This is a genomic window from Paenibacillus caseinilyticus, assembly GCF_027533645.1.
Classification (GTDB): domain Bacteria; phylum Bacillota; class Bacilli; order Paenibacillales; family NBRC-103111; genus Paenibacillus_G; species Paenibacillus_G caseinilyticus.
The window spans coordinates 57,672-110,594 of record NZ_JAQAGY010000024.1 but is presented as its reverse complement, the minus strand read 5'-3'; the positions used below and the strand labels follow the sequence as shown (position 1 = coordinate 110,594).

At 51.7% G+C, this 52,923-nt stretch carries 52 protein-coding genes and 2 pseudogenes (1 of these 54 cut by a window edge); 42 read left to right on the top strand and 12 right to left on the bottom strand.

The window, feature by feature from the left end; all coding sequences use genetic code 11:
- The first annotated feature begins 160 nt into the window (after window positions 1-160).
- The 4 genes and pseudogenes from O9H32_RS26745 to O9H32_RS26730 all read left to right on the top strand — a co-directional run bounded on the left by O9H32_RS26745 (window position 161) and on the right by O9H32_RS26730 (window position 3,652).
- Window positions 161-610, top strand: a complete 450-nt coding sequence (locus O9H32_RS26745; RefSeq protein ID WP_269869182.1) for a hypothetical protein — start codon at window positions 161-163, stop codon at window positions 608-610.
- Between the two features lie 315 nt (window positions 611-925).
- A pseudogene (locus tag O9H32_RS26740) lies at window positions 926-1,935 on the top strand (IS3 family transposase); the annotation flags it as partial.
- An 806-nt stretch (window positions 1,936-2,741) separates the two neighbouring features.
- On the top strand, window positions 2,742-3,152 hold the full coding sequence (locus O9H32_RS26735; RefSeq protein ID WP_406627388.1) for a DUF6973 domain-containing protein: 411 nt from the start codon (window positions 2,742-2,744) through the stop codon (window positions 3,150-3,152).
- Between the two features lie 77 nt (window positions 3,153-3,229).
- Window positions 3,230-3,652, top strand: a complete 423-nt coding sequence (locus tag O9H32_RS26730) for a hypothetical protein (protein WP_269869180.1) — start codon at window positions 3,230-3,232, stop codon at window positions 3,650-3,652.
- 629 nt (window positions 3,653-4,281) lie between these two features.
- Here the strand turns inward: O9H32_RS26730 and O9H32_RS26725 are convergent.
- On the bottom strand, window positions 4,282-4,989 hold the full coding sequence (locus O9H32_RS26725) for a hypothetical protein (protein WP_269869179.1): 708 nt from the start codon (window positions 4,987-4,989) through the stop codon (window positions 4,282-4,284).
- A 1,037-nt stretch (window positions 4,990-6,026) separates the two neighbouring features.
- Between O9H32_RS26725 and O9H32_RS26720 the strand changes: the two genes are divergently transcribed.
- Entirely contained in the window at window positions 6,027-6,242 is a 216-nt protein-coding gene (locus O9H32_RS26720; protein WP_269869178.1) for a hypothetical protein, read from the top strand.
- A gap of 100 nt (window positions 6,243-6,342) precedes the next feature.
- Here O9H32_RS26720 and O9H32_RS26715 read toward each other — a convergent pair whose 3' ends face one another.
- On the bottom strand, window positions 6,343-7,104 hold the full coding sequence (locus O9H32_RS26715; RefSeq protein WP_269869177.1) for an IS5 family transposase: 762 nt from the start codon (window positions 7,102-7,104) through the stop codon (window positions 6,343-6,345).
- Window positions 7,105-7,254: 150 nt separating this feature from the next.
- Here O9H32_RS26715 and O9H32_RS26710 point away from each other — a divergent pair.
- Window positions 7,255-8,392, top strand: a protein-coding gene (locus O9H32_RS26710) for an IS630 family transposase (protein ID WP_269869176.1) whose coding sequence is annotated in 2 segments (ribosomal slippage) — window positions 7,255-7,691 and window positions 7,690-8,392 — 1,140 coding nt in all. Because the reading frame shifts where the segments join, the coding sequence is not laid out codon by codon here.
- A gap of 101 nt (window positions 8,393-8,493) precedes the next feature.
- Here O9H32_RS26710 and O9H32_RS26705 read toward each other — a convergent pair.
- Window positions 8,494-9,015 carry a DoxX family protein gene (locus O9H32_RS26705; protein WP_406627387.1) on the bottom strand — a complete coding sequence of 174 codons (522 nt, stop codon included), beginning with the start codon at window positions 9,013-9,015 and terminating at the stop codon, window positions 8,494-8,496.
- A gap of 151 nt (window positions 9,016-9,166) precedes the next feature.
- On the opposite strand from O9H32_RS26705, the gene O9H32_RS26700 reads away from it, so the two are divergent.
- Window positions 9,167-9,634, top strand: coding sequence for a phage tail protein (locus O9H32_RS26700; protein WP_269869175.1), 468 nt, complete (start codon window positions 9,167-9,169; stop codon window positions 9,632-9,634).
- 48 nt (window positions 9,635-9,682) lie between these two features.
- On the opposite strand, the gene O9H32_RS26695 is transcribed toward O9H32_RS26700, so the two are convergent.
- Together O9H32_RS26695 and O9H32_RS26690 are read right to left on the bottom strand one after the other, a co-directional pair.
- The gene (locus tag O9H32_RS26695) at window positions 9,683-10,468 is read right to left on the bottom strand and encodes an SDR family NAD(P)-dependent oxidoreductase (protein ID WP_269869174.1); all 786 of its coding nucleotides are present in this window, start codon (window positions 10,466-10,468) and stop codon (window positions 9,683-9,685) included.
- Between the two features lie 109 nt (window positions 10,469-10,577).
- Window positions 10,578-11,216: a TetR/AcrR family transcriptional regulator gene (locus O9H32_RS26690; protein ID WP_269869173.1), complete on the bottom strand. Its 639-nt coding sequence runs from the start codon at window positions 11,214-11,216 to the stop codon at window positions 10,578-10,580.
- Between the two features lie 351 nt (window positions 11,217-11,567).
- Between O9H32_RS26690 and O9H32_RS26685 the strand changes: the two genes are divergently transcribed.
- Complete coding sequence (locus O9H32_RS26685) at window positions 11,568-11,744, top strand: hypothetical protein (RefSeq protein ID WP_269869172.1); 177 nt, start codon at window positions 11,568-11,570, stop codon at window positions 11,742-11,744.
- Window positions 11,745-11,876: 132 nt separating this feature from the next.
- Here O9H32_RS26685 and O9H32_RS26680 read toward each other — a convergent pair whose 3' ends face one another.
- Complete coding sequence (locus tag O9H32_RS26680) at window positions 11,877-12,437, bottom strand: TetR/AcrR family transcriptional regulator C-terminal domain-containing protein (RefSeq protein WP_269869171.1); 561 nt, start codon at window positions 12,435-12,437, stop codon at window positions 11,877-11,879.
- Between the two features lie 135 nt (window positions 12,438-12,572).
- Here O9H32_RS26680 and O9H32_RS26675 point away from each other — a divergent pair, with 135 nt between their 5' ends.
- From O9H32_RS26675 to O9H32_RS26620, 12 genes are all read left to right on the top strand, one after another.
- Window positions 12,573-13,853, top strand: coding sequence for an acyl-CoA dehydrogenase family protein (locus O9H32_RS26675; RefSeq protein WP_269869170.1), 1,281 nt, complete (start codon window positions 12,573-12,575; stop codon window positions 13,851-13,853).
- Window positions 13,828-14,439 carry a hypothetical protein gene (locus tag O9H32_RS26670; RefSeq protein ID WP_269869169.1) on the top strand — a complete coding sequence of 204 codons (612 nt, stop codon included), beginning with the start codon at window positions 13,828-13,830 and terminating at the stop codon, window positions 14,437-14,439. The genes O9H32_RS26675 and O9H32_RS26670 overlap by 26 nt, the downstream gene beginning before the upstream one ends.
- A 30-nt stretch (window positions 14,440-14,469) precedes the next feature.
- A complete protein-coding gene (locus O9H32_RS26665) occupies window positions 14,470-14,637 on the top strand; it encodes a hypothetical protein (RefSeq protein ID WP_269869168.1) in 168 nt (55 codons plus the stop codon).
- A gap of 161 nt (window positions 14,638-14,798) precedes the next feature.
- On the top strand, window positions 14,799-15,185 hold the full coding sequence (locus O9H32_RS26660) for a hypothetical protein (RefSeq protein WP_269869167.1): 387 nt from the start codon (window positions 14,799-14,801) through the stop codon (window positions 15,183-15,185).
- A gap of 47 nt (window positions 15,186-15,232) precedes the next feature.
- Window positions 15,233-16,543 carry a right-handed parallel beta-helix repeat-containing protein gene (locus O9H32_RS26655; RefSeq protein WP_269869166.1) on the top strand — a complete coding sequence of 437 codons (1,311 nt, stop codon included), beginning with the start codon at window positions 15,233-15,235 and terminating at the stop codon, window positions 16,541-16,543.
- On the top strand, window positions 16,540-17,100 hold the full coding sequence (locus O9H32_RS26650) for a nitrous oxide reductase accessory protein NosL (protein WP_269869165.1): 561 nt from the start codon (window positions 16,540-16,542) through the stop codon (window positions 17,098-17,100). Before O9H32_RS26655 ends, O9H32_RS26650 begins: the two co-directional genes overlap by 4 nt.
- A complete protein-coding gene (locus O9H32_RS26645; RefSeq protein WP_269869164.1) occupies window positions 17,097-17,915 on the top strand; it encodes an ABC transporter permease in 819 nt (272 codons plus the stop codon). The genes O9H32_RS26650 and O9H32_RS26645 overlap by 4 nt, the downstream gene beginning before the upstream one ends.
- A complete protein-coding gene (locus O9H32_RS26640) occupies window positions 17,908-18,633 on the top strand; it encodes an ABC transporter ATP-binding protein (protein WP_269869163.1) in 726 nt (241 codons plus the stop codon). The genes O9H32_RS26645 and O9H32_RS26640 overlap by 8 nt, the downstream gene beginning before the upstream one ends.
- Window positions 18,634-18,670: 37 nt before the next feature.
- Entirely contained in the window at window positions 18,671-19,189 is a 519-nt protein-coding gene (locus O9H32_RS26635) for a redoxin domain-containing protein (protein ID WP_269869162.1), read from the top strand.
- Window positions 19,190-19,333: 144 nt separating this feature from the next.
- The gene (locus O9H32_RS26630; RefSeq protein ID WP_269869161.1) at window positions 19,334-20,206 is read left to right on the top strand and encodes a sensor histidine kinase; all 873 of its coding nucleotides are present in this window, start codon (window positions 19,334-19,336) and stop codon (window positions 20,204-20,206) included.
- Complete coding sequence (locus O9H32_RS26625; RefSeq protein WP_269869160.1) at window positions 20,203-20,853, top strand: response regulator; 651 nt, start codon at window positions 20,203-20,205, stop codon at window positions 20,851-20,853. The genes O9H32_RS26630 and O9H32_RS26625 overlap by 4 nt, the downstream gene beginning before the upstream one ends.
- Window positions 20,854-20,930: 77 nt before the next feature.
- Window positions 20,931-22,400: a hypothetical protein gene (locus O9H32_RS26620; protein WP_269869159.1), complete on the top strand. Its 1,470-nt coding sequence runs from the start codon at window positions 20,931-20,933 to the stop codon at window positions 22,398-22,400.
- Between the two features lie 104 nt (window positions 22,401-22,504).
- Here the strand turns inward: O9H32_RS26620 and O9H32_RS26615 are convergent, their stop codons facing one another.
- The 3 genes from O9H32_RS26615 to O9H32_RS26605 all read right to left on the bottom strand — a co-directional run bounded on the left by O9H32_RS26615 (window position 22,505) and on the right by O9H32_RS26605 (window position 25,194).
- The gene (locus tag O9H32_RS26615; RefSeq protein ID WP_269869158.1) at window positions 22,505-23,119 is read right to left on the bottom strand and encodes an SCO family protein; all 615 of its coding nucleotides are present in this window, start codon (window positions 23,117-23,119) and stop codon (window positions 22,505-22,507) included.
- 87 nt (window positions 23,120-23,206) lie between these two features.
- Window positions 23,207-23,596, bottom strand: coding sequence for a c-type cytochrome (locus tag O9H32_RS26610; protein ID WP_269869157.1), 390 nt, complete (start codon window positions 23,594-23,596; stop codon window positions 23,207-23,209).
- Between the two features lie 641 nt (window positions 23,597-24,237).
- Entirely contained in the window at window positions 24,238-25,194 is a 957-nt protein-coding gene (locus tag O9H32_RS26605) for an endo-1,4-beta-xylanase (protein WP_269869156.1), read from the bottom strand.
- Window positions 25,195-25,454: 260 nt separating this feature from the next.
- Here O9H32_RS26605 and O9H32_RS26600 point away from each other — a divergent pair, with 260 nt between their 5' ends.
- From O9H32_RS26600 to O9H32_RS26520, 17 genes are all read left to right on the top strand, one after another.
- Entirely contained in the window at window positions 25,455-27,230 is a 1,776-nt protein-coding gene (locus O9H32_RS26600) for a sensor histidine kinase (RefSeq protein WP_269869155.1), read from the top strand.
- Complete coding sequence (locus tag O9H32_RS26595; protein ID WP_269869154.1) at window positions 27,227-28,006, top strand: response regulator transcription factor; 780 nt, start codon at window positions 27,227-27,229, stop codon at window positions 28,004-28,006. Before O9H32_RS26600 ends, O9H32_RS26595 begins: the two co-directional genes overlap by 4 nt.
- 124 nt (window positions 28,007-28,130) lie before the next feature.
- On the top strand, window positions 28,131-29,459 hold the full coding sequence (locus tag O9H32_RS26590; protein WP_269869153.1) for an extracellular solute-binding protein: 1,329 nt from the start codon (window positions 28,131-28,133) through the stop codon (window positions 29,457-29,459).
- A gap of 107 nt (window positions 29,460-29,566) precedes the next feature.
- Window positions 29,567-30,448 (top strand): carbohydrate ABC transporter permease, encoded by an 882-nt coding sequence (locus O9H32_RS26585; protein WP_269869152.1) that lies wholly within the window; start codon window positions 29,567-29,569, stop codon window positions 30,446-30,448.
- Window positions 30,449-30,497: 49 nt separating this feature from the next.
- A complete protein-coding gene (locus tag O9H32_RS26580) occupies window positions 30,498-31,364 on the top strand; it encodes a carbohydrate ABC transporter permease (RefSeq protein ID WP_269869188.1) in 867 nt (288 codons plus the stop codon).
- Window positions 31,365-31,448: 84 nt separating this feature from the next.
- A complete protein-coding gene (locus O9H32_RS26575) occupies window positions 31,449-32,075 on the top strand; it encodes a polysaccharide deacetylase family protein (protein WP_269869151.1) in 627 nt (208 codons plus the stop codon).
- Window positions 32,076-32,245: 170 nt separating this feature from the next.
- Window positions 32,246-33,445, top strand: coding sequence for a serine hydrolase domain-containing protein (locus O9H32_RS26570; protein ID WP_269869187.1), 1,200 nt, complete (start codon window positions 32,246-32,248; stop codon window positions 33,443-33,445).
- Window positions 33,446-33,829: 384 nt separating this feature from the next.
- The gene (locus O9H32_RS26565) at window positions 33,830-35,020 is read left to right on the top strand and encodes a winged helix-turn-helix domain-containing protein (RefSeq protein ID WP_269869150.1); all 1,191 of its coding nucleotides are present in this window, start codon (window positions 33,830-33,832) and stop codon (window positions 35,018-35,020) included.
- Window positions 35,021-35,135: 115 nt separating this feature from the next.
- Window positions 35,136-37,175: a YfaP family protein gene (locus O9H32_RS26560; RefSeq protein WP_269869149.1), complete on the top strand. Its 2,040-nt coding sequence runs from the start codon at window positions 35,136-35,138 to the stop codon at window positions 37,173-37,175.
- 130 nt (window positions 37,176-37,305) lie between these two features.
- Entirely contained in the window at window positions 37,306-37,761 is a 456-nt protein-coding gene (locus tag O9H32_RS26555) for a VOC family protein (RefSeq protein ID WP_269869148.1), read from the top strand.
- Between the two features lie 889 nt (window positions 37,762-38,650).
- On the top strand, window positions 38,651-39,028 hold the full coding sequence (locus tag O9H32_RS26550) for a heterocycloanthracin/sonorensin family bacteriocin (protein WP_269869147.1): 378 nt from the start codon (window positions 38,651-38,653) through the stop codon (window positions 39,026-39,028).
- A 177-nt stretch (window positions 39,029-39,205) separates the two neighbouring features.
- The gene (locus O9H32_RS26545) at window positions 39,206-41,134 is read left to right on the top strand and encodes a putative thiazole-containing bacteriocin maturation protein (RefSeq protein WP_269869146.1); all 1,929 of its coding nucleotides are present in this window, start codon (window positions 39,206-39,208) and stop codon (window positions 41,132-41,134) included.
- A complete protein-coding gene (locus tag O9H32_RS26540) occupies window positions 41,131-43,074 on the top strand; it encodes a TOMM precursor leader peptide-binding protein (protein ID WP_269869145.1) in 1,944 nt (647 codons plus the stop codon). The genes O9H32_RS26545 and O9H32_RS26540 overlap by 4 nt, the downstream gene beginning before the upstream one ends.
- A 67-nt stretch (window positions 43,075-43,141) precedes the next feature.
- Window positions 43,142-44,695 (top strand): SagB family peptide dehydrogenase, encoded by a 1,554-nt coding sequence (locus O9H32_RS26535; RefSeq protein WP_269869144.1) that lies wholly within the window; start codon window positions 43,142-43,144, stop codon window positions 44,693-44,695.
- A 1-nt stretch (window position 44,696) separates the two neighbouring features.
- Window positions 44,697-44,975: a hypothetical protein gene (locus O9H32_RS26530; protein ID WP_269869143.1), complete on the top strand. Its 279-nt coding sequence runs from the start codon at window positions 44,697-44,699 to the stop codon at window positions 44,973-44,975.
- 162 nt (window positions 44,976-45,137) lie between these two features.
- The gene (locus tag O9H32_RS26525) at window positions 45,138-45,947 is read left to right on the top strand and encodes a hypothetical protein (RefSeq protein WP_269869142.1); all 810 of its coding nucleotides are present in this window, start codon (window positions 45,138-45,140) and stop codon (window positions 45,945-45,947) included.
- Between the two features lie 143 nt (window positions 45,948-46,090).
- Entirely contained in the window at window positions 46,091-46,924 is an 834-nt protein-coding gene (locus tag O9H32_RS26520; RefSeq protein WP_269869141.1) for a GNAT family N-acetyltransferase, read from the top strand.
- 216 nt (window positions 46,925-47,140) lie between these two features.
- Here the strand turns inward: O9H32_RS26520 and O9H32_RS26515 are convergent, their stop codons facing one another.
- Window positions 47,141-48,001, bottom strand: coding sequence for an SDR family NAD(P)-dependent oxidoreductase (locus tag O9H32_RS26515; protein WP_269869140.1), 861 nt, complete (start codon window positions 47,999-48,001; stop codon window positions 47,141-47,143).
- Between the two features lie 173 nt (window positions 48,002-48,174).
- Between O9H32_RS26515 and O9H32_RS26510 the strand changes: the two genes are divergently transcribed.
- From O9H32_RS26510 to O9H32_RS26490, 5 genes are all read left to right on the top strand, one after another.
- Window positions 48,175-48,681: a MerR family transcriptional regulator gene (locus tag O9H32_RS26510; protein WP_269869186.1), complete on the top strand. Its 507-nt coding sequence runs from the start codon at window positions 48,175-48,177 to the stop codon at window positions 48,679-48,681.
- A 246-nt stretch (window positions 48,682-48,927) separates the two neighbouring features.
- Window positions 48,928-49,344: a VOC family protein gene (locus O9H32_RS26505; RefSeq protein WP_269869139.1), complete on the top strand. Its 417-nt coding sequence runs from the start codon at window positions 48,928-48,930 to the stop codon at window positions 49,342-49,344.
- A gap of 3 nt (window positions 49,345-49,347) precedes the next feature.
- Complete coding sequence (locus O9H32_RS26500; protein ID WP_269869138.1) at window positions 49,348-50,427, top strand: sigma-70 family RNA polymerase sigma factor; 1,080 nt, start codon at window positions 49,348-49,350, stop codon at window positions 50,425-50,427.
- A 61-nt stretch (window positions 50,428-50,488) separates the two neighbouring features.
- Entirely contained in the window at window positions 50,489-50,914 is a 426-nt protein-coding gene (locus tag O9H32_RS26495; protein WP_269869137.1) for an SRPBCC family protein, read from the top strand.
- Between the two features lie 16 nt (window positions 50,915-50,930).
- Entirely contained in the window at window positions 50,931-51,359 is a 429-nt protein-coding gene (locus O9H32_RS26490) for a DoxX family protein (RefSeq protein ID WP_269869136.1), read from the top strand.
- A gap of 304 nt (window positions 51,360-51,663) precedes the next feature.
- On the opposite strand, the pseudogene O9H32_RS26485 reads toward O9H32_RS26490, so the two are convergent.
- Both O9H32_RS26485 and O9H32_RS26480 read right to left on the bottom strand, forming a co-directional pair.
- Window positions 51,664-52,545, bottom strand: a pseudogene (locus O9H32_RS26485) (carbohydrate ABC transporter permease).
- Window positions 52,546-52,559: 14 nt separating this feature from the next.
- Window positions 52,560-52,923, bottom strand: partial view of an ABC transporter permease gene (locus tag O9H32_RS26480; protein WP_406627385.1) — the end only. The gene runs 599 nt beyond the window's last position; only the last 364 of its 963 coding nucleotides appear in the window; its start codon lies off the right edge, out of view; it ends in the stop codon at window positions 52,560-52,562.

The following is a 52,923-nucleotide window of genomic DNA, read 5'->3' as shown; positions in this document are numbered from 1 at the left end:
TCAGAGGCCTCTTAACGCTTTTACATAAATCCAAAGAAGCACAGTTTTTAAAAAACATAAAAGCTGGGCTTAGTTTCGTGCTGCCATTTTCGGGTCTGTGCTAAGAGTAATTTTCGGGGTAGTGGAAACCAAGTATCATACCTATGCCAAATCCGCTAACTTGGACGATATCAAAGCATCCCGAGCCCATCGGGCATTTGGCGGGTTCTCCATGGGGTCCGTTACGACTTGGTACACTTTTGTCCATTGCTTAGATTATATGAAGTATTATCTGCCGCTAAGCGGTGACAGCTGGGTATTAGGTCAAGGAGCAGGCGGCAGCAAACCAAAGGAAACAGCTGAATACCTTGCAAAGGCTGCTAGAGAATCCGGTTATACGCCACAGGATTACTACATTTTCAGTGCTACAGGTAACCACGACATCGCGTATCCGAACTTGAAGCCTCAGATCGATGCGATGAAACAAGTAAAGGATACCTTCCTTTATTCTTCCGATAGGAATAAAGGAAATTTCTACTTCATCGTAGCCGATGGCGGTACACATGCCTGGAATTGGGTGAACCAGTATATTTACGATATCCTGCCGGATTTATTTATAAACGAAGAGTAACGGGACCGCATTTGTTGACTCGCCTGCAGAGTGTCCCTCTCATGGTTCGTCTAGCAGATTGCGGGTAGTATACATCCAGCAGTTCCCGAACCTCCTCCGCCCCATCCATTCGTGTTCGCTGCTCACGTACGGCCACATGCCGCCATCCTGCCAAGGGTTCAACAAAGATGAATATGCTTTAGGTCCCCTTTCGTACATATTCCCTGTCAACACGTAAGGGCTTGGCGGCTTTTGGTATTATCCCCTTACGGTAGACAGTGAAAAAGGGGTTGATGTTATTATGAACTCAACACTGTTGACCGGAGGGGATTTTTCATGGCGAAAAAAGGGCAAATATTCACTCGTTATGATGAAGCTACAAAGAAAGAGACGGTAAGACTTCGTTTGGAAGAGCAATGGAGCTATCCTATGATCATGAAGAGGTTTGGTATTAAAAGTGACACTCAAATCATGAATTGGGTTCGTAAATTCCAAAATGGCCAAACACTCGAGGACTACCGTGGCAAATGGACAAAGAAGCACTTTAGCTCCGTTGAGGAAGAGAATGCCTACTTGAAAGCGCAGGTAGAATACTTAAAAAAGCTCAATCCAAATCTACACGGGGAGGGAAGTTGGATAAGCAAACCCGGTTCGAGTCCATTCGAGAAATGACAGCTGGTTTTCCTACAACCCTGCTATGCAAGATCGCAGAGGTTTCACGAGCAGGTTACTATAAGTGGCTTGCCACGTATGAATCGCGTAAAGCACGATTGGAAGAAGATAGTGTGCTTAAAGAGCATATCCTTGCTATTCACCGTACACGGCCTCATTACGGCTATTTCCGTATGCGTACGGCTTTGCGTAAAGAAGGCTTTATCGTAAACCACAAAAAGGTACGCCGGCTCATGCGAGACCTGGGGATCCAGTCGGTGATCCGGAAGAAACGGCCCTTTGCCGGCCGTAAGCCTTCTGTGCTGTTTCCTAATGTGTTGAACCGGGAGTTCTTGGCAAAGGCAGCCAAACTCAAATTAGTGACTGACATAACCTATGTCCGTGTAGGGCATGGATTTCTTTATCTTTCTGTGATTTTAGACCTGTACAACAACGAAATTATGGTTTGGAAACTGGGAGAGCGAAATGATCTGGAGTTCGTATTGGAGACGGTAAAGCAGGTGAATGCCCCTGAGGCTCTGTTGCACTCTGACCAAGGCTTTCAATACACTACCAAGACTTACGCGAAGCTACTCACAGACCAAAAGCTGAAGGGCAGCCATTCTAGACGAGGAAATTGTTTCGACAATGCTTGCATTGAGTCGTTTTTCTCACATCTTAAGACCGAAAAGCTTCCAGGGACCGTCAGAGCATTTTCTGGAATCATGGGTATAATGCAGCTGCGCGTAGGTATGCAGGAAAGTCGGAAGATGAAACTCATCGCTGGGCATGGGGCGTTCCTCGATGTGGGCAATGTTTTTATAGCCCATAATTATGTTCCGCTGGACGAATAAGCTGCTAATGTTTACCGTTACGGCCCATTGTATTTTATCCTTCTGCGTGGTAAGCGGAAAAATGTTGCCGGTGATCTTAACAAGGTTACAAAAACGTTCTAGCAAGCTCTTGTCTCGATGCCGCAGCAGGAGGGATATGTGATTCAACGATCCGAATCCCCAAACAATTCCCAATGCTTCCGCAAATTCCTTCGATTCAAAAAAGCGTCCATTAAAATAGTCGTTTTCTTCCATATATTGATGTACCTCCATATAAAAAAGTGGCCTCTGTATAAGAAACCAAAAGAGGATTTTTGAGGGCATGGAATTTCCCTATTATTATACCAATTTGGTATATGAAAACAAAATCACAATTGAATGGAACTTAGTATGAAGGGGGCGGTCGTATATAGAAGGGTAAGTAACAAGGGCAAGTAAGTACAAAGACAAGTACAAGGTCCAAAGACCAAACCCAAAAAACTTCCAGCCTATCATAAATACAAAATATATATTGAAAAATTATCCAGTAGATAGTAATAAACCCAAGCCTCGCCACTGAACAAGTTATTCAGCATTTTAATGGGGCTGATTCCCAAAAATCAATTTCTCCATCTTCTCTTTACACGGAATTTGAAAAGCTTACTGCCGCAGAGAAATACTGGGTTGTAATGGACCCACCAAGGGCATTACTTACTCGAAGCATGAAGGAAAGAGCATTTGAATTTACAGCAGCCAACTATGGAAGATATGATTCACTTGGCGATGAAGCAGATGCATTTCGGCATGCCATCTGGAATGCTTTGATGTGTAAATACATCTCTAAGGGATGGGCCGAACTATATGCGACGGCTCATGAGGATCACGACGAGGCATTCCTCTCAGAAATCAACAGAGATGGTTACTCGAATTATGAACACAAACGGATGGATCTCCATAATAATCAGAAGGGAAGAGATTGTTGGTTATGGTCGGATTCAGCATTCACCATTTCTGATTCGGTTCTGCAGAATAGAGTGATTGCAAAAATTCGTGACGGCCAAATGGTAATACTGCACACTTGGGCGGGGTTGCAAAAATAAGTATGGTTATGTGACAATGAAGTAGAAGGTATTTCCAAACCTTCAATTATGTTTAAAGAAGGGAGGATTACCATCCTGTGAGAAGGATATCTTTAATACTTCTTATCGTTACTTCGACGATTCTTATTAGCTGTGGGAAACCTAAGCCTATCCCTAAAGTGAACGCGACAACAGCCAATAAATTTGTGTTAACTCCACACCTGCTTGGTTCTCATTGGAACTCAGAGACGGTCTATGGCAATAATACGCTTCTTCAAGATAAGGAGCCTGATATCGTGCCGGCCAATTCCAAAATAACAATTACTTTCGATACCCCTCCAAAGGAAAACACCTTAGCTGTTATTTACTGGCCATCGTATACTGGAAAAGAATTTGAACGACTAAAGTTAGAAGATAACAGCTTCACCGCCCCCACGGAAAAAGGGACTTATATTTATTCTACGAGTGGGAGATGGGCAGAAGGCAACGTAGAATACGGCTTAAAAATACAAGTGGAATAAAGATGTAAACCGACCGCCAGGTGACCACAACCTTTGCGGTATTTTTATCTCCTATTGCAGGTCTATAACAGAAGACGGCACAGAAGGGAGCGTTGCGATTCCAAGGTCTTCACACGTTCCATGGCCTTCGCCCAAAAACACGGGGCTCGGCTCCTTCTTGTCCTTAGTAGGTGCTTTTTGACGATACCGCAGGATTCACTTCATGTTACGGCCTGTCAGTTTGCTCGCTCCCTTTGCAGGGTTACTTTGTCACAGGGCTTCAGCCTTAGGATCTCTTCACCAGCTGCCTGTCAGCTACGAGGCGACTTGGCTCTTACCTCGACCGGACTTGCACCGGCTCGCTGTGTCTAGCTTGGCTAGGCGCGCTATGTAAAAAAAAAGCCCAAAGGATGTCCTCCCTTGGACTTTTAAATGATTAATTTTTGACACCATAATGACTTTAGGTTAAAGCTTCCTTTTATTCCGGTTGAATAAATAGTTGATTAGGAACATTCCACCAAAACCTAAAGGGACAACTGTAACAAGATAATAACCGTTTTTTGGAACACCCAACATGTTGCTAAAATATGAAAGTACGAATAACCAAATAGCTATAGTTAAGATGTTTAGAAAGGTTCGCATTAAAATATTTATCCTATCCATCCATTATTGGGATAAGTGTCTACAGAATCAAGGTACTCAGCAATTTTTTCGCCAATGTCCATATATTCCATAGCAAAATTGACTGCGGTACCAACAAAGATTGCTAACTTAGGCAAGCCCCATCCCATTAATTTACTTGTTACTGTTTGGGTGAAAATTCTCGCTGCTTCATGCTTTCCTTTTTTCATTATATACGCTGATATAGCACCAGCACCACCGCCTGCAATAAAACCTAATGCAACATTAATAGCCGAACCTGCAAAGTTTACACCTATAGCAATTCCTAGTAGTCTTTCCTCACCTTCCCCAAGCTTTGGTTTTTCGGATGAACTAAAAAAATTAATCAATTGTTCTCTATACAATTCTGGATTATCTCCACCGTGTTTCTTTACTTCTTTTTCGACTAGACTATAAAACAACTTTTTTTGTTCTTTGCTCATCTTATCTACAGATGGTATCAGATCAGAAACTTTGCTTGCAGTATTTTCTGAAGAAGCGAAAACTGAAGATCCTAAAGCGCCCTCTGGATTCACAACGCCATTTGGTGTTACCGGAACAGGTGTTACATATGGTGGAACATTAATTATCGGTGAAACTGGTTGATTTGGCGCAGCCATAGCAGACATTGGAGCAAATACAGACGCTAGAACAGATAGAGACAGGATAGAGGAGAGAAGTGCTTTTTTCATTTCCAAAAATATCAACTCCCAATAAATTATTTTGGATTTGGTTATCCCGTAATAAAAATAGCATTATATGGAATTTAAAGCGAGATACTATATTACTATTTTTAACATTTTTGTAGGTATTTACAACTATACTAATAATTACCTGTTTCTACATTTTCGGGCAGTGTTTAGATAATCGCGTTTTCTTAGCGGTACCCCGATGACGGGACATTCGAGAACTTATCTTATACATGCTATTGCTTACTGCTTTAAGCTGCTACTTGAATTGCATCAATGAATAAATTTGTAACACACAATTTCCCGTGCTGCGAGCAACGTTTCGCTGCGTAAACAATAAAGCTCAATATAATATTTGGCGGAAAGCAGTGAATGTATCCTAAATTTGAAGACGTCGAAAAAGCAGCGTTTATTTCTGGGCCGCGGACGTCAGAGTTCAGAAAGCAGAACCCGGCCAGATCTTACTCTGGGGGGAAAGCGGTAGTTAAACGCGGTAGTAAGTGATATTGAAAAATTCAGCGAGATGATCGACTCCATCGAAGCAGAGGCTGAGATTGTATCTTCATGTCGTAAGAAACAGAAGCGTCTAAAGCTCCACAAGGATGTTTTTATCCATACCCTTGAGTTCAAAACCTGAAAACTTTCTATTATGTTAAAAAAGCCCAAAGGATGCCCTCCCTTGGACTCTTAAATGATTAATTTTTGACACCATAATGACTTTAGGTTAAAGCTTCCTTTTATTCCGGTTGAATAAATAGTTGATTAGGAACATTCCACCAAAACCTAAAGGGACAACAGTAACAAGATAATAACCGTTTTTTGGAACACCCAACATGTTGCTAAAATATGAAAGTACGAATAACCAAATAGCTATAGTTAAGATGTTTAGAAAGGTTCGCATAAAATATTTATCCTTTCCATCCATTATTGGGATAAGTGTCTATAGAATCAAGGTACTCAGCAATTTTTTCGCCAATGTCCATATATTCTATAGCAAAATTGACTGCGGTACCAACAAAGATTGCTAACTTAGGAAGCCCCATCCCATGAATTTACTTGTTACTGTTTGGGTGAAAATTCTCGCTGCTTCATGCTTTCCTTTTTTCATTATATACGATGATATAGCACCAGCACCACCACCTGCAATTAAACCTAATGCAACATTAATAGCCGAACCTGCAAAGTTTACACCTATAGCAAATCCTAGGGGAAAGATACTTGCAGAAATTGAAGAGTACCGGGAAAGCTTCAACGTCCGTTAGCAGTTGGCACTTGGTGACAGCTTTGCTGGTATTACCCCTTATCAAATGGTTGGACCATTGCCTCAGAAATTAGCGCAGGCACTAGGGCGTGTATGCAAACCTAAGCAAGCCACACCATAATCGAAGCTAGGGTTAAAAATGCCTTAAACGTACAGGCCAATTTATCATAACGTGTGGCTAATCGGCGATATTTCTTCACTTTATTGAAAAAGCATTCGATCAAATGCCTTTCTTTGTAGATCTCCTTATCCCAATTCCGTGGGTTCCTGCGGTTCTTCTTGCTTGGAATCACTGAAGTGGCGGATTGCTCCTTTAGAAGGTGGAGAATCCGGTTGGTGTCATAGGCGCGGTCAGCCAGGACCTGCTTTTTCTTTAAATCCATCTGCTTTAGCATCTCATATCCGGTTACCGAGTCATGGCATTGGCCTCCGGTCAGCACAAAATGCAACGGGTTACCCAAAGCGTCAACGACCGCGTGGATCTTGGTGGTCAATCCGCCCTCGAGACCACCCAATAGCTTGCTTAAGGGTCCCCCTTTTGCGCCAGCTCCATGCTGATGGACCCGGACAATTGTCGCGTCAATCATGACACTTTCATAATCAGGTTCAATCGTAACATGCTCTAAGATCCGATCCCAAATGCCGGCGATTTTCCAGCGGCGGAACCGGCTGTAGACGGTGGACCAGGAGCCGTAGTATTCCGGTAAATCCCGCCAGGGCGCACCTGTTCGCGCTATCCACAGCATGGCGTTCAGCATCTGGCGATGGTCGTTCGGGGGTCTCCCTCCTTGTGGTTTTCTTTCGGCTGGCAACAGGTCCTTAATATTATCCCATTGGTCGTCACGTATTTCATATCGTCTCATCACATCTATTACTTACCCATTTTATTGGGTCATAGTTTGCATACAGGCCCTAAAGGAGAGAATATAAGGTAGGGGGGACTTCTGTATGGGGGGGAGGAGCATGGCAAGCTCGTCAGGGACTACGTTCAAAAGGGTGTACATAAGTTTTCTATGAAACGATCCTTCATTGTAAGTCTAACTCCAGAACAGCAGAAGGAACTTCAGCGAATTTGCTCGAAAGGAAAAGCGGCGGCTCGTTCGATTCGTCGTGCTCAAATCCTGCTTTGGGCTGATGAGAATCGTCAAGATGGCAAGCTGAAGGATACTGAGATCGCCGAGCGGCTACAGATTCATACCAACACCGTCTATCTCATCCGTAAAACCTTCGCCAGGCAAGGATTGAATGCAGCCATTGAAAGAAAAAAACGACTAACCCCTCCAAATCCCCCCAAAGTGACTGGAGAGCTGGAAGCAAAGATTATTGCACTTAGCTGCAGCGAGCCTCCTGAGGGAAGAAGCCGGTGGTCGTTGCGGCTTTTAGCAGATAAAGCGGTCGAACTGCAGTACATCGACAGCATTTCATATGATACGGTGGACCGTATTTTAAAAAAACGAAATCAAACCTCATCTTCGTAAATGCTGGTGCATTCCGCCTGAGCAAAATGCGGCTTTTGTAGCGGCGATGGAGGACGTGCTGGATGTATATCTGCAGCCCTTTGATCCGAACTGTCCGGTCATCTGCATGGATGAAAAACCATATCAGCTTCTGGACGAATCACGGGAGCCGATTCCCATGAAAGCCGCCAAGCCCTTACGTGTTGACAGTGAATATGTACGAAAGGGGACCTGCAGCATATTCATCTTTGTTGAACCCTTGGCAGGATGGCGGCATGTGGCCGTACGTGAGCAGCGAACACGAATGGATGGGGCGGAGGAGATTCGGGAACTGCTGGATGTATACTACCCGCAAGTTCCAAAGGTTAGGCTAGTGATGGATAATCTGAATACGCATTCTATCGCTTCGCTCTACCAGGCATTTGATCCGGAAACGGCTCGTCGTTTAGCCAAACGGCTGGAGATTCACTACACGCCGAAACATCGAAGCTGGCTCAACATCGCGGAGATTGAACTCAGCGTCATGACCCGTCAATGTTTGGGTCGCCGCATTCCGGCAATTTCAGAGCTGTCATGTGAGTTGGCGGCTTGGGAGCAGAATCGGAACGAGAGTCAAAAAGGTGTAGATTGGCAGTTTACAACCGAGGACGCCCGAGTGAAGTTAAAAAGACTTTATCCACAATTTAAAGACTGATGCTGTCCTAGATAAGACCCCGCGCCGTAATGGCCGGGTCTTATTGCGTGGGTTATTACTCCCATACCTTCTCAAGCGAACCGCACATTGCAGCCCAGCCCTTAAAGTTTGCGGCTCTTCGGACGCAGCGCCCACGAGACGAGTGCCAGGGTTGCAAAGCCAAGGGTAGTAAGAATATGGTACGCATAAGCCCCGTAATCCCCCACGAATGCATGGGATGCAGCAGCGCCTGTCATTTCAAAGAAAATGCCGGCGTATGCCCATTCCTTCATTCGCGGAAGACCAGGAACGAGGATGGCTATCGCCCCCAGCACTTTCCAAACCCCGATTACGGTCAGAAAGTACACAGGGTACCCTAATATTTCCACCGTCTCGAGTGTACCCCATTGATTGGTGAGATCCCCGTTCCCCGCGAGAGGGGCCATTCTTTCGCGGCTGTTTCCGCACCGACCAACTTGCTCATATGCTTCCTCCTCACCACCGAATTGGAACCCATTTGGTGTCGCATTTGAGTATAGGATACCATTTGGTGTCGTGTCAATCGGATTTTTTTCATCATCACATGAAATGGGTTGATTAGCCAAGGAAAGAAGAGTGGATGTTTCTTGTTGACGAGACACCATATAGTGTCATAAGATAAAGGCACCCTTTGGTGTAAATTCATTTTTATGCGAGGGAGTGCAGTCTCCAGGCATTCGACGATATTGAAGGAAGCCGGCCTCGTGATCTTAAGGAAGAACAGGATTGAAGCAAGATCTAAAAGGAGAGATGAACATGTCCTATATCGTTGATTTTAAACATGTGTCTACGGTTGGTTTAGAATCTTCCCCTGTAGTAGATGCGCTTGCTGGTTTACGTGCGAATGAGGCCCGTTACTTTATGAACAAATACAAGCATGAATTTACGGTGGTACCCGCCAGCGAAAGCCAGGAGACTCTTGACTATGTGAACCGGGTATTGAAAGAAGAACGCGATATTTCGTTTGCGGCCAAACCTTTAGAAACATCGCGTTTTCAAGTGGAGAATATCAACTGGGCCTTCGTCTTTTATGAGGACGGTCTAGCGGTCAATGTCCTGTATACGGTTGATGACCCTAAGAAGCGGGCAGTTGGTTTTAAGCTTTCGGAGGGGATGGAGGTACCGAAAGAGTTAGAAGAGAAGAAATTCAAATTTGCTAGACAGAAGTCTAAACTAGCTGGAACCATTCGTGGCTCGTTTTTCGTAATTAAGCGAGAATATTAAAAGAAGCGGTTAAGAAAGCATAAAGGTTCGGTGAAAGCCGCACTTCGTTTAACTTCGAGGCCGGAGAGTCCGTTCAACAATGCCCAAGGTGAAATGCCTTGAGAATAATCTGGAGACTTGGGCTACGAGGTAATTTTGTCGGCCGGTTATCACATGACTGCGGCCTTTCTCGAGTGCCCTTAGAGCCTTTTGTACCACGGTGTCCGGCGTCAGTCTGTTCCCGACGGATGCTTCCTTGGCCCCGACCACATCGAAGAACGAGGTTTCCGTGGCACCCGGACAAAGGGCGAGTACACGGAGCCCCCGGCTGCGGTTTTCAGCCCAGAGCGCTTCGCTGAAGGAGAGAACGAACGCCTTGGTTGCGCCATAAACAGCCATGTAGGGATCGGGCTGGAAGGCAGCGGTGGAAGACACGTTGATCAAACCGCCATCCCGGCTGCGCAGCAGATCCGGCATGAAGGCGTGGGTGATATCGACTAACGCGGCCACGTTGAGCATCACTTCTTCATGCTGCCGTTCTCCGGGGATCTGCTCAAAGTAGCCATAGGTGGCAAAGCCTGCATTGTTAATTAGGAGATCCACCTTCAGCTGATGCTTTTGCACCTCACTGAATAAAGCTTGAGCCGTACCGGGGACGGATAGATCCAGTGCAATGACCGTCGTCTTCACCTGATGTACAGCGGACAGCTCGGCAGCCAAGGCTTTCAGCTTCGCTTCATTTCTTGCGACCAGAATGAGATTGCATGCAAGAGCGGCCAGCGAACGAGCAAAGGCTTCTCCGATACCGGACGAGGCGCCTGTTATGAGAGCCGTTTTATTGGAGTAAGTAAACATAAGTGGTTCAACCTCCATGGTAACTTCATTTTATTTTGGTAACAGTGTTTCTAATGGGCCGTAAGAAGCTGAAGTCAGCCGTTACGGGACTTCAGGTTAAACGCTTGGATCAGGACGAGCGGGAGGTTCTCTTTAAGGCAGACAGAGTTTGGTTCAGCGTAAAGGCATAAATTTCCCGAGCCATGCCCGCGTCTGCAAAATGACCCGCAAACTGCAGATGTATCACCCCATGCAGAGCGGACCACAGCATCTGAACGATCAGCAGGTGATCATTAGCCTCGAGTTCACCTCGCTCTAATCCGCGGGTTACCATCTGCAGAATTCTGGAAAGGGCTGTCGCCGTTCCCTCCAGACTTTGTTCATCCGGCTTGAAATCCGTTAATGCGCCGCCAAACATCATCTTGTAGTAACCGGAATGCTGCTGTGCGAATTGCCAGTATGCCCACCCAATAGCCTGAAGGTCATCTAGCAGCACTTCGGTATCCGGTACCTGCTGAAAGGTGTCGGCCAGCAGCCTGCAGCCCTCCATGTACATTTCATTGGCCAGAGCGTCCTTGCTGCCAAAGAGGCTGTAAATGATCTTGGTTGAGCAGTTTAATTTCTGGGCGACTCGCCTTACCGTCACAGCCTCGGGACCTTCATCAAGCAAGAGAACGCATGCGGCGTCAATGACATTTCTGCGAAGCAGGTGCTGCTGTTGCAGCTTAACTTCCGGCAGCGTTTTAAAAGTTGGGGGTTGGGCAGTCATCCGGATGCACTTCCTTGAGAGAACTTTAATGTGAAGACAGGGAACAGGAAACGTTGTTTCCTATTGAAATCATTGTATTCCGAATGGGAGGGATGTGTCAATAAGAAAAGCACCTCTAGCGGCTGCAGACACCATCAGGCGACTCTGGTGTAGTCTCTTTTGAGTTGTTGGGCCAGAAGTTCATGGCAAATCAGCCCATTAGCATCTGCAGGACATGATCGCAGGGAGAGCTTCCGCTTCAGCAAGGCTAAGAACATTGGAAATGTTTGAGAGTTTAATATAGAATAAAACCGAAGGGGTGTAGACTAAAATTTTACAAATAAGTTAAAAGGTAAAGGAGAGGACCTTACTGTGATCAAAAGAAAATTCAGGAAATCAATTGCATCCCTCGCCATTTTATCAACATTCTCTCTTGCCAATCTTAATGGGAGTGCATATGTTGGTGAACTCGCAGAAACACTTCAAGAAAAAGGAGAAGAAATCACCCAGGGAAAGGCGATCAGCAAAGAGGACATGGAGAAAAAATAAATCGGCAACAAGAAACCCGTGCCTTTGGTTCGGGTTTTCTTGTATTGCAGACAAACGGTAGCGGGGCGTCGGAGGATATTGTGTCCATGTCCACCCGCGGCACTTCCATCTGCTAGATGACTCGGTTATTGGTTATTCTGCGAATGTTCCTTCCGAAAAGATATTCATTTTTGTATATATTTCTTCAAGATCGATAGGCATTTTACTCTCAATCCACCAAGTTAGCACACCAAGCACGGCTCCGATGTGAGCCTCTATTTTTATTTGCATGTCGATTGGAATCTCTTCCATCGAATTATGCTCAGTCAAGTATTTCTTCATGCCCCGGCCCATCTCTCTTCGCAGCAGATTTCTCAAAGAATCCCTCTCCTCCGCGGCTAAAAGATAGGAAAACAATTTCTTGCGTTTCATGGCTAACGAAAATAATTCCCTAAAATTATCGGATGGAGAAAAGGAGACATCGACAATGTCTTTAAATTCTTCATCAGCAATTTGCCCCAAAGCACGAGAAAGCAATTCGAATTTATCCTGAAAATGGGTGTAAAACGTAGTCCGATGGACCATCGCCAGATCACAGATCTGCTTCACCGTTATATTCTCAAACGCGTGGGTTTCCATTAATTCGAGCAGAGCATTGTATAAAAGCTTATGGGTTCTTTTGACTCGAAGGTCTTCGGTTGTTTTATTGCCCATGACAGATTCCTCTCTCTGTATCGTTTTTCGACAGATTTGCGATTTTATCGGTTGTTGAAACCAATTATACATTATATCATTTACCCTACAAACACATTTTAAATATACACATGTAGAATGAAGGGGTGAATTGTAATGGCCAACTTAAGTACAGAATGTGCGCTCACTGCTCTAGAACAGCAATTGCTGAACCATGCCGCCGAGTTAGTTCCCTATCTGCAGAAGTTCGGTACGGTGATCGATGAAGAACGACGTATTCCTGATGAAGTGATTCAAGCGATTTCGGATGCGGGGCTGTTTAAGCTTGGCACACCGAAAGAGTACGGGGGGCATGATGTGAGTATCCGTGCCATGGTGGAGATCATTTCTGAGGTAGCCAAGGGGAATGGTTCTGTTGGCTGGGTCGTTCAAATCATCAACGGAAATAACTATAACGCTGCACTCTCCTTACCTTCCGGCGTATTAGATTCGATCTATAACCAGGCAGAGGAGATCCGCTTTTGTTCTGTATTGCTGGCAAGTAAAGCGGTCGTGAAGAAAGTGGACGGAGGGTATTGGATCGAGGAAGGCTTCTGGGGGTTCGGTTCAGGTTCAAAGCATGCAACCCATGCTTTGTTAAACTTGCAAGACAGAAAGTCCATGCAGGAAGGCAAGGCTATGGGGATGATGCTGGCCGTCATTCCGATGAGTGAAATCACGATTGTTGACGATTGGTATACGATGAGTTTAAGGGGATCTGCAAGTAATAGTCTGGAAATCAAGAATAGGTTTGTACCCGACCCATATGTCATTACCCAAGAAATGCATCAGGGAGGCGCGCTGCCTGCCCAGCCCAAGGGACGTGACCGATACAGACCTTACGCACAGCTTATTATCAGCATCACCACGGGAATAAGCGCGATTCTCGGGCTCGCCAGAGGGGCTGTCGAGTATTTTGTTGAAAAAGCACCCCACAAGGGAATTGCAATGACGGTCCATACTTCTCAAGCGGCAGTCGGCCATATTCAGTATAAAGTAGGGCTTGCGGCTATGAAGGTCGAATCCGCTCATCTTCATATCAATCGAACCATAGACAATCTGGAGCGACACGTGGATAACACAGAACAGTTTAGTCTCAAGGAAATGGCACAGCTGCAGACCGATATGACCTATGCAGCCATGTTGTGCTGGGAAGCCGTAGATCTGCTAATGGCAGAGAGCGGAGGGAGTGTCATTGCCGATTCCAATCGCTTGTCTCAAATATTCCGGGACATTCGAGGCGGTTCCAATCATGCATTGACTACAGCATCGACTGGACTGGAGCTATATGGAAGAGTACTGATGGGGCTGCCTCCACAGCATGTCATGACATTAGGTGCCGCATCTTTACTGGGACAAAGAGGAGGGACACATGACGCTCTCACCCTCTCTCCGTAAGCTAGTACTCACGATCCACGTGATTACTGCCATGGGATGGCTCGGCTCTGCAGCCGCTTATATCCCCATAGGGGTCTATGTCCTAAACAATCAAGATGCCGATAGGATACGATCCGCTATCCAAATCATGTCCTTGATTGCGAATTTTATTGTTGTTCCCATGGCTTTTGCATCGCTGCTCACCGGGACTGCGTTATCACTTGGCACGAAGTGGGGGTTGTTCCGTCATTATTGGATCGTTTTTAAGCTGTTGTTTACCGTTGCAGCCGTATTTATGTTGGTCGCATACATTCAAGAACTGAGCCATGCGGCATCCATAGCATCCAAAAGTACGCTGTCGAGCACCGACATCAGTATTTTGAAGGATTCGATTCACATCGTACACCCAAGTGGAGGGTTGCTGGTCGTGCTTGTGGCAACCGTCTTGTCAGTGTACAAACCCAAAGGTATGACTAGGTATGGATGGCGTAAACAGCTGGAAGTCAAAAGCAGCACCGAGCCTTATACCACACCACGCTGGATAAAAATAGTTGGATCCGCAGTCGTCGTTATGCTCCTGTTAATCGTTGCTGCGGCACTCAAGTAGGGATTTCATTAGATAAGCGATGTCGACGGAGTGGAGACGCAGCGGCTGCGCCTCGAAGGCATCCGGGAAGCCGTTGTGACAGCAATCGGCGGGGAGGCGGAACAGGAGGTGTTCTGCGCCTATGTGACAGCCTACCGGCCTTCAGTTCCCGCGGGGCTGAAGGCCGCGATGGCCGCCGTGCTTTCTGTGTATTATTGAATACGGAGACGGACTTGTTTGGGAAACTTCCAGACAGGTCTTTTTCGTATGGGGTAGAATTTCACAAAATGTTTGGTACCCATAGCCCTATAGAGTCATATGAAAACCGGTATAAAGGGATAAAATAAGAAGTGGATTGTAAGGAAAGGAGAAGGGAGGATGTGGATACGAAAATGAAAGGGCTAAACACCGGCTGTATCCTGATGCTGCTGCTATTGTTGCTTGGGTGCGCGTCAAATCCGCAAGGAACCAATCCTGCGGCTGTAAAGGTCAATCTAACGACCGATCCACCCACCGTGCAGACTTCCAAGCCGATCAAGCTTAAAGCTGAAATTACCGGCATGGACATTGCTGAGGACCTTCAGGTGCAATTGGATATCCGAAAGCCGAGCAAAAATGCTTTACCGGACTTGTTAGAGGCCAAGCTGGAGGACGGTCAATTCGTAACTGAAAAAACATTCGAGCAGACAGGTACTTACACGATTTACATTCACGTGTACCAGGGAGAGCTTCATATTACGAAAAAGAAGGAGCTCACCGTTTCATGAGGCTTGTTACTATCCCATGCCGACCCACAATAGCAGGACTGCTTTTTATGATGATGTCCTTCTCCGGCATCACAGCAAAGCCAGTCACTGCAGAAGCGGATCCGCTAGAGCTTCGGTCCCTTCAGCAGTTGATCGATATCACGCCACCGGGAGGCACGTTGAAGCTGGATGCTGGTAATTATGCTGGCCCGGCGAAGGTGAACAAACAGCTCAGCATCATAGGCGAAGAAAATGCCGTTATTGTGAATGAGTCCTCACTGCCGGCGATCACGATTACGGTACAGGACGTTCGGCTGAAGAACCTGCGGATTGATCACGAAGGCAAGGAGGATCGTGCGGCAGTGCTGATTGCAGCAAACCGTGCGGCAGTCCAAGGGATCGACATCAAGACGGAGTCGTACGGTATCGTTATTCGGGACAGCGAAGGACATACCATTGAGAACTCCCATATTGCTCATAAGCAGCCAGGTGCAGCAGACAATCCCGTCTCCGATCGAAAAAACGGCATTGATTTGTTCAACTCGCATAACAGCCGGATTGCCGGAAATGTGATCGATAACATGCATGATGGAATCTATCTGGAAAGCAGTCACCGTAACGTGATCGAAGGGAATCGGATTGAGCATTCCAGATACGGCGTTCACTGCATGTACACGGACGGCACGGTGATCAGCCGCAATGAAGGGGCATTTAATGTGACGGGCGCGATGGTCATGGGTGTGAACGACGCCATCGTGAAGGACAATACGTTTGTGAAGCAGAGCGAAAGTGTCAACTCTCAAGGTTTTCTATTCTTTGATGTTCACACCTCGATAGTTTATAACAACACCGCTCAAGGGAACCGGGTCGGACTGTACGTCGAGCAGTCGGACCGTAATGAGTTCACGAACAACGATGTGCTTGGCAACTTTACTGGAGTTCAGTTCTTGGAATCTCAAGGGAACCGGTTCACGGACAACCGGTTCATAGGCAATGTCATCGAGGCGGAAGCCAGCGACAGTGAGAATAATTCCTTTCGCGGGAACTACTGGGAAGCGTTCCGGGGCATCGACGTCAGTGGCGACGCCATCAGTGATACCGCTTATCGGGTGAACCCGTTTTTCCAGCGCCTCACTTCCGCCGTACCGGCTTTCCAATTGTACTTCCAGTCGCCCGGGATGCTGTTTCTGGAGAGCCTACACATGGATGGGATCGAGACATGGACGAAGGATGAGGCTCCACGAATGAGACATGATTTCCGCAATGCCCAAAGTCAGCTGCCTCTGGCAGATCACTCCACATCCGGGATGCTAGCACTGGGTCTCGCACTGCTGGCCGCGTCCCTATTTACCATTTATTATTTGGGGGTTAGACGATGATGAAACATACGTTCCTGCTTATCGCCTTGTCCGTTCTGGTTGCCATTGTGTCCGGGTGCGGACAGCAAAAGTATACCGCACAGGCGGTCAATGAAGCGACCGATAAATGCGAAATCTGTAACATGCAGGTGAAGGATGATGCGTTTGCGGTTCAATTAACTACCGCCGAAGGGAAAACATATAAGTTTGACGATATCGGCTGCATGAACGAGTGGAAGGTCAAAAACGCCTCCACCGCCGTAGGCGCTCAATTCGTGAGAGATTACAATACGAAGGAATGGATTAAATACGAGGATGCGAGTTATGCCTTTGATGTTTCTTTCAAGTCTCCAATGGCCTATGGCATTTATTCATTCAAGGACAAGGCGGAAGCACAGAAGTTTATCGATGGTCAGAAGAAGGGAAAACTGATGACTTCTGTGGATTTGGCCGGACATACATGGGAGCGCGGGAAAGGCATGATGGATATGGGGGGCAGCCATAGCCATCATGAAGATGCGCATTCCGAATCCGGCGGCACTATGAGCGGCGGGATGCAAGGAAAACATGCTCAATGAATGTAATACATATTGCGCTGAGAGAGATTAAGATCGGGTTCCGTAACCCCTGGGCCTATTCGTTCATGGCTCTATACACCCTATTCAGCTTGTCGCTGCTGCTCATTAATGCCCAAAGTTTCATGCAGGGCTATTCGAGCTCCACCGCATCCATGCTGAGTCTCATCCTATACTTGCTTCCACTGATGACACTGCTGCTCGGTTCTTTCTCGCTTACGTCGGAGAAGGAGGAAGGAAGCTGGCAGCTGCTGTCTACTTACCCGCTATCGACCGCTTCGTTTTTATGGGGCAAATATGTGGGACTCACGGCCGTACTGATCACCATCGTAGCATTCGGATATGGAATATCCGGTGTTGTCGGAGCCTTGATCGGCCATGGACTTCCACCAGATACATTCGGCTTATTCCTCGCCTTCTCCATCGGTCTGATTCTGCTTTTCCTCGCAATCGCGCTGGGAATCGGCACTCTCGCACGTAATCGATGGCAGGCCCTGACGATCGGGGTGTCCGTCTGGTTCTTTGCCATCATCGGTTGGCCGACCCTGCTGATCGCGATCCTCGGCTTCCTTCCGTACTTATGGATCAAGCCGGCACTGGTTGCCCTGACGATCCTGAATCCAGCGGAAATCGTACGTCTGTTCGTTGTCATTAAACTCGGTGGCGGGTCTGTTCTTGGGCCTGAATATTATACGTGGGTGGAATGGATTCAGAAAACATCAGGGAGCTTGATTTTTGTTGGGATATGCACCGTTTGGATGCTGCTCTCCATTGGTTTAGCGAACCTCCTATGGGAAAGGGGACGCTCTCATGGCTAAAGAACTGCTGAAGCTGAGCGGAGTGCGTAAGGAAATCGGGAGTCAGCTCATTATCGACTCCGTAGATCTCTCGCTGCCGAAGGGGCAGGTGCTTGCCTTATGCGGGGGCAACGGAGCGGGGAAAAGCACGCTGATCCGGATGATTACAGGAATTCTCCAGCCTACGCGAGGCACGATTGAATTGAATGGCATCCAGTGGAAGAGAAACCGCTCAACCTATGCCGAGCAGATCGGCTATATGCCGGACGATTATATATTCGGCCAAGGCTTATCCGCTCTAGAAACACTTAGCTTCTGGGCATCACTTCGCAAAGTACCGATGAAACGGGTGGAGGAACTGCTGGAGCTGGTGGGCTTAAGCGAAGTGAAACGCAAGCCGGTCACCTCGTTCTCCAAAGGAATGCGGCAGAGGTTATTATTCGCACAAGCGCTGCTCGCGAGGCCTCCTCTGCTCGTCATGGATGAACCCACCAATGGACTGGATCCGTATTGGATAGATTCCTTCGTCACACTGGTGAAGCTGGTCAAGGGGGAGGGCCATACCATTCTCTTCTCTACTCACCAGCTGCCTGTGGCCGAATTAGCCGCCGATGAGGCGGTCTTCCTGAAGGAAGGGCGCATTGTACGACAGGAAACGGTAACCTCCTTGCTTCAAGAAGGATCACGCGACACCACTGGCCTGCAGGGTGCGTTCGCCGGATTATACGGGGGCGGGTAAGAGGATCCTATGAAATATCATCGGGGAGGGAGCCGTAATGAAAAAGTGGAGAAATGGGATGGGCATTCCGCTGGTCCTCGTGATTGCTTTGGCGCTGATTCATACACTGTTTCAGGATCGCTCCAATCACGCCAGTCCATTTCAGGCCGGGAAGGCTGCACCCGATTTCTCCGCCGTGCTAACCGACGGAAGTGAAGTCAAGCTGTCCGATTACCGGGGCAAGGGGGTCCTGCTTAACTTCTGGGGGACGTGGTGCGAACCTTGTGTTCATGAATTGCCAAGGTTGAACGAGGCTTATCGTGCGGTGCCGGGCGTGGAGCTCCTCGCCGTGAATGCAGGAGAGTCCAAGGGCAGCATGGAGGAATTCGCTGTCTCGCACGGCCTTACGTTTCCCATGGTGCAGGATCCCAGCGGAGAGACGGCGGACCAGTACGGCGTGACCGGTTTACCGGCAACCTTCCTGATTGATGCCCATGGGCGGTTCGTGAAGCGAGTGGATGGCGAACTGGCCAGTACGGAGGACGTGCTTCGCTTAATGGAGCAAATTCAGCCCTAAATCAGGGCAGGCCCTTCCCTTATCGTATGCAGGGAAGGGCTTTTCAATGCCCTGGGCATGAAATGACCCTTCCGAGTCATAGTCATCCCGGGTTCCATATGATTAGATGGAGAGGGGCCTGCCGAGAGCGAAAGTATACATGCAGTGAATGAATGGAGTGGAAATCCAATACTATACCGGCACTTAAAAAGTCTAATACTGATTATTCCGACGCTGACGATTGGATTATGGGAATACGTGCGGCATTCGTTCTTGCTGCCTTACATTTCTATGGATCTGGGGAATTGGCTTGCACCCCTGTTTGTATTCTTGGTGACGATGACCTTACTGCGAAAGCTGTTTTCTATGATGGAATCGCTGCAGGAGGAGCTTCAGAAGGAAAAGACGTCCAAAGCGGCATTGGAGGAGCGGGAGAGGATTGCACAGGAGCTGCATGACGGGATCGCGCAGTCCCTGTTTTTATTATCTGTGCGAATTGATCGTATGGAGAAGAGCGGTCCAAGGGAGCTGCAGGCGTCCATGGCTGACAGCTACCAAAGTTTAAGGAAAACCGTACATGAGATCAACGATTATGTACGGCAAGCGATTGGCAGCCTGCGCTACCCGAGCACGGAAGCTTCCAAACCATGGATGGAGTCGATTCATCATCTTGTCGATGATTGTATTCGTGATACCCGGATCTTCGTTCATCTCGATTGGAACTTATCGGACAATCGTTTATCGATACAGGAGAAGGTAGGGCTGTATTCAACCATTCGTGAAGCCATCATTAACGTATGTAAGCATGCCGAAGCCAGGAACATATGGATACAGGGCGGCGATCTAGAGCGCGGAGGCTGGGTTTGTGAAATAAAGGATGATGGCATTGGCCTGCCGGATGCATATCAAGAAAAGGCAGCCTCTGGATTTGGCATTCGGATCAGCAAAGAACGCGCCAAGAAGCTCGACTGGAAGTTTGACGTACGAAGGGAATGGGAGACGACCGTCGTTCGTATTCAAAAGGAGGCGAAGCCATGACACAGCCGATCCGCATTTTATTAGCCGATGATCATGCCCATGCCCGGGAAGCGATGAGGGAGATTATTGAATCGGATGCTTCCTTTGAGATCGTGGGCGAGGCGGTTAACGGACGTGAGGCCGTACTGCTCGCTGAACAATGTATGCCGGATCTGATTCTTATGGATATCCGCATGCCGGAGCTGGACGGATTGGAGGCGACCAAACAAGTCAAGGGACGATTTCCTTACGTCAAGATCGTCATGGTAACGGTATCGGGTGATGTTACCGATCTATTCGAAGCCATTAAACGGGGGGCACAAGGTTATTTGCTCAAGAACCTGAATCCGGATTCCTGGCATGAATATTTGCGTGCGGTTGCTATTGACGAGGCTCCGATGTCCCGGGAAATTGCCTTCAGGCTGCTGAAGGAGTTCACTTCCATGAAGACGGTCCTTCCAGAGAAAAACCCGCTTACTTTGCGTGAGAAGGAAATCCTCGAATGCGTGGCCCGGGGAAGAGCCAATAAGCAAATTTCAGAGGAGTTATCCATCTCCGAGCATACGGTCAAGAATCATTTGAAAAATATTCTTCAAAAGCTTCACCTTGACAATCGTGTTCAGCTTATGCGCTACGCGTATGAGAAAGGCTGGGTGTACATAGAATAGCGCTGCGCTGCGGGACCCGATGATTACAAGCGCCGGCGCTGCCTTCAGGTCTGATGTCTTACTAAGGGGGGAGCATCTTGCTTCGCAGTTTTTTACTTGATTATTTGAAGACACTAGTGCTGACTTGCGGTCTAATGGTCATCTTAAGTGCTGGGCTGATTCCATATACTGCAGACGCAGCTTCGATGATGCAAGGCTCCGGCTTGCCAACAGCCAATGAAGGGGCTCATGTACATGAACACGGTGAGGTGGACTGGAAGAAAAGCGCCAGTCATGCGCTGACCCTCTTCGATTCCTTAGCAGTGATTCTCGTTTGTGGTTTTTTGAGCTATAAATACTGGATAGGGCAGCAGGATCGACTGCAGATCCCGTTCGGATATTCTTTACAGGTTGAACGCCGTCTCCTGATGGTCGTATTCGGAGCTAGTGTATGCGCAGGGGGAGTCGCAATCGGACTCCTTACTGCTCAGCAAAGTACAGCAGGAATTCAGACCCAACATTGGGTTGATCGAATACTGCAGACCGGATGGGCAGGCATTACCGCCTTGGTGAAGCCTGTTATTGCTGCTTTCCTATTGTTGCTCACCTTTGATCCGGCTGGGGAACATAGCAGATTCGGCAAATGGCTCAAAACGCTGCTTGTTCTCATGTGGGCATTATTCCTGCCTATGAGTAACCATACCGCTGGAACACTAGAGTCAATGGGATTCGTCATTGCTGCGAAATTCATTTATCTCATCTGCTCGGGCGTATGGTTTGGAGGCGTACTAGGCCTTTACATCGCTACGTTCGTACGTAGTCCCTCACTCGAAACCCTTTGGAATTGGTATGGACTCTTCAAACGTTATACTCAATGGGTACTGCCTGCCGTCCTACTTTTGGCTGCTGCAGCCGTTGGGGAAGCCATTCGAAATCCGAGTAACGAACGGGTCGTCGGCGGACAGCAGATGCTGCTGAACATTACAATCCTGCTCGCTGTGATTGGTTTCGGAATCTTTACTAGGTATGCTTGCTCTCTCTCGATGTGCCGGATGCTGAATGAAACCCCGTGCGAACAGGATAAGACTGGATCTAGATTCATTAGCGGTCTGCGTATCGATCTTGTTCTCGCGGCGATAGCTATTGGGGCAGCGGGTACGTCGTTGGCCTCGCCATCTACTGAATTTAACGATACATCCTCCTCTACTCCGGTTTATTGGCATGTGATGGGAGAGCGCGCTCATATGTCACTGAGGGTCAATACGATCCATGGGAGCATGCAAACGATCAAACTTGATGCATGGCTGCCAACCGGGCTGGGTGCACCAGTGGAGCCGAAGGTTGTATATTCCCGTGAACCGGATGGCGGCTTGGGAACGCAAGCCATATCACTTGATTATATATCCGGAGGGCCTGATCCGTATGGTTTCGAGGGTTTTGATAAATTCACCTTCGCTGCTCCAGCAGGGAGACATTTTTCAGATCCCGGCTCTTGGCGCGTTCAGGTTATGTTCTCGGACTCTAGTGGATACAACCATCAGTACGAGAAAGTGGTCCATATTCCGTAGCTTTGTTAAACCCTACAAGAGATCTCCTACGGCTCTGTACTCGCGTTCGTCTTTTTTAAGTGGTATCGGAGCGAACGCGAGTCCGAACCTGATGAGGATCCGTATTATTCGCCACCGATCAGCTGACGTACCATACGGAGTATCAATTCATTGTCCATCTCTTCACCCATAGGGAAAATCTTACGAATATTGCCCACGGGATCAATCAGAAACAGTGATGTTACGGTATGAACGAAACTGCCATCAGGCATTTTTTGGACGAGTACCCCGTAATTTTTGGCAACCTCCGCGGTTTCTTTCTCTGTACCGGTTAGCAGCGTCCAGGCAGAGTAATCCATGCCCATCCGGTCTCCATAAGTTTTGAACACTTCCGGGGTATCCTTGAGCGGATCGAAGGTGACTGACAGGAATTCAACCTGTGAGCCCCACAGGTTCTCTTGTTTCAGGATATCCTGGAGCTTGACCATATTGTAAGTTGTCATAGGGCATATATCAGGACAGCTGGTGAAAAGAAACTCAAGCAGCCTAACCTTGCCGTGAGTATCCTTCAGCTGTACTGTGTTCCCCTTTACGTCCGATAATGTAAAATCAGGCGCCTGTTTGATGGAGGGTAACGGGGGACTTTCTTGATGAATCCAGAAGTACAGGCTCACTCCTAAGCCAATTAAACTGATCAGAACCAGCAGTTTGAAGCCGTTTTGTTTGATTACGGATGTCATAATGATCCACCTTTCAATACCAATCTATTCAATTCAAGCAGCACTGCAAATCTTCATGAAAATATAGCAGGCTCCGTACCGGTTCGGTCACGGAGCCTGTTCCATACTTGATACCTTCTTTTCTGCCAGCCATTTGGCAATACTCACAATCTCTTCGTCCTTGAGTGTGCTTTTGAATGCAGGCATACCGCCTCTGCCGTTCTGAATGAGCTTATAGAGCTGCTGATCATTCAACTTGCCGCCGACTTTCTGAAGGTTAGGTCCGATCTTGCCTTCCAGGTCGCTGCCGTGGCAGGCAATGCAGGACGATTTATATACCGTCTCTGCTGCTTGAACGTTTAATGGGGTGTCGGGGAGAGTAGAAGAGGCTGTCTCCTGCTGCAGTTCGCTTTGATGCTGCTGAATTTGCAAAAAAAGCACAGCAGCACCCAGGAGACAGGCGACACCACCAAGTACAGCCATGGCCCATTTGTACATCGATTACACCTCCTTAATATTAAACGTTCAGCCTTACTGATCATGCTGATGTGCACCATCATCCTTTTGATCCACGGCGACCCATTAGAAGTATAGCCTGCGAATAGTCGAATGGAAATAACTCCAAAGGGTCATTATTTGCCCAATATGCACAGAATATTTTCGTGGGGTTGTAATGTAAAACACAACAATGTATGGCACCCAATGGAATCGGTCAATATCAATAATCGATGAAATTTGATTGCACGTATGGGCGAAATATATATACGACTATAGTGGTTGGAATATTGTCGGAGGACAAGAATATGTATTCATTATGGGCCGCATAAGCTGTGACGGCCCGTTTTCGCATCCCCGCGGGACCCGCGTTCTGTAAGTTTCCCAAAGTAAGAACTATAGGTTCAACCCTCCACACGAATCGTATTCCCTGATATCATGACTTTAGGTGTCAAAAATTGCGCTACCATCGTTGGCTCGTGATACAGTTCCTGCTGCCCAAGTAAGTCTTCCTATCGATGGTCCCATCAAAGCAAAAAGCAGCAAGGCATCTCACCAAGATGCCCTGCTGCTTGTCACCTGTTCACGTTTCATGCTTTATCGCAAATGACTGGGAAGGTTGATGACTGGCGCCGGCTGCCCGTTCAATGCGACGCCAGATATTCCCGGAGCCACTTCAGGGCAGGGCGCTCTGTGCCCGAGTTCGTGATGAGGTGCGTGTTGGCCTTCCACGTCCGGCCTTCGATGTACCCCCACAGAGTCACACCCTTCACGGCCGTATGCTCCCAGAGCACGGGGAACTTCTCCTTGTAGCGCGCGAGCTGGGTCGCATCGTCGCCGGTCATATCCAGCTCGGAGACATAGATCGGGAGGCCTGTGGAAGCGAGCATATTCAGAACGTTCCTCATTGTGCTGACGGAGACGGTGTCCATATTGAACTGATGGCATTGAATGCCGATCCCGTCGATTAACCCCCGGCTCTTCAGCAGATTGGCAATATGGACATAGGTTGCCGCTGCGTTGGGATCGCTGATGATGCCGTATTCATTGAGCAGCAGCTTGGAATTCGGGAACGCCTTCCGCGCTTGCTGGAAGGACCAGATCACCCAGTCCCAGCCCGTCGCGCCGTCGCCCCCAATCGCATTGCGGTAAGACGGCTTGGCATGCAGAGGCTCGTTCACGACATCGACGAAGGCGGCATTCGGATATTTGCTGGCGGAGGCCTGAATCCATTGCAGCACTTCGGCTTTCTGGTCGGCGGCGGAGAGGCTGCCGATCCAGCCCGGCTCCTGGCTGCCCCAGACGAGCGTATGGAATTTGAACGGGAAGCCGTTGCTGCGCGCATAATTGTAAGCGGTGTCGGCAGCACTCCAGTTCATCTGGTTACGGGCCGCTTCGACCGAGCCCCACTTCGTTGCATTCTCAGGCGTCACCTGATTCCAATACGTGGCGAAGTTCGACGGCACGCCGCTTGCTATAACGTTGCCAAGGAACTTGCTGCGAGCCAGTCCCGCATCGGCGCTGGGGATGAGCGTGAAGGACAGGATGGAGCTTACAAGCAGGGAAGAGGCACACAGCTTGGCGAGCTTGGATTTGAACATTAGTTTCATTCCTCCTCAAGAGTATAATACGGTTTCATAGCGGTCCAGCAGCACGTCAACTCTGGCGGCACCGTCAAATCTTGATGCGGCTGTGGATACGTATTTCGGTTCTAAGATTGGATTATTATGGTATCACCACCTGATCAGGGAAACCCTAGTAATCGCTTACATCTGGTACTATATCGTTTCCTGTACAGGATGGGTAGTATACAAACTTTAGATCTTACTCCAAAAATTTAAGGGGGAGTCACCCGGGGGGGATGAGCGTGAGGCCCAAATTACGGCAGCTGAACACGCTGCGCAACCAGATGCTGGTCGGATTCCTGATCGTTATGATGGTGATCCTGGCGATGGTAGGCGTCGGTACGTATGATTCCGTCTCGACGCTGCTCAAGAATAACGCCGAGAAGCAGATTACGCAGACGGCCGTGCAGGGGAACCGCAGGCTCGAGGCGGTGCTGCACCAGATCGATTCGCTGACGACCCAGGTGGCCGTCAACGCTTATGTCCAGAAGCTGCTGGCCGGCGAGCGGAGCGGAAGAAGCTCGACCTTCACCGAACAGCAGGCGCTCGTGCCCCAGGTGTCGATCATTCCAACCTATGCCGGCGGCGTCCACTCGGTAGAACTGTATACGCACGGGGGACGGGGGCTGTACCCTCTCGGCGGCAAAGAGCTGGAGAGCAAGGTGAGCAGGGAATGGATCGCCAAAGCCCTGGAGAACAAAGGGGGCATCGTCTGGCTGGGCATCGACCCCCAGTATCCCGGCACGGTCACGGCCCTGCGGTCGATCCATCTGGTCAACCAGGATTTTGCGCCCGGCGGGTATCTCCTTGTGCGGCTGGAACGGGATGTGTTCCGGATCGAGGAACCGCTGGCCGGCATGGGGGAGCAGGAAATCTCGCTGCTGGTGGACCAGGAAGGACGGCGGATTACGGGTAGTGACGACGTTGCCTTAACTGAGCCGGTCCGCGGCCTGATGGACAGCACCGAGCCTGTGGTCCGCATAGGGGACCGACAGTATGTGATGGTGAAGCAGCGGTCGGCGATCACGGGATGGACCCTGCTGATTCTGACGCCGGTCAGTGCGATTACCGAAGGGATTTCCGTGCTGCGCACCGCGATTCTCGCCTCGGCGGGGATTGGGACGCTGTTGTTTATCATTCTGTCGTTCGTGCTGTCCACCTTGATTACAAGACCGATTCTGAAGCTGATCAAGACGATGAGAGGCGCCCGCTTCGGTGTGCTGAAGCCCAGCGAACAGGTATCGTCGACACTGGAAATTCATGAATTGACCCATTCGTATAACGGGATGGTGGAGGATACGAACCGGCTGATCCGTCTCGTCTATGAGAAAGAGCTGCTGCAGAGCCGCACGGAGCTGAAGGCGCTTCAGGCACAGATTCATCCGCACTTTTTGTTCAACACGCTGGAGGCCTTGTATTGGTCGCTGATCGACAAGGAAGAGGAGGAGCTGGCCGGCTTCGTCATCGCGATGTCCGACCTGTTCCGGTATACCATCTCGGGTCTGAACAAGGAGGAATGGGTGACGCTGGCGGAGGAGCTCGAGCAGGTGGAGCGGTATATGTCGATTATGACGATGCGGTTCGGCGACCGGCTGGACTGGCAGATTGTGTCCTCTCCGGATGATGCGGAGGTGAAGCTGCCCAAGCTGCTGATCCAGCCCCTGGTCGAGAATGCGATCCAGCACGGTCTGGAGAGCCGCGTAGGACAAGGGAGCGTCAAGATTACGGCCGCCCGGTCATCCGGAGAAGACCGGCTGACGATCACGGTGGAGGACAACGGAGGCGGGATGAACGGGGAGTCCCTGGCCGGACTGAAGCTGGCGCTGGCGGAGGGCCGGGAGTGGTCCTCCAAGGGCTCCGGGCTTGGGCTGGCCAATGTCCGCCGCAGACTGCGCCTCTATTACGGAAGCGGCGGGGCGGGCGATGAAGAACCGCTGGAGATCGCTAGCAGCAAGGGAAAGGGCACCGTGGTGAAGCTGTCCATCCCTGTAGAGAAAGGGGAGCAAGCATGATTCTATCCAAACGTATTCTGATTGTGGACGACGAACCGCGTTCGAGGCAAGGGGTGGCCAAAATGCTCGAGGCCTGGAGTGCGGGCAGGCACCGGATCCAGACCGCGGACAACGGCTACGAGGCGCTGCGCATCTTGGAGAGCGAGCCGGTGCATCTGCTCCTCTCGGATATCCGGATGCCGGAGATCAGCGGCCTTCAGCTGGCCGGCAGCGGGGAGCGGGTCTCCTGGCCGAACCAACCGGCCGTGATTCTGATCTCCGGCTATGCGGAATTCGAGTATGCGCAGAAGGCCATCGAGCTTGGCGTAACCCACTATCTGCTGAAGCCGGTATCCCGGGAGAAGCTGCTGGATGCGGTGGAGCGGGCGCTGGAGGCGGAAGAGCAGCGCAGCCGTCTCAGCCTGATCGAGAAGGTCGCCGACCCGCAGCTGCTCACGGCTGCGGCCCAGCAGACGGCGGTCAGCGAGTCGGTGCAGGAAGCGCTGCGCTATGTGGACGAGCATCTGCATCTTTCGTTCACGCTGCGGGAGGTGGCGGAGCGGATTCATCTCAACGCGAGCTATTTCAGCGTGCTCTTCAAGGAGCAGATGGGCATGACCTTCAGCGAGTATGTCACCCGGCGAAGGCTGCAGAAGGCCAAGGAGATGCTGCTGCAGACGCGGCTCCCGGTCGCCGAGATTGCCGAACGGGCCGGCTACCAGTCCGCCAAGTATTTCAGTAAAATCTTCAGGGAGTATGAAGGGACCAGCCCGGGAGCCTATCGGAGCGAGACCTAAAAAAAGTGGAAGATTACCCAATCGGAGCGTCCTTACGGAAGCGCAGCGGGGGTGCTACACTGAAAAAACAGTAAGGAAAGTGCTTACATATCCATCTATCCATAGTCTGGGGGAATAAAAGACGATGAAGAAACAGGTTTATGCAGCCGCACTCACGACAGCCATGCTGGGGACGCTTCTGGCCGGATGCGGCGGAGGAGGCAGCACCGGTGGAGCAAGCAGCAGCGCAGGGAACACCGGCACGGCAGGCGGAGAGAAAGTAACGCTGAAGATGATGCATCTGTGGCCGGACGGCAGCAACTCAGCCCAGAACAAGCTCGTGAAGCAGATTATCGACGAATATCAGGCAGCCAACCCGAAGGTGACGATCCAGACGGAAGTGCTAGAGAACGAGCAGTACAAGAACAAGCTCAAGGTGCTCTCGGCTTCCAACAACCTGCCGGATGTGGGCTTCACCTGGGCTGCCGGCTTCCTCGAGCCCTACATCAAAGGGAACATGTTCACCCCGCTCGACGATCTGCTGAAGGGCGACCTGAACGGCAAGTTCGTGAGCGGGACGACGGAGGCCTATGCCATTGACGGCAAAACGTATGCGCTTCCGGTGGAGCTGAACATCGTGCCGGTGTATTACAACAAGGAGATATTCAAGAAATACAACTTGACGCCCCCGGCTACGATGGAGGAGCTGAAGACGGTCATCAAGACGCTGACGGACAACGGAGTCACCCCGGTTGCGCTCGGCGGCAAAGACGCGTGGACCTCTTCATTCTGGTATATGTACCTCGCGGAGCGTATCGGAGGCGCCGGTCTGCTGGACAAATCGATCGCATCCGGCACGTTCACCGATCCGGCGCTGATTCAGGCCGGCAAGACGATGCAGGATCTCGTGGACCTGAAGGCCTTCCAGAAGGGCTTCAACGGATTGTCCAACGATGAAGCGAAGTCGGAGTTCATGAACGAGAAGGCCGCCATGTACGCGATGGGAACGTGGGAGGTGCCGAACTACACCACGAATCCGGATGTGCCGCAGGCGTTCAAGGATAAGATCGGCTTCTTCAAATTCCCGACCGTCGAGGGCGGCAAGGGGACGGTTAATAACTGGGTGGGCGGCCCGGGCGTCGGACTCTTCGTCTCCGAGAAATCGAAGGTGAAGGAGGAAGCGAAGAAGTTCGTCAGCTACTTCGTCCAGAAGTGGGGCGAGAACTCGGTCACCAAAGCTGGCATCATTCCCGCGACGAAGGTCGATACATCGGCCGTCCAGCTTCCGCCTATGTTCACGGAGCTGCTGAGTGAGCTGAGCAAAGCGGACAAAGTAACGCTGTATGCGGACGTTCAGATGAAGCCGGGGGCTTCCGAAGAGCACCATAACCTCGTGCAGGCGCTGGCCGGCAAGGCACTCACGCCGGAAGAATTCGCGAAGAAGCAGGAGGAGGCACTCAAGGCGGGCAAATAAAAGACCCCCGCGGTGCAGGAGGGGACTTGCCACGCTGCAGGGCAGGTCCTTTTCTTCTTCCGGCATTCCACCACCACTCAGCTGCAGGCTCAAGGAGGAAACTTACGATGCACAAAGTCATGTCGAACCCCAGGGTGATTGCGCTGTATGTGCTGCCGTCTCTGCTGCTCATCCTCGGGATCATCTATGTACCGATCATCCTTACCGGCTATTATGGGCTCATGCAGTGGGACGGCGTCAGTCCAATGACCTTCATCGGGCTGGATAATTACAAGACCCTGCTGAAGGATGCCGCATTCGGAAGCAGTATGCTGCATTCCTTTCTGTTCGCCCTGCTCTCGACGCTGAGCCTGGCCGGCTATATGCTGGTCGCGCTGGTGCTCTCCGGCCGGATCAAAGGGGCGAACCTGCTCCGCAAAATCTATCTCATCCCGATGCTCCTGTCCTCGGTCGCCATCGCGCAGCTGTGGCTCAAGATTTATCATCCCTCGAGCGGCATCCTGAACAGCTTCCTGAGTACACTCGGGGTGAAGGAGACGCCGGATTGGCTGGCCGACCCCAGCATCGTCCTGACCGCCCTGTTCGTCCCGATCCTGTGGCAGTACGCCGGATTCTACATCCTGATCTATTACGCCGCGCTCAAGAACATTCCCGCCTCCCTGATCGAGGCCGCACGCATCGACGGGGCGACTTCCCTGCAGATCGCCCTGCGCATCAAGCTCCCGCTGATCGCCGAGGTGATCAAGGTCACGGTCGTACTGGCGGTGGTCGGGTCGCTGAAGTATTTTGACCTGATCTACGTCATGACCGACGGAGGTCCGAACGGCGCATCCGAGGTCATGGCCTCCTATATGTATTCCAAAGCGTTCCGCAGCTTCGACTTCGGCTACGGCAGCGCCATTGGTTTCTTCCTGCTGATCGTCTGCCTGGTTGCGACCTGGGGCATCCGCAGGCTGACCGCCACGAAAGACACCATCCAATATTCCTGAAAGAGGGGAGAACTCCGTGATGAAACTCGCCACCGACCGCAGTCCCCGGATGATCCGGCCGCAGAGTGCGGCACTGGCCTCCCGCTCGCTCGGCTCCCGGGCCGGATACGCTCTGCTGTATGCGGTTCTGACCGCAGCCGCCGTCCTCCAGCTTCTACCGCTGGTGTGGCTTCTGTTCTTCTCCTTGAAAAATAACCAAGAAGTGTTCAACCTTCCCCCGCTGGCCCTCCCGACGGAGCTGAGGTGGGAGAATTACGCCAACGTCTGGAACCAGGGGAACATCTCCCGGTACTTCATTAACAGCGTATGGATGACGGTGCTGTCCGTCCTGCTCACGATCCTGCTCGCCAGCTTCGTCACCTTCGCCATCACCCGCATGCGGTGGAAGCTGAGTCCGCTTGTGCTGGGGGTGTTCATGGTCGGCTTGATGATTCCGGTCCATTCGACCCTCATCCCGCTGTTCAGCCTGTTCCAGAAGCTGTCGCTGACCGATTCCCCCGCGAGCATCGTCCTGTCTTATACGGCCTTCAATCTGCCGATTACGATCATGATCCTGCTCGGGTTCTACCAGTCGCTGCCCCATGAGGTGGAGGAGGCGGCGGTCATGGACGGCTGCTCGATCAACCGGCTGTTCTTCAGCGTCATTCTGCCGATGACCGCTTCCGTGATCGTGACGGCATCCATCATCAACATGATCTACAACTGGAACGAGTTTATATTTGTGAACACCTTCATCTCCACGGACGAGCTGAAGACACTCACCGTCGGAGTCCAGAATTTCGTCGGCCAGTACACGACCGATTGGGGAGCGATTGGGGCGACGCTCATGATCAGCATCCTGCCGATCCTGCTCATCTTCTTCATCCTCAGCAACCGGATTGTCGAAGGCATTGCCGCCGGTTCCGTGAAGGGGTAGGATGGAAGGAGAGATCAATGGCTCCCGCACGCGGGGGCCAGCGAAGCCGCCGCAACCGGCGGACAGGAAAGGAGAAGATGTGCAGTGCCGCATTCCATTCTGGTCCATGAAGTGAATACGGACCGCAAGGCCGTCGCCTTCACCTTCGACGACGGTCCCCATCCCATCTATACGCCGCAGCTTCTTGATATCTTCCGAGCGTACGGAGGCAGAGCAACCTTCTATGTGATTGGAGAACATCTCGAGCGGTATGAGGATACAGCCCGCCGCTGCTTGGAAGAAGGACATGAGCTTGGCAATCACACGTATACGCACCCTTATCTTACCCGGTTGAGCCAAGAGCAGTGCCGTATGGAGCTTGTGCGGACCGGGGATCGAATCGAGGCTCTCACCGGACGCAAGCCGGCGACCTTCCGCCCGCCTTACCTGGATTTCGATGAGGGTGCAGCCGCTCTGACCGATGAACTCGGCTACGCGGTCATCGGCGCGGTGAACATGGGGGCGGAGGACTGGCGCCAGCCCGGCGTGGAGCATATTCTTCAGGCAACCCGCAGCGCGGTCCGACCCGGCGGCATTCTGCTCTTTCACGATGGATACCAAGACCGGGAGCAGACCGTGGAGGCCGTGGGCATCCTGGTTCCGGAGCTGCTGGAACAGGGGTACGAGCTCGTCACCGTGAGCGAGCTGTTGTCATCGAAGAACCTGGAGTAACATGGAAGGGCGGCTGGGCTTCCCTTTAGAACGAACGGGTTCCCCGTACCGCAATTCATGAGAAACGGGCAGGCTGCTTTCGTGCTACACTGTAGACGGAAGCCAGGGATCAGGCTTCACTCCGAATACGGGAGGAAGATCATGTGGAGAAGAACTACGGAGGACCGGTCATGAACAGCCCCTTATCCTTAGAGCGGCTCGGCCGCCTGCGTGATGCCATGTCGGGATATGTGGAGAGGGGTGAAGTGCCGGGCATTGTTGCGATGATCTATCGCAGAGGCGAGGTGCATGCGGAAGCGTTCGGTGCGCTGACCCCGGGAGGAGCACCGGTGCGCCGGGATTCCATCTTCCGCATCGCCTCGATGACCAAACCCATCATAGCGGCTGCCGCTATGATTCTGGTGGAGGAGTGCCGCCTGCGATTGGATGACCCGGTGGATGAGCTGCTGCCTGAGCTGGCAGGCCGCAGAGTGCTGCGGCGTCTTGACGGTCCGGTCGACGACACCGTCGCGGCGAATCGGCCGATCACCCTGCGGGATCTGCTGACATTCCGGCTCGGCTTCGGTGCGGTGATGGCTCCGCCGGGCACCTATCCGATTCAGGAGGCCATCGCCGAAGCGGGTCTGGCACCTTCGCCGACCCCGCCGGCCGTAACGCCGGACGAGTGGATGAAGCGGCTCGGTCAGCTGCCGCTGCTGCATCAGCCGGGCGAAGCGTGGATGTATCACACCGGCTCCGACATTCTGGGCGTGCTCATCGCCCGCGCTTCGGGCCAGGAGCTCGAAGCGTTCCTGAAGCAGCGGCTGTTCGATCCGCTGGGCATGAAGGATACGGGCTTCCACGTACCGGCAGCCAAGGCGGACCGCCTGCCGGCCGTTTATGTGCGCGATCCGGAGACCGGCGGTCTGCGGGTCTTCGATGACCCGCAGAAGAGCGCCTGGACGCGGCCTCCCGTCTTCGCTTCCGGCGGGGGAGGGCTCGTCTCCACCGCGGGCGACTATCTCGCCTTCTGCCGGATGCTGCTCGGCAAAGGCCGGCTTGGGCGCGAGCGTATCCTCTCCCGCCCCGCCGTCGAACTCATGACCGCCGACCATCTGACGGCGGAGCAGAAAGAAGCGGCCGGGGCCGGCCGGTTCTTCGGCGGGCACAGCGGCTGGGGGTTCGGCGGAGCGGTCAATCTGCGCCGCACCCAATTGTGGCAGACGCCCGGCCGGTTCGGCTGGGACGGGGGCTTCGGCACTTCGGGCTATACCGACCCGCAGGAGGACCTTACCGGCATCCTGCTGACCCAGCGCATGATGGAATCCCCGCAAGGGCCGCGGGTGTTCACAGACTTCTGGACCTTGGTCTATCAGTCGCTGGAGGACTGAGGGCGTTAGGAGGGAGCCGGAATCAGGAGGGCAGCGGCGAAGGTGGCTTCAGTTATCAACCATGTTGATTGCGTTAATACATGCGAAGAAGGCGTCCCGTTGGATGCTCCAGACTGTCGACCAAGTGTCGGCAGTTTTTGTCTATTTATTTTCGCTATTTGGCTGGAAACCGATATGTTTGTTTTACGCATTTTTAATACAAGAACAAATGTTTGTATTTCTCCTTTTCTTTTGAGCGAATCTTTTGTATGATAAACTTCAAGTTATAGTTTGTACTATGCGGCTGGAAACACCCTCAGCGAGTACGTGAACAAATTCCACTTCACGCCTTCGTTTTATTTTCCCTCCATCCTCCACTGTACTAAACTTGAGGCAGGTGCGATCATGATCCAATTAACGAACCGTCAGGCACGGCAATTTCTATTATTGAAGCATGGACTTTTAGGCGAATATAAATTTAGTAAGAAGCAGGGCATATTGGACTTTGTTCGGCAGGTAAGCTGCATTCAATACGACCCCATCGATGTTTGCGGAAAAAACGCCGAATTGGTGCTGCAGTCCCGAATCAAGGGATTTACCAAGGGAATGCTCGCCGAGTTGCTGTATGAGGATCGAAGCCTTGTCGATTATCCCGACAAGAACCTGGCTATTATTTCTGTCGAGGACTGGCCGTATTTTGAGCGATACAGGCAAGCCGCCCGGCAACATGCCGAACGCTATCCCGAAATGGAAGCGTTGACAGCGCAAGTACGCGCTCATATCCAAAATCACGGTGCACTAAGTTCGGATGATTTAAAATTGGATGGAAATTTCGCTTGGCGATCGGCGATCCACTGGAGCAGCGGAAACAATTCAACCCGGTCGGTGCTGGAGCAGATGTACTCGACAGGCGAGTTGATTATCCATCACAAAAAAGGAACGCGTAAATATTACGATATCGCTGGGAAGTACATACAGCCCAATCTGTTGAATGCGGCGGAGCCGCTGGAGAGCGAGCTTGAGCATCACAAGTGGCGGATACTGCGTCGAATCGGCGCTGTTGGCCTTTTATGGAATCGCGCATCCGATGCCTGGCTGAACATATGGGGATTGAAAGCGGAGCAGCGCAACGAGGCTTTCAGCCAACTGCTGCACGAATCTCGCATTGTTGCTGTTGCCGTGGAGCATATGAAGGATATACTATATTGCCGCGCGGAGGACTTGCCGCTTATTGAAACCGTTCTGCAAAATCCCTCGCCCAAATGGCGCTGCGAACTGATTGCCCCGCTAGATAATTTCTTATGGGACAGAAAACTGATCAACGAATTGTTTGGCTTCGATTACACCTGGGAGATTTACACGCCTGCTATCAAACGAAAATTCGGATATTATGTGCTGCCTCTATTATATGGGGAGAGCTTCATTGGGCGAGCCGAGATCATCGTGGAGCGAAAAACCGGAACGCTCGTCGTTAAAAACGTCTGGTACGAGAACGGCGTGAAGCAAACAGCGCAATTGCGAACAGCATTGAACCGCTGTTTCCAAAAGTTTGCGTTATTCAACGGGTGTGAGAGCGTGAAGCATTCAAGCGAATAAAGCTCTCCCAAAAAAGATCGTCTCGCTATACTTTCGCCCTCTTCATCCCGCGGCTTCTATGCTAAGATCACTACATTCGAAGCTGATCAAAACCTGATGAAGAGGGGTTAAAACAATGAACAACCAAAACAATGATGCTCCATATAACAACAGCAGCGACAATTACCCGGGCTTTAGCGAAGCCATCCAATCGCGATTCGCGGCGTTCGCAAACAAATCGCTGTTTACAACCAGCACAACCGGGCTGTTCGAAGCCTTTATCCATGCGATGCCCAAAGAAGCGCAGCAGCATTACACGTGCAGCTGCTGCCGTAACTTCATCAACCGCTTCGGTGGACTTGTGTCGATCTCTGAGGAGGGTGAGGCCATCTCCGTATTGTGGGATCCGGGTGCTGTTCCCGCTTTCTTCACAGATTCCGTCGAGGCGATGAAACGTATCGTTTCCAAGGCGAGTGTTAACGGAGTGTTCCTGTCCTTCGAGACAACGCTTGGCACGCCGCATGCTGGCGGATGGGACCATCTGTCTGTTCCGCTTCTGAGGGAGCAGGTTCTCAGCTTCAAAGATGCGGGGCAGCTTATGGCTGATAAGAAAGAAGACTATCGCATCCTGGTTGACGGACTGGAAAAGTACGACCGGAGTGTTCTGGACCAAGCTGCAGCGCTGCTCGAATCCGAATCCCTGGCCCGCTCGGACAAATTCCTGGGTGCTGCGAAATTCGCGCAGGAAATGCACGAAAAACGTGCCAACGCCAAAAATCATCGTCTTCGCGATAACCTCACCTGGTTGGCGGTGGCTGAAGCTCCCGCCGGTTTCACCCGCATTAGCAGCAGCATGATCGGGACCCTGCTCGACGACATTGCGGCTGGCTGCACATTTGAGGAGATCAGCCGTCGATTTGCCGCGAAGGTGAGCCCTGGCGTTTACCAGCGTGCGCAGACCGCTCCATCCGAAGGGAACATCCAGCAAGCGGAGAAGATTGTGGCCGCCCTTAAGCTTGAAAATTCGCTTAAGCGCCGTTATGCAGCGTTTGCTGAGATTCCGGAGTTCATCTGGAAAGCCGAAGAGAATGAGCCGGTTAAGAGTGGCGGGGATAGGGCTGGTGGCGTTTTCGCGAATATTACACCAAGAGCAAAGGAAGCTCCGGCCCATGCCGTCAATCCTCCAAAGACCGTCATGACATGGGATAAGTTCCTGCGTACGGTCGTGCCGACTGCGGATCGTATTGAAGTGTTGGCCAACAACGCCAATCGTTTTATGGCACTTGTAACGGCCGACGACGAGGAGGCTCCTAACATTCTCCAGTGGGACAACACATTCAGCTGGTACTATCACGGTGGGATTGACGGCGAAATTAAACGCCGCGTTGAAAATGCCGGTGGTCAGTATGAAGGCAACGAAATCCGCTGTTCTCTCATTTGGGAAGGATACACGGACCTGGACCTGCATGCTTATAGTCCGCACGGCGAGCATATTTTCTTCGGCAAGAAGCAGGGGGACAGCGGGGGCTGGTTGGATGTTGATGCCAATGGAGGCTCCGCGCAGACCTTCTCTCCGGTAGAAAACATCCGATGGAGCCAAGGACGTGCACGGGATGGCCGATATGAATTTAAAGTTCACAACTACTGTGAACGCGGAAGAGGTACGACCCCGTTCAAAGTTGAGCTAGAAGTGAACGGCAAAATCTACGCATACAACGGCGTGGCAGGGAGCACAAATTGGGAGACGCTAGTATTTTCTTTTGATTATATCAAAGGGCAGCAGCCTGCCATTCGCTCTAACCATGCCGCTTCTGCTGCAGATGCGTGGAATATTCCGGCGAATACCTTCGCAAGAGTAAAAGGAATTACCCGCTCACCTAACCTTTGGGGCGATAACAAGGCTGCTCATACCGGCCACCACATTTTCTTCTTGCTCGACGGATGCAAAGATACGACGGAGGGGAAAGGGCGCGGCTTCCTTGTGGAAACCTTGAAGTCCGAACTGCACGAGGTGCGTAAGACGCTTGAACAATATACCGCGATGACGCCAATCCTAGCGGCTGAACACGCCACGGCGTGCGGTATGGGTTATTCCAAGGACAGCGAATGGAATCTGACGGTGAGGGTCACTTCGGGTACTTCCACACGGCTTATCTACATCGATCGTTTTGACTGAATTCAAATCCTGCAGCCGGATGAAGGTTACAAGAGGGTGATAACTGTGATAACGAAAATCGATCAGTTGAAGGATTGGAACGGATCGGGAGTTCAAAATAATACATGGGTACACATAAGGAGGTAAAACTATGGCAAAAAACAAACTACTAAGAATGGACAATGTTGGCATCGTTGTAGAATCCCTTGATGACTCAATCTCTTTCTTCGAGGAGATTGGCTTGAAGCTAGAAGGGCGAGCTACTGTCGAAGGTGAATGGGCTGGTCGCGTAACCGGACTGGGTTCACAGTGTGTAGAGATTGCTATGATGGTTACCCCAGATGGCCACAGCCGACTTGAACTTTCGCGATTTCTCACCCCACCTACTATATCAGATCACCGAACTGATCCTGTAAATGCCCTCGGTTATCTACGCGTCATGTTCGCCGTTGAAGACATTGACGAAATGGTATCCAGACTCATCACTAAGCATGGTGCTCAGCTCGTTGGAGAAGTGGTTCAGTACGAGAACTCGTATCGGCTCTGCTACATTCGCGGAAATGATGGACTTCTAATCGGTTTGGCGGAACAACTCGGTAATAAATAAGTGACGTTTATAAGAAGACTTACCTGAAATATGCATAACTAGAGTCTAGGTCTGTTGATTAACCACATTCTATTTGTAGGCAGCCGGGGCATGTAGCGGCTGCCTTTCTCTTCAGTAAAGGGTAGGAATTGGAGGGCAAGCAACGACATCAATTATTCTTGGATCTATGCCATAAAACATCCAAAATGCTCCATTCCATCTATATCCTGAAACTTCACCGTACTCTACACGAGTTGGATAAAACCAGAAATTGTCCCCATTCAGCAGCCAGACATATGTGAATTCATATAAACAGTCAACAACATACGATACCTCAGGTTTTGGGGGAATGAAAGCAGGTGGAGGAGATTGCGGTTGTCTCATGTAAACCAGCGGTTGTGAGCTATAATACATTGAAATCCACTTCCTTTTAGATGGTTATATTTAATCGTATCTCATGCTATGTGGGTAAATAACTATTTGACTGTACATGTGCCTAAGATGATGAAGAGGTCAGTCAATCACGAATTGTTCATCACCCGTAATTAAGTAACAGGGAACGCCAGCTTCATAACCAAGAACAAGCAGGCAGCCGGTGATTAACTAGGCGGTACAAGTTAACGGGACATTAGTTTTCAGATCGTCCATGAGTTGCAGCCGGTGATTACCAACCGGCTGTTTTTTTGTGCGTAGCCCAGCCCTCCTTTCGAAAGACCACCACCACCAGGCACCGTTCAATACATCTGGCATTTTCGCAGTCCGGCCACTCTTGGTACAAACGCCCAAAAAATGGGTCCTTTGACTCAGGAACACTCGCGGAGTTCAGACCATAAATTGGAATCATGTGTCGCTTGCATTCCATTTCTCTTCCCTTCAAAGAATCACAAAAAAAATACCGGAGGTTTATCTCATGACTAATTTTCAAAATGAGCTTCAACAGTTAGGTGTATCGCAGTTTCAGGCGAGCGAGGTGACGCCTTGGGAGCAGCAGGCCCAGTATCCCGCCTATCCCGGCCATTTCCCGATGGGCCAAGTGCCGGTGGATCCTGCACGTCTGTGCGTCGGAGTTTGTGCGGGAGTTTGTGCGGGGGTTTGTGCCGGAGTATGTGCCGGAGTTTGCGGTGTCTTTTGTGCCGGAGTATGTGCGGGAGTTTGTGGAGGCGTTTGTGGTGGCTTTTGCGCCGGTCGCTGTCATAACTGCGCCGGTCGTTGTCATAACTGCGCGGGCTTCTGCCATCACTGCGCAGGCAGCTGTCACAACTGCGGAGGCGGCCACCGCTGTCGCTGACGCCCCCGTCTTTCTCCCGTCTTGTAGTAAAATCGATCACCCATGCACAGCACTGTGCATGGGTGATCGCTATTTCTAAAGTAGATATCTGACATGAGGGACAAAGAGACGTACATAGGATTTCATATAACGGATATTCCGAAGTAGAGAACGGCGTTTATGACTAGGAGGGCTGAGATGTCAAAGTTGACCCCGTCTGCGCGCCTTCAGGTTAAGGCGGATACGTTTTTTGTGCCGGTTCCGAACGACGGCGTCTATCTCCGGAACAACGTCGGCACGTTCCACATGCAAGGAGAAATGATCTTCCGCTGGCTGGAAAAGCTCATCCCCATGTTCAACGGGGAGCACACACTGGCGGAATTGACGGACGGTCTATCCGGTCCGCATCGGGACAGGGTGTACGAAATAGCGGAAGTGCTTAGGCAGAAAGGGTTCGCGCGGGATGCGAGCCAGGACCAGCCGCACGTTCTATCGGAGCAAACGGTCCGCAGGTATGCAGGGCAGATCGCTTTTCTCGACAGCTTCGGCGATTCCGGTGCCTACCGGTTCCAGTGCTACCGGCAGGCCAAGGTGCTCGCGGCCGGCTGCGGTCCGATGTTTGCTTCGCTGGTGTCGGCGCTTCTGGAATCAGGCCTGCCCCGGTTCCGCATGCTGATTACGGATTCGCTGCAGACGGATCGGAGGCGGCTTACGGCATTAGCGGAGCACGCCCGCTTGACGGACTCCGAGGTGGAGATCCGAGAGGTGGCGCTGCCGAACAAGGGAGCCGGCGCTTGGAGGGAAGCCGTGCGGCCGTTCGATACGGTTCTCTACGTGTCCGAGATGGGCGATGGCGAGGAGTTTCGGCTGCTTCGTGCAGCATGCCAAGCGGAACGCATAACGCTGCTTCCCGCCGTGCACCTTCATCAGGCCGGTATCGCAGGCCCGCTCGTGCAGCCGGAGAGCGCATACTCCTGGGATTCGGCCATGCGGCGCATCCACGAGTCCGAAGTATGTAAGGACCCCGAGCAGTTTGCCTTTTCCTCAACGGCGGGGGCGCTGCTTGCGAATGTGATTGTGTTCGAGCACTTCAAAATGGTGGCGGGAGCTGCCCAGCCGGAGCTGAGGAACTCGCTGTATATGCTTGATCTGGAAACGCTGGAAGGAAACTGGCATCCGTTCCTGCCGCATCCTCTCGCTGCCGGCAAATGGAATGCCGCAGCCAGATGGGTGGATGACGTGGAGCTTCGACTTGAGGAGAGGCTGGACGGCGGCGCAAGGAACGGGCTGTTTTCGTACTTCAGCATGTTAACTTCGGAGAGAACGGGAATTTTCCATAGGTGGGAGGAGGGGGACCTTCGACAGCTTCCCCTGTCACAATGCCGCGTCCAAGCCGTCAATCCGTTGTCGGATGGGCCGGCCGATCTGCTGCCGGAGACTATCTGCTCTGGGCTCACGCATGAGGAGGCAAGGCGTGAAACGGGGCTTGCCGGGCTTGAGTCGTATGTGTCGAGGCTCAAGGGGGCTCTCGTGAACACCGAGCAGTACATCGGCATTGGTGTCGGGGAGACGGCTGCAGAAGGATTGGCGCGCGGGCTGCAGGCTTGTTTGTCGCAGCACCTGGGGGCACGGCTGATCAGCCGACAGTCTCCTGTCACTCCGGTACGGCTCGGTCAGGTTGATGACGAGCGATGCCTGTATTATGTGCAAGCATTGACCACCATGCGGGGACTGCCTTCGATCGGGCTCGGAGAGGAAGTGTGCGGCTTTCCGGCCGTATGGGTGGGCACGGAGGATGGATGGTTCGGCGGTACCGGCTTGACCATGACAACGGCGCTGCGCAACGCGCTGCAAGCTGCGCTGATGAAGGCGCAGAACGGAGCCGCTTGCCGAACACCGCAGGCTGTGGAGGCGGAATCCGTACTGCTCGGTCCGAACGCTCCGCTTCAGCTATCGGTTCCGGCCGAGATTGCGGTGGCACAGCCGGATGTAGTCAGCAATGCGATGCGGAAGCTGAAAGGGAGCAACCGGGAAGTATTTGTCATCGATCTGGCAGTGGAGCCGTTTTTGCGTGATGGTCCTGTGGCCGTCTTCGGCGTACTGCTGGGAGAGGGGGAGGCCGGATGAGCGCGGTCGTAGCCATAATCGGAGATGGTGTGCTGGCGGATTTCGTGTGTGGAGAGCTGAATGCCGAGTGCCGGATCGTTCGTTTGACCGATGCCCGAGAGGGGATGCCGGCAGGAGCTGATCTCGCTCTGGTCCTGCAAGATGCTTGGAATCCCGCCGTTCACCGCGAAGCGGAGGGAGTTCTTGAGGCTGCCGGCATTCCGTGGCTGCGCGGTTTCGTCGCCTTCGGCGAAGGTGTTGTCGGGCCGCTAGTCAGGCCGGGCCAGCCTGGATGCTCCAGGTGCGCGGATACCCGGCAGCTTATCGCGGGACGCGACCGCAGGGAAATGTGGCAACTGGAGCATCGTTTGGCGGAGACCGGAGGGGTCCTGTCCGACATGTGGGCATCGCGCACGGGACTGCTGCAGATGGCTCATCTGATTGCGGCGGAATCGCGGAGCGTGCTGCGCCGCAGCCGCTCCCGCCTAGAAGAACATGTGGTATTCGTCAATCTGAAGACGCTGCACAGCTCCAGCCATTTCTTCCTGCCTGACCCGCTGTGCCCCGTATGCGGACGTCTTCCGGAAGATTCGCGGGATGCGGCCGAGATCTCCCTCGGGCCGAGCCCGAAGATCGGTGAGAACATGTACCGCAGCCGATCGCTTGGTGAGCTGAAGTCTTTTCTGGTTCGGGATTATCTGGATTACAGAACCGGATTAATGAATGGAAAAATGCCGGATCTGGTGTCGCCTTTGGCCGATGTAACCGTGAATCTTCCGATGTCAGATGGGGACGAGTTGACGGCGGGCCGGACGAATTCCTATGCGGACAGCGAGCTGTCCGCCATATTGGAGGGATTGGAGCGGTATTGCGGCACGGCGCCGCGCGGTAAGCGGCCGGCCGTTCGCGGCAGCTGGCGGCAGCTGGCAGGGGAAGCGCTCGATCCAATGACCGTCGGGCTGTATGGGAAGGAGCAATATGAGCTGCCAGGATTTCCTTTCCGGCCGTTCGATCCCGATGTCGAGACGGATTGGGTATGGGGGTACTCGTTTGCGCAGGAACGACCGATGTTGGTGCCCCAGTGGCTTGCGTACTACAGCTCTCCCTGCCGGCAAGGCTTCGTGTACGAGACGTCCAACGGCTGCGCCTTGGGTGGAAGCCTGGAGGAAGCGATCTTGTACGGCATGCTGGAAATCGTGGAGCGCGATTCGTTCCTGCTGACGTGGTACGCACAGCTGCCGCTTCCGCGGCTAGACCCCAGGTCTGCCGGCGACCGCGAATTGAACCTCATGGTGGACCGGTTGCAGGCCGTTGCCGGTTTTGACGTGCTCTTGTTTAATGCAACGATGGAGAATCGCATTCCCAGCATCTGGGCGCTGGCGAAGAACAGGAAGCCTAATGGATTAAATCTCATCTGTGCGGCCGGAGCGCACCCGGATCCGGTGCGGGCGGCAAAGGGGGCGGTTCACGAGCTGTCGGGGATGGTGCTGAACATGGATCATAAATTCGAGGCGAACCGGGAGAACCATGTAAAAATGCTTCACGACCCATCGCTGGTGCGGAGCATGGAGGACCATTCCATGCTGTACAGCTTACCGGAAGCGGAGCCGCGGCTAAGCTTTTTGCTGAAGCAAAACCGGCCGATGCGTTCGTTCGCTCAGGAATTTGAAGCCGCACCGAAGAGCCGTGATTTGACTGAAGACTTGAAGAAGATGATCGGCACGTTCCTCCGGCATCAGTTGGACGTGATCGTAGTGGACCAGACGACACCGGAGCTGCGGCGTAACTCGCTGCACTGTGTGAAGGTGCTCATCCCCGGCATGCTGCCGATGACGTTCGGCCACCATTTTACCCGGGTGGCAGGACTACATAGGGTGCTTCGGGTACCGGCCGAGCTAGGGTACACGGAGCGGCCTTTGCGTCCCGAGGAGCTCAACGCTTATCCGCATCCGTTCCCTTAAAGAAGCCTGACCGGTGCCGGCGAATGCCGTACCTTGGCTCTCAATAGGTGCGAAGGGGGGAAGCAGAATGAGTCTGGAAGCCTTTATCCGCGAGCTTCATGCCGACGGCCACGAGAGCGGAGTGCCCGGCTGGGAGGTTGATTGGGACGACAAGCCCTTATCCTATAAGCTGTACCGCGGCCTGCCTGCTGTTCCGCTGTCCTCGGATATCCCGCTGACGCTGGAAGCACGACGAACGCCCGCTGAGCCGAGCCTGAAAGATATCGGACATTTTCTCTGGTACGCCTATGGGCTGACTCAGGTCAGCCATTCTTATGACGCTGCGGTGCAGTCGTACCGCAGATTCGTCCCATCCGGTGGAGGGCTGTACCCGAATGAATTGTACGTCTATCTACGCTCCGCAGCCGGAGGTCCCGGTGTTTACCATTACGATGCAGCGCATCACCGCCTGGTACTGCTGCGGGAAGGCGACTACGATTCGTATATGGCCCGGGCTCTCGGGGGCCGCAGTGATCTATCCTCATGCTTCGGCGTTGTCTTCGTATCGGCGATGGTTTGGAAAAATGCTTATAAATACAACACCTTTTCTTATCGTCTGCAAGGGCTCGATACAGGCGTGCTCCTGGGGCAGCTGCTGGAGACGGCGAATCGGTTCGGCTATTCGTCAAGAGTTCATTACCGGTTTTTGGACTCGGCCGTAGGCCATCTGCTGGGGTTATCCGGCCGGGAAGAGAACGTGTATGCGGTTATCCCGCTTTCGGCGCAGCGCGACATCCCTTGGATCGGCGACGGCAGCGGCGCGCAGGTGCAGGTTGCGGCGGATGAGCTTTACCGCGAGCTGCCGGCTGTTCAACATCAGCATTTCATGCGTTCGAGGAACGTAAAGGAGATCCCGCTGCTGACTCTGATGAACGAATCGGCGGTGCTGGATACGCTGCCGCCGTTTCGCCGTTTAGAGCCATCCCTGCGCGCGGAAAGCGGAATGCAGAGCGTCTATTTGCCCCTAGTGAAGCGGCTGGGCTTCGATCTCGGGGCGGCCAGTCGAACAAGATATTCGCCCGAAAGCGAATTTGTCTTGAGCCGCGTAACGGCAGGGCAGTTAGCCGCCCTGCTGCATGAAGCGGCGGCTTCCTTCGCTTACTGCAACGATTTGGACGGAGCGGGGGAGGCGTCCACGCAACGCGTCGCTTTATACGGGTGTTTCTATAACGTCGAAGGCGTTCCGGACGGAGCTTACCGCTATGACACAGCCGCCCGCGCACTCCGGCGCGTGCTTGCCGGTGACCATCGGCTCCGTTTGCAGCAGGGAATGATCCTTCACAACGTCAATTTGTTTCAAGTGCCGATCTGCCTGCACATTGCCGGTGCTGCCGATCACCTGATTCCTGAGTTAGGGTATAGGGGATACCGCATTCAGCAGATGGAAGCCGGCATGCTCCTGCATCATCTGCTGCTGGCCTCGTCCGTTCTCGGGATGGGAGGGCGTCCGCTGCTTGGCTTTCGGGCCGGAGGATGTGACGAGATCTACCGGTTGTCCCAACAGGGGCTGACCAGCCTCGTTCAAATCCCGATCGGCCGCTGCCTGCCCCGTCCCCAACTGGTGGGGGGCTTGCACGGTTAGGTTGAAGCATGCTGCCAGCCATGGCTCATATCGAACAGAGCACCCGCAGTTCCGCGACTACCTGACCAATGCATTCGTTAACGGACCCATCGCAGCCCATGTTCATCTGATTGAAGCGATGGATACCAGCCGGGAGGCGACCGGTCCCCAGGCCGAGACCAGCGCGGGCTCACATGTATACGCGGGACACGGCGAACATCACTATATGCTCTCGCCGGGTTATGTTCAGCCGAATTCAGAGGTCATCCGCCGTATTTTGAGGAAGCCGGAAGACGTATGAGAATGTAATGGATGAGGCATCGACTGTTCCTTGACAGTCCATCCCTGCCGTGATATGTTGCAGTTACATTTTAAAGGCAATGTAACCGAAGGGTTCAACCTCGCTAGGAATAGGGGTTGGATCCTTTTTGCATGAATGCCAGTATTCAAAGGAGGAGCTTATATGTCGAAAACAGAGAAATTGCTGAAACGGCTGGACGAAATCGGAAAAATGCTGGAACGCAAGGGCGGAGCGGAAATGCTGCTGGGGCTTGGCTCCGTTGGTATGGAGACCGGGCGGCTGGATGACTATTCGGATCTCGATTTTTTCGTTATTGTCAAACCGGGGAATAAAGAGCGCTTCATCCGTCAGCTTGACTGGCTGGAGGAGGTGCATCCGTTAGCGTATTCCTTTCAGAATACCAAGGATGGATGCAAAATTCTATTCGCCGACGGCATTTACGGCGAATATGCCATATTCGAGGAGCGGGAGCTGGAGAACTGTCATTATGCCGAAGGGCGGGTCGTCTGGAAAGACCCATCGTATACCAGAGCGGACTTAGCGAAACCATCGCAACCCGCGCCCCGTTTGAGAGAAGACAGCCTGGATCACCCGCTGAACGAGGCTTTAACGAATTTGTATGTCGGACTGGGCCGTTATGCTCGGGGGGAGAAGCTGACAGCAACCCGATTCGTCCAAAGCTACGCGGTAGACAGCATCTTGTCGGTTCTGCATCTGATCGAGACCGAGGAAGATTACTTCCCTGATGCGTTCGGACTGGAGCGAAGGCTGGAGAAGCGGTATCCCCGTTTTGCCGGTATCCTAGGTGAAATGATTCAGGGATATGACCGGGTGCCCGAATCGGCGTTGTTCATTTTACAGTACATCGAGAGTATATATCCCGTGAACCAGAGGCTGGCTCGGGAGATTAGGGAGTTAGCCGATATCTGCCAACAGAACACCCGGAACAGCCAAGAAAACCAAACGGATTGAGTTCGCAGCTTATCGAAGACCAGACCGGTACGCTCCATATGTAATGAGCTCCGCAGTGGTGATCTCGAGGGTTTTCAAAATGTATCACAAGAACATGTAATCATTACCTTGTAATACAAAATTCCAGCCAAAGGAGCAAAAAAATGTTAACGCCACAACAATTAAAAGATATTGAACATTTGCAAAAAGAGTGCGAAACGCATGATCATGTACAACTAAAGCTTAACTGGGACATGCTTAGAGACCGCGAATCTGATCAGCTGGATTTTTTTCATTACGAAAATGGCGAACTTGTAGCTTTTTTAGGATTGTACACTTTTGGTTCTACGGTCGAAGTATGTGGCATGGTTAATCCAAGTGAACGGCGAAAGGGGCATTTCCATCGATTGTTCCGACTGGGAATGGAGAAGGTGAAACAAAACGGATACAAGAAAATCTTGTTGAACGCGCCTGCGGGATCCAATATGGCAAGAGCTTTTTTGAGTAAAAAAGGGGCTGAGTATGCATTCTCGGAGCATCAAATGGAGTGGAAAGAAATGCCTCTTGAAGAAGATGACGGCATTCTACTGAGGCAAGCAGCATGGGATGATTACGAAATGCGCGTACGATTATCCGTTGCGGCGTTCGGAGTGGACGAAGACGACGCCAGAGTGATGGAAAGCAAGGCCCTCGGGGATAACACGGATATGTTCATGATTGTTGTGAACGAAGGAACCGTGGGGAAAATTAGAGTGAGCCGGGAACAGGGGCAAGCGTGGATTTATGGATTTGCCATTTTGCCCGAATACCAGGGCAAAGGCATAGGCAGAAATGTGCTGCGCCGAGTCATTAAAGACCAGCGTTCGGCCGGATACTCAGTACACTTGGAAGTCGAAACGAAAAACGATCATGCGCTAAGGTTATATGAATCCGTTGGATTCAAAGCGGTACATGCACAAGATTATTATAGATATCACCAAGTGAATTCGGGCACCTAAAAACGGAAGTTCTCCTACAGAACCGTCGGAGGAACGGCAGCCGGAGAAACGTTCGGCTGCCGTTTGTTGGAGTTAGCCGCAATACGTCAGAAGGGGCTGAAAACCGGCGCAGCATCCTTTGTAGCGAAGTGTGTGCAACTTGCTCGGGAGAGCAGGTTTGATGCAGCTTTTCCTGGATGTCTTTCACTAGCACGGGCCTTATCATACAAGTCGATATTAATAAGATGTATGCTGCAAAAATTCATGTTCATAAATCGCTTGAATCCTTTCCAGAACGTTCGGCGCCTGGTCTTTAAATTTTAGTTCCGCGACCTGACCTTTCAGCAAAAACACGCCGGTTTTATGCCGGTGTTCCCCGAGAGCCCCTTCATACAGCTTGCCCGCGCCGTGAGTAGGCGGCGGAAAAAATAGCTTCATGAGTGCTTTAACCAAGAGGGGGAGTCCGGATCGTTTCCCTTGCCGCAGCGTATTGTTGCCGCCTGGGTCAACGCTTCGAATCATGATGTCTTCCTTGCCAAGCTGCGGCGCAATGGCCTGCGTCCACAGCGAAAGAGCCAGCTTGGAGGTGGCATAAGGACCTATCAGCTTGCGGAAGGTTTTGGGGTGTTCCAGGATTTCGACCGAAAACTCTTTTGTGAATGTAAACGCCGATGACGAGGTATTGATCACCGTTTTTAAGCTGCCGACTTTTAGGAGTTCCTTCAACTCTATCAGAATAATATACGGAACGACCGTTAACAGTTCATAATGCTTCTCGCGTCCTTGTTTCGAATAGCTCAGCTCGGCAAAGGAACCTCCGGCGTTATTGAACAAAATATCAATCCGCTGCTCCTTTCTTTTGATCTCCTCCAAAGTACGTCTCAAGCTGTCATAATCGGCAAGATCCTCTGTTTTGTAAATTCGAAGGGATCCACTCTTGACCGCACTATGGATGCTTCTATCGTCCGCCGGAAAGTCCGAACGGTTCAAAGCAGCCACCTGCCAGCCCTCCGCCAGTAATTTCCGGGTTAGTTCCAACCCGATCCCGGAACTTGCTCCTGTAATGAATGCGGTATGTTCACGCGGGTACTTGTTCATCGTGCTTCTCCTCCTGGTAACGGCATCATTGCCCTGATAGAGCACATGCTATAACTTGAAGTCGACTCCAAGTCAAGACGCGACAATAAAGAATTTCTCCACAGGATCAGAAGCTTGACTTGGAGTCGGCTCCAAGATGTATAATGCAGGAAACAACCTTCGGAGGGAACCGGATGAAGGAAGAACAATCCTATACAATAAAGCAAACCGCCGAGCTAACCGGAATTACGGAGGATACCATCCGTTATTACGAGAAGATCGCACTGCTGCCTCGTGCAGAGCGGAAGGACAACGGGCACCGCATCTACCGGAGGGAGGACATCCAAACGATCCGGCTGATCGCATGCCTCAAGAAAACGGGGATGCCGCTGGAGGAAATGCGGCCTTTTTTGGCGGTCACCGCCGATGCCGATCCCGCGGAATTTCCCGAGCTGGTGGAACGCCTAAGGAGCCACCGGGAACATATCGTCGGCCAGATCGCCTCGCTGCAGCAGGTTGTCGATTTTATCGACATGAAGTTAGAGGAGGGGAGATACCGGCAGGACTGCCCGGATGAAGGTCAAGACGGCCTAGCAGAGAAGAGGATGGGAGAACCGCAACCCAAGCTTGTCTCACCTGTCGAGATGAGTTATTTTACCGTATCGGCCAAAGCGGGCAAGTCATCTGCCTCCGTAAGATAAGCTCTCTATAACGGATAATTCCCATACAAACTCACGTAGAATTTTAATTAGATACGGACAGAATTGCACTACCCACGGCTTGAAGTACGGCCCCTGTTAGAGAATCCGTTACGCTGATAAATATACGAAAAATAAATACCGGATGGATTCCGAAGTTTGCGACGCACCGATGAATTTACGGCGACTCGTACGTCTATAGTTATGAATCGCAAATCGCACTCAATCCAAACTTAGGAGGAACCAACGATGACGGTCAAACTTACCCCTTACATTAATTTGGAGGGACGCACGAAGGAAGCCCTTCAGTTCTACGAGCAAGCCATTGGCGCCGAGATTCTTTCCCTTGTGACTTACGGAGACATGCCGGACATGCCCGATACGTTTACTGACGATCTGAAGGGTCTTGTGGCGCACGCAAAGCTGAGAGTGGGCGAATCGGAGCTGATGTTTTCGGCTGCGCCCGGGGGTTCCCCGATCGCAGCCGGGAAACGGGTGACGATCTGTATTACGACGAACGACGTAGAGAAGTCGAGGCGGTTCTTCGATGCTTTGCGGCAGGACGGCCATGTCAATATGCCGTTCCAGGAGGAATCGTTCAGCCCCGGATTCGGCGACGTCACGGACAAGTTCGGCGTGACCTTCCAGATCTACACGGAGATATAAACCATGCCCCGCGAAGAAAGAGTGGCCCACCATCTGGTGGCGCTGCTCTTTTTTTGTATACAAACGAAATCTTCAATAGGTATTATAGTTATTGAAGAATTCTTCCATAAAAGGGTGGTCACCGCAATGAACGCAACCGCACCAGAACTTCAGTTATTTGACGACTTGAAACCGGGGTTAACCTCATTCTGCTATCGGATGCTGGGGTCTATCGATGACGCAGACGATGCCGTGCAGGAAACCTTCATTCGCGTCTGGCAGAGCTGGAACTCCTTCCGGCAGGAATCCTCATTTCAAACGTGGGTCTATCGGATCGCATCCAACATATGCCTGGACAAGCTAAGACAAACGAAACGCCGCATTCGCCCCGTAGACTTCTTTGGCCCTGCGGAATCGATTGTCGAACCTCGCGAGACGCTGCCTGACTCGTCTTGGATTTGGCCGGCCCCTGACTTTTCGAATAATCCGGAAGATATTTTCATCCGCAAAGATACGCTGCATATCTGTTTTATTACACTTTTACAGCTCTTGCCTCCCCGGCAACGGGCAGTGATGATTTTGAAGGATGTATTCGAGTGGCCCTCCAAGCAGATCGCAGAGACGTTAGGCATGTCGCCGGCAGCAGTGAACAGCGCTCTGCAGAGAGCCAGGGATACGCTTGCGCGGGAGCAGCTCCGTTCCGATGAGTTTCACAGGAGCGAAGAGGCACCGGATCAGGAATTGCTGTCGCGATATGTGGAAGCTTTCGAGCAATTCGATATCAGCGCCCTGGTCGCCTTGTTCCATGAAGAGGGTCGGATGTCGATGCCGCCTTTCCCGATGTGGGTGCGCGGCAAGGACGATTTGTTCAAGTTCTTCACGCTTACGCGCGGCCATTGCGAGGGATCCCGGTTTGTGCCGGTTACGGCCAATGGCGGTTACCCTGCGTTAGCGCAGTATATGCCGAGCAGCGAAGAGGACGGCTTGGTCCCTTGGGGAATTCACCTCTTAGAAGTGAAAGACAACCAAGTATTCCACGTCCAGAATTTCATCAATCGAAAATTATTTGCCCGATTCGGGCTTCCGGATCGATTGGACCGATGAATTTCGTCGGTTGGTTTCGTCTACAGTAGTGAAAACAAAAACAAGAGAGGGTGTTTTTACAATGAAAACAAGCCAACCGACGAAAGTTACCGTGGAGGCCGTCGTTCAAGCGCCGGTAGAAAAGGCATGGAGGTACTGGACCGAGCCGGAACACATCACGAAGTGGAATCAAGCTTCGGAGACATGGCACGCACCGAAGGCGGAAAATGATCTGCGGGTTGGAGGCAGGTTCCTCACCCGGATGGAAGCGAAAGACGGCAGCATGGGGTTTGACTTTTTTGGAACCTACGACGTCGTGAATCTGCATGAGCAGATTTCATACACGATGGAAGACGGGAGAAAGGTCGAGATCACCTTCATGAATCAAGGGAACGAAACCAAGGTGATTGAAATTTTTGACGCGGAAAGCACCCATTCCACCGAGATGCAGCAGGCGGGATGGCAGGCGATTTTGGACAATTTCAAGAAATATACGGAGAAATCCTAGAATAGGGGGGACGGTCATGAAGATGGAGATGAAGACGAACACGGGGATAACGATCGCAAACGACATCTCTAAGGCGCGGCTTTGGACGGCGCGTGCCATGAGCGGAATCGTCGTCCTGTTCATGCTGTTCGATGGGATAGGGAAAATCGCCAAGCCCGCGCCAGTGATAGAGGGCACGCTCACACTTGGATTCACCGAGAACCACCTCGTGGCGATGGGAGTTCTAGGTTTGTTCTGCACCATCCTGTATGCCTTACCGCGAACGCGGTTCTTGGGGGCGCTGCTGCTCACAGGCTACTTAGGCGGCGCGGTGGCTGCACATCTCAGGGTGGATCATCCGTTGTGGTCTCACATGATGTTTCCTGTCTATGTCGCCGTACTTGCTTGGGGGGCGCTGTGGCTGACCGATCGAAGACTGCGCCATCTTCTCTGGGAACGCGAATAACATAGATACGGCCGCCGAAGAAACGGCGGCTTTTTGATCTATCGCGCCTAGCCAAGCTAGGCACAACGAGCCGGCGCAAGTCCGGTCGAGGTAAGAGCCCTTCAGCTTGACGCCACGAATCAAGACTCCATCGTCGCCGCGGCGTAACGCATCGTCCACGTTTCGAGCTCTTCCGGATCGCTGACGATCAACTCGGACCCGAACTTTCCGCATCGGCCAGTTATCGGCGCCGTTTATAGCCCGTCGAAGACCGCTCTTCACGCGGTCATGCCGGCCTTCGCCATCGAGCGTAATCGAAGGGGATTTACTCCTTTAACGCACCGATCATAACGCCGTGCACGAAGTATTTTTGCAAAAAGGGATACAGGATCAAGATGGGCAATGTGGATACAATGATCGTCGCGTACTTAATCGTTACGCCAATATCCATACGATCGCCGGCGCCTGCTCCGGTCATCATACTATCTGTGCTGTTCGAAATAAGAATCTCCCTGAGCACCAGCTGAAGAGGGAACCATTCCCGATCACGCAAATAGATCAATGCACTGAAATACGAATTCTAGTGTCCTACGGCGTACCACAGAATCATAACGGCAATGACGGGCATGGAGAGGGGGATGATGATTCGACTCAAAATGGTCCAGTCATTCGCTCCATCGATGCGTGCGGATTCTTCCAACCCTACAGGTATGCCTTGGAAGGCGGTTCGCATAATGATTAAGTTAAACGAGCTGATGGCGCCAGGCAGAAGAAGCGCCCAAGGCGTATTTAACAGACCCAGGTTGTTTACCAGCAGGAAGGAGGGAATAAGCCCTCCATTGAACACCATGGTGATAACGATAAAGAGCATGATGGCGTTACTGAAATAAACATTTCGACGGGAGAGGGCATAGGCGCCGAGCGTTGTCATGAGTAAGTTGATAACGGTTCCTGCCGTGACATAGAAAAGCGTATTCCGGTAACCGGTTGAAACCATGGGATTGTCCAGCACCGCTCTATAGGCAGCCAAGCTAAACCCCTGCGGGTAGAACAGCATGCCGCGATACTGGGCCATTTCCGCAGGATCGCTTAAAGAGGCGAACAGGATATACATAAATGGATACAGCGTCAAGAAACAAAGCGAAAGCATAAAACACAGATTAAACCATGAAAATAGGGTTTCGCCCAGGGTGCGTTTGTAATTCATATGTTCTCTCCCCTTCACCACAACCTGTGTTCGCTTACTCGTTTGCTGATCGTATTGGCAAGTGTAAGCAAAATAAAGCTGATGACTGAATTACACAAACCTACGGCAGCGGAATACCCGAAATCAGCCCCAAGAATCCCTTTTCTGTATACATAAGTTGAAATTACGTCTGCCGTTTCATAGGTTAGCGGGTTGTACATCAGTATGATCTTTTCGCTTCCGACGGAAAGCATGGATCCTATGTTCAGGATCAGCAGGATGATGATCGTGGGCATGATGCCTGGGATTGTTACATGCAAGGTCTGCTTCCATCGGCCTGCACCATCGATCCGGGCTGCATCGTACAAGGAAGGATCGATCGTGGACATCGCGGCGAGA

Bases quoted from the DNA above. Each gene is read 5' to 3' on its own strand.
- O9H32_RS26715 (WP_269869177.1), bottom strand. From the start codon at position 7,104: ATGAGACGATATGAAATACGTGACGACCAATGGGATAATATTAAGGAC.
- O9H32_RS26540 (WP_269869145.1), top strand. From the start codon at position 41,131: ATGAGCGCGGTCGTAGCCATAATCGGAGATGGTGTGCTGGCGGATTTC.
- O9H32_RS26700 (WP_269869175.1), top strand. From the start codon at position 9,167: ATGTCCTATATCGTTGATTTTAAACATGTGTCTACGGTTGGTTTAGAA.
- O9H32_RS26635 (WP_269869162.1), top strand. From the start codon at position 18,671: ATGAAAAAGTGGAGAAATGGGATGGGCATTCCGCTGGTCCTCGTGATT.
- O9H32_RS26490 (WP_269869136.1), top strand. From the start codon at position 50,931: ATGAAGATGGAGATGAAGACGAACACGGGGATAACGATCGCAAACGAC.
- O9H32_RS26655 (WP_269869166.1), top strand. From the start codon at position 15,233: ATGATGATGTCCTTCTCCGGCATCACAGCAAAGCCAGTCACTGCAGAA.
- O9H32_RS26535 (WP_269869144.1), top strand. From the start codon at position 43,142: ATGAGTCTGGAAGCCTTTATCCGCGAGCTTCATGCCGACGGCCACGAG.
- O9H32_RS26555 (WP_269869148.1), top strand. From the start codon at position 37,306: ATGGCAAAAAACAAACTACTAAGAATGGACAATGTTGGCATCGTTGTA.
- O9H32_RS26650 (WP_269869165.1), top strand. From the start codon at position 16,540: ATGATGAAACATACGTTCCTGCTTATCGCCTTGTCCGTTCTGGTTGCC.
- O9H32_RS26585 (WP_269869152.1), top strand. From the start codon at position 29,567: ATGCACAAAGTCATGTCGAACCCCAGGGTGATTGCGCTGTATGTGCTG.
- O9H32_RS26520 (WP_269869141.1), top strand. From the start codon at position 46,091: ATGTTAACGCCACAACAATTAAAAGATATTGAACATTTGCAAAAAGAG.
- O9H32_RS26695 (WP_269869174.1), bottom strand. From the start codon at position 10,468: ATGTTTACTTACTCCAATAAAACGGCTCTCATAACAGGCGCCTCGTCC.
- O9H32_RS26510 (WP_269869186.1), top strand. From the start codon at position 48,175: ATGAAGGAAGAACAATCCTATACAATAAAGCAAACCGCCGAGCTAACC.
- O9H32_RS26525 (WP_269869142.1), top strand. From the start codon at position 45,138: ATGTCGAAAACAGAGAAATTGCTGAAACGGCTGGACGAAATCGGAAAA.
- O9H32_RS26640 (WP_269869163.1), top strand. From the start codon at position 17,908: ATGGCTAAAGAACTGCTGAAGCTGAGCGGAGTGCGTAAGGAAATCGGG.
- O9H32_RS26570 (WP_269869187.1), top strand. From the start codon at position 32,246: ATGAACAGCCCCTTATCCTTAGAGCGGCTCGGCCGCCTGCGTGATGCC.
- O9H32_RS26505 (WP_269869139.1), top strand. From the start codon at position 48,928: ATGACGGTCAAACTTACCCCTTACATTAATTTGGAGGGACGCACGAAG.
- O9H32_RS26580 (WP_269869188.1), top strand. From the start codon at position 30,498: ATGATCCGGCCGCAGAGTGCGGCACTGGCCTCCCGCTCGCTCGGCTCC.
- O9H32_RS26500 (WP_269869138.1), top strand. From the start codon at position 49,348: ATGCCCCGCGAAGAAAGAGTGGCCCACCATCTGGTGGCGCTGCTCTTT.
- O9H32_RS26610 (WP_269869157.1), bottom strand. From the start codon at position 23,596: ATGTACAAATGGGCCATGGCTGTACTTGGTGGTGTCGCCTGTCTCCTG.
- O9H32_RS26735 (WP_406627388.1), top strand. From the start codon at position 2,742: ATGGACCCACCAAGGGCATTACTTACTCGAAGCATGAAGGAAAGAGCA.
- O9H32_RS26680 (WP_269869171.1), bottom strand. From the start codon at position 12,437: ATGGGCAATAAAACAACCGAAGACCTTCGAGTCAAAAGAACCCATAAG.
- O9H32_RS26670 (WP_269869169.1), top strand. From the start codon at position 13,828: ATGACGCTCTCACCCTCTCTCCGTAAGCTAGTACTCACGATCCACGTG.
- O9H32_RS26545 (WP_269869146.1), top strand. From the start codon at position 39,206: ATGTCAAAGTTGACCCCGTCTGCGCGCCTTCAGGTTAAGGCGGATACG.
- O9H32_RS26565 (WP_269869150.1), top strand. From the start codon at position 33,830: ATGATCCAATTAACGAACCGTCAGGCACGGCAATTTCTATTATTGAAG.
- O9H32_RS26605 (WP_269869156.1), bottom strand. From the start codon at position 25,194: ATGTTCAAATCCAAGCTCGCCAAGCTGTGTGCCTCTTCCCTGCTTGTA.
- O9H32_RS26600 (WP_269869155.1), top strand. From the start codon at position 25,455: ATGAGCGTGAGGCCCAAATTACGGCAGCTGAACACGCTGCGCAACCAG.
- O9H32_RS26495 (WP_269869137.1), top strand. From the start codon at position 50,489: ATGAAAACAAGCCAACCGACGAAAGTTACCGTGGAGGCCGTCGTTCAA.
- O9H32_RS26515 (WP_269869140.1), bottom strand. From the start codon at position 48,001: ATGAACAAGTACCCGCGTGAACATACCGCATTCATTACAGGAGCAAGT.
- O9H32_RS26675 (WP_269869170.1), top strand. From the start codon at position 12,573: ATGGCCAACTTAAGTACAGAATGTGCGCTCACTGCTCTAGAACAGCAA.
- O9H32_RS26615 (WP_269869158.1), bottom strand. From the start codon at position 23,119: ATGACATCCGTAATCAAACAAAACGGCTTCAAACTGCTGGTTCTGATC.
- O9H32_RS26595 (WP_269869154.1), top strand. From the start codon at position 27,227: ATGATTCTATCCAAACGTATTCTGATTGTGGACGACGAACCGCGTTCG.
- O9H32_RS26560 (WP_269869149.1), top strand. From the start codon at position 35,136: ATGAACAACCAAAACAATGATGCTCCATATAACAACAGCAGCGACAAT.
- O9H32_RS26705 (WP_406627387.1), bottom strand. From the start codon at position 9,015: ATGGTGTCTCGTCAACAAGAAACATCCACTCTTCTTTCCTTGGCTAAT.
- O9H32_RS26690 (WP_269869173.1), bottom strand. From the start codon at position 11,216: ATGACTGCCCAACCCCCAACTTTTAAAACGCTGCCGGAAGTTAAGCTG.
- O9H32_RS26590 (WP_269869153.1), top strand. From the start codon at position 28,131: ATGAAGAAACAGGTTTATGCAGCCGCACTCACGACAGCCATGCTGGGG.
- O9H32_RS26645 (WP_269869164.1), top strand. From the start codon at position 17,097: ATGAATGTAATACATATTGCGCTGAGAGAGATTAAGATCGGGTTCCGT.
- O9H32_RS26625 (WP_269869160.1), top strand. From the start codon at position 20,203: ATGACACAGCCGATCCGCATTTTATTAGCCGATGATCATGCCCATGCC.
- O9H32_RS26720 (WP_269869178.1), top strand. From the start codon at position 6,027: ATGAATTTACTTGTTACTGTTTGGGTGAAAATTCTCGCTGCTTCATGC.
- O9H32_RS26550 (WP_269869147.1), top strand. From the start codon at position 38,651: ATGACTAATTTTCAAAATGAGCTTCAACAGTTAGGTGTATCGCAGTTT.